This window comes from Chryseobacterium sp. C3 (assembly GCF_014218905.1).
Taxonomy (GTDB): domain Bacteria; phylum Bacteroidota; class Bacteroidia; order Flavobacteriales; family Weeksellaceae; genus Chryseobacterium; species Chryseobacterium mucoviscidosis.
In genome coordinates this window covers 383,974-441,644 of record NZ_JACLCU010000004.1, presented here as the reverse complement: position 1 = coordinate 441,644, position 57,671 = coordinate 383,974, and the positions used below count along the sequence as shown (strand labels likewise).

General features: G+C 36.6%; 57 protein-coding genes (2 of these 57 only partly in view). 21 read left to right on the top strand and 36 right to left on the bottom strand.

What is annotated here, in order from left to right:
• The 3 genes from H6W53_RS11780 to H6W53_RS11770 all read right to left on the bottom strand — a co-directional run.
• Positions 1-533: the 5' portion of an intradiol ring-cleavage dioxygenase gene (locus H6W53_RS11780; RefSeq protein ID WP_194304465.1), read on the bottom strand. 220 nt of this gene lie to the left of the window's left edge; the window shows 533 of its 753 coding nt (coding positions 1-533); it begins with the start codon at positions 531-533; its stop codon lies off the left edge, out of view.
• 252 nt (positions 534-785) lie between these two features.
• Entirely contained in the window at positions 786-1,460 is a 675-nt protein-coding gene (locus H6W53_RS11775) for a LytR/AlgR family response regulator transcription factor (protein WP_087711627.1), read from the bottom strand.
• A gap of 6 nt (positions 1,461-1,466) precedes the next feature.
• The gene (locus H6W53_RS11770) at positions 1,467-2,561 is read right to left on the bottom strand and encodes a sensor histidine kinase (protein WP_185207018.1); all 1,095 of its coding nucleotides are present in this window, start codon (positions 2,559-2,561) and stop codon (positions 1,467-1,469) included.
• 120 nt (positions 2,562-2,681) lie between these two features.
• Here H6W53_RS11770 and H6W53_RS11765 point away from each other — a divergent pair, with 120 nt between their 5' ends.
• On the top strand, positions 2,682-2,933 hold the full coding sequence (locus H6W53_RS11765; protein WP_076396707.1) for a VF530 family DNA-binding protein: 252 nt from the start codon (positions 2,682-2,684) through the stop codon (positions 2,931-2,933).
• Between the two features lie 80 nt (positions 2,934-3,013).
• On the top strand, positions 3,014-3,514 hold the full coding sequence (locus tag H6W53_RS11760; RefSeq protein ID WP_076396709.1) for a peptidylprolyl isomerase: 501 nt from the start codon (positions 3,014-3,016) through the stop codon (positions 3,512-3,514).
• 160 nt (positions 3,515-3,674) lie between these two features.
• On the opposite strand, the gene H6W53_RS11755 is transcribed toward H6W53_RS11760, so the two are convergent.
• From H6W53_RS11755 to H6W53_RS11745, 3 genes are all read right to left on the bottom strand, one after another.
• Positions 3,675-4,052: a YchJ family protein gene (locus H6W53_RS11755; protein WP_185207015.1), complete on the bottom strand. Its 378-nt coding sequence runs from the start codon at positions 4,050-4,052 to the stop codon at positions 3,675-3,677.
• Positions 4,053-4,091: 39 nt separating this feature from the next.
• Positions 4,092-4,445, bottom strand: coding sequence for a superinfection immunity protein (locus tag H6W53_RS11750; RefSeq protein WP_185207013.1), 354 nt, complete (start codon positions 4,443-4,445; stop codon positions 4,092-4,094).
• Positions 4,446-4,760: 315 nt separating this feature from the next.
• Positions 4,761-6,902: a M3 family metallopeptidase gene (locus H6W53_RS11745; RefSeq protein ID WP_185207011.1), complete on the bottom strand. Its 2,142-nt coding sequence runs from the start codon at positions 6,900-6,902 to the stop codon at positions 4,761-4,763.
• 58 nt (positions 6,903-6,960) lie between these two features.
• Here H6W53_RS11745 and H6W53_RS11740 point away from each other — a divergent pair, with 58 nt between their 5' ends.
• Entirely contained in the window at positions 6,961-7,779 is an 819-nt protein-coding gene (locus H6W53_RS11740) for a head GIN domain-containing protein (protein ID WP_185207009.1), read from the top strand.
• A gap of 115 nt (positions 7,780-7,894) precedes the next feature.
• Here H6W53_RS11740 and H6W53_RS11735 read toward each other — a convergent pair whose 3' ends face one another.
• The 5 genes from H6W53_RS11735 to H6W53_RS11715 all read right to left on the bottom strand — a co-directional run bounded on the left by H6W53_RS11735 (position 7,895) and on the right by H6W53_RS11715 (position 12,391).
• A complete protein-coding gene (locus H6W53_RS11735) occupies positions 7,895-9,772 on the bottom strand; it encodes a monovalent cation:proton antiporter-2 (CPA2) family protein (protein ID WP_185207007.1) in 1,878 nt (625 codons plus the stop codon).
• Positions 9,773-9,779: 7 nt separating this feature from the next.
• The gene (locus tag H6W53_RS11730) at positions 9,780-10,301 is read right to left on the bottom strand and encodes an NAD(P)H-dependent oxidoreductase (RefSeq protein ID WP_076393105.1); all 522 of its coding nucleotides are present in this window, start codon (positions 10,299-10,301) and stop codon (positions 9,780-9,782) included.
• A 248-nt stretch (positions 10,302-10,549) separates the two neighbouring features.
• Complete coding sequence (locus tag H6W53_RS11725) at positions 10,550-11,371, bottom strand: TPM domain-containing protein (RefSeq protein WP_185207005.1); 822 nt, start codon at positions 11,369-11,371, stop codon at positions 10,550-10,552.
• Positions 11,352-11,783, bottom strand: a complete 432-nt coding sequence (locus tag H6W53_RS11720) for a TPM domain-containing protein (protein ID WP_185207003.1) — start codon at positions 11,781-11,783, stop codon at positions 11,352-11,354. Before H6W53_RS11720 ends, H6W53_RS11725 begins: the two co-directional genes overlap by 20 nt.
• Complete coding sequence (locus H6W53_RS11715; RefSeq protein WP_185207001.1) at positions 11,783-12,391, bottom strand: LemA family protein; 609 nt, start codon at positions 12,389-12,391, stop codon at positions 11,783-11,785. The genes H6W53_RS11720 and H6W53_RS11715 overlap by 1 nt, the downstream gene beginning before the upstream one ends.
• Positions 12,392-12,467: 76 nt before the next feature.
• Between H6W53_RS11715 and H6W53_RS11710 the strand changes: the two genes are divergently transcribed.
• Complete coding sequence (locus H6W53_RS11710; protein ID WP_185206999.1) at positions 12,468-12,953, top strand: dihydrofolate reductase; 486 nt, start codon at positions 12,468-12,470, stop codon at positions 12,951-12,953.
• Between the two features lie 101 nt (positions 12,954-13,054).
• Complete coding sequence (locus H6W53_RS11705) at positions 13,055-13,624, top strand: hypothetical protein (RefSeq protein ID WP_087705778.1); 570 nt, start codon at positions 13,055-13,057, stop codon at positions 13,622-13,624.
• 126 nt (positions 13,625-13,750) lie between these two features.
• On the opposite strand, the gene H6W53_RS11700 is transcribed toward H6W53_RS11705, so the two are convergent.
• The 4 genes from H6W53_RS11700 to H6W53_RS11685 form a co-directional block, all read right to left on the bottom strand.
• Positions 13,751-14,383, bottom strand: coding sequence for a trimeric intracellular cation channel family protein (locus H6W53_RS11700; protein WP_185206997.1), 633 nt, complete (start codon positions 14,381-14,383; stop codon positions 13,751-13,753).
• Between the two features lie 39 nt (positions 14,384-14,422).
• Positions 14,423-14,785, bottom strand: coding sequence for a four helix bundle protein (locus H6W53_RS11695; RefSeq protein ID WP_185206994.1), 363 nt, complete (start codon positions 14,783-14,785; stop codon positions 14,423-14,425).
• Positions 14,786-14,828: 43 nt separating this feature from the next.
• Positions 14,829-15,293, bottom strand: a complete 465-nt coding sequence (coaD, locus tag H6W53_RS11690; protein ID WP_076393087.1) for a pantetheine-phosphate adenylyltransferase — start codon at positions 15,291-15,293, stop codon at positions 14,829-14,831.
• Between the two features lie 93 nt (positions 15,294-15,386).
• Positions 15,387-16,373, bottom strand: coding sequence for a D-alanine--D-alanine ligase (locus H6W53_RS11685; RefSeq protein ID WP_185206992.1), 987 nt, complete (start codon positions 16,371-16,373; stop codon positions 15,387-15,389).
• 155 nt (positions 16,374-16,528) lie between these two features.
• On the opposite strand from H6W53_RS11685, the gene H6W53_RS11680 reads away from it, so the two are divergent.
• From H6W53_RS11680 to murI, 5 genes are all read left to right on the top strand, one after another.
• A complete protein-coding gene (locus H6W53_RS11680) occupies positions 16,529-17,635 on the top strand; it encodes a PASTA domain-containing protein (protein WP_185206990.1) in 1,107 nt (368 codons plus the stop codon).
• 73 nt (positions 17,636-17,708) lie between these two features.
• On the top strand, positions 17,709-18,782 hold the full coding sequence (locus H6W53_RS11675) for an RluA family pseudouridine synthase (protein WP_185144412.1): 1,074 nt from the start codon (positions 17,709-17,711) through the stop codon (positions 18,780-18,782).
• A gap of 51 nt (positions 18,783-18,833) precedes the next feature.
• Positions 18,834-19,784, top strand: a complete 951-nt coding sequence (locus H6W53_RS11670) for a type IX secretion system membrane protein PorP/SprF (protein WP_076393081.1) — start codon at positions 18,834-18,836, stop codon at positions 19,782-19,784.
• Between the two features lie 51 nt (positions 19,785-19,835).
• Positions 19,836-20,960, top strand: coding sequence for a radical SAM family heme chaperone HemW (gene hemW, locus H6W53_RS11665; protein ID WP_185206988.1), 1,125 nt, complete (start codon positions 19,836-19,838; stop codon positions 20,958-20,960).
• Positions 20,961-21,069: 109 nt separating this feature from the next.
• The gene (gene murI, locus H6W53_RS11660; protein ID WP_185206986.1) at positions 21,070-21,900 is read left to right on the top strand and encodes a glutamate racemase; all 831 of its coding nucleotides are present in this window, start codon (positions 21,070-21,072) and stop codon (positions 21,898-21,900) included.
• 209 nt (positions 21,901-22,109) lie between these two features.
• Here the strand turns inward: murI and H6W53_RS11655 are convergent, their stop codons facing one another.
• Positions 22,110-22,709, bottom strand: a complete 600-nt coding sequence (locus H6W53_RS11655) for a nitroreductase family protein (protein ID WP_185206984.1) — start codon at positions 22,707-22,709, stop codon at positions 22,110-22,112.
• A gap of 88 nt (positions 22,710-22,797) precedes the next feature.
• On the opposite strand from H6W53_RS11655, the gene H6W53_RS11650 reads away from it, so the two are divergent.
• Entirely contained in the window at positions 22,798-23,145 is a 348-nt protein-coding gene (locus H6W53_RS11650) for a winged helix-turn-helix transcriptional regulator (protein ID WP_087705857.1), read from the top strand.
• An 18-nt stretch (positions 23,146-23,163) separates the two neighbouring features.
• On the opposite strand, the gene H6W53_RS11645 is transcribed toward H6W53_RS11650, so the two are convergent.
• The 5 genes from H6W53_RS11645 to H6W53_RS11625 form a co-directional block, all read right to left on the bottom strand.
• Positions 23,164-23,748 (bottom strand): RsmD family RNA methyltransferase, encoded by a 585-nt coding sequence (locus tag H6W53_RS11645; RefSeq protein ID WP_087705788.1) that lies wholly within the window; start codon positions 23,746-23,748, stop codon positions 23,164-23,166.
• 74 nt (positions 23,749-23,822) lie between these two features.
• Positions 23,823-24,539 (bottom strand): DUF3822 family protein, encoded by a 717-nt coding sequence (locus H6W53_RS11640; RefSeq protein WP_185206982.1) that lies wholly within the window; start codon positions 24,537-24,539, stop codon positions 23,823-23,825.
• A gap of 18 nt (positions 24,540-24,557) precedes the next feature.
• Positions 24,558-25,052, bottom strand: a complete 495-nt coding sequence (locus tag H6W53_RS11635) for a Smr/MutS family protein (protein WP_076393067.1) — start codon at positions 25,050-25,052, stop codon at positions 24,558-24,560.
• A gap of 95 nt (positions 25,053-25,147) precedes the next feature.
• Entirely contained in the window at positions 25,148-25,645 is a 498-nt protein-coding gene (locus H6W53_RS11630; protein WP_185206980.1) for a metallophosphoesterase family protein, read from the bottom strand.
• Between the two features lie 34 nt (positions 25,646-25,679).
• Complete coding sequence (locus tag H6W53_RS11625) at positions 25,680-26,090, bottom strand: hypothetical protein (RefSeq protein ID WP_185206978.1); 411 nt, start codon at positions 26,088-26,090, stop codon at positions 25,680-25,682.
• 119 nt (positions 26,091-26,209) lie between these two features.
• Between H6W53_RS11625 and H6W53_RS11620 the strand changes: the two genes are divergently transcribed.
• Positions 26,210-27,754 (top strand): serine hydrolase, encoded by a 1,545-nt coding sequence (locus tag H6W53_RS11620; RefSeq protein ID WP_185206976.1) that lies wholly within the window; start codon positions 26,210-26,212, stop codon positions 27,752-27,754.
• A 427-nt stretch (positions 27,755-28,181) separates the two neighbouring features.
• Here the strand turns inward: H6W53_RS11620 and H6W53_RS11615 are convergent, their stop codons facing one another.
• On the bottom strand, positions 28,182-28,661 hold the full coding sequence (locus tag H6W53_RS11615) for a SixA phosphatase family protein (protein ID WP_087705797.1): 480 nt from the start codon (positions 28,659-28,661) through the stop codon (positions 28,182-28,184).
• Between the two features lie 114 nt (positions 28,662-28,775).
• Here H6W53_RS11615 and ruvX point away from each other — a divergent pair, with 114 nt between their 5' ends.
• The 4 genes from ruvX (at position 28,776) to H6W53_RS11595 (ending at position 33,575) form a co-directional block, all read left to right on the top strand.
• The gene (gene ruvX / locus H6W53_RS11610) at positions 28,776-29,192 is read left to right on the top strand and encodes a Holliday junction resolvase RuvX (RefSeq protein ID WP_087705799.1); all 417 of its coding nucleotides are present in this window, start codon (positions 28,776-28,778) and stop codon (positions 29,190-29,192) included.
• A complete protein-coding gene (gene def, locus H6W53_RS11605; RefSeq protein ID WP_087705801.1) occupies positions 29,189-29,761 on the top strand; it encodes a peptide deformylase in 573 nt (190 codons plus the stop codon). The genes ruvX and def overlap by 4 nt, the downstream gene beginning before the upstream one ends.
• Before the next feature lie 77 nt (positions 29,762-29,838).
• Positions 29,839-30,399 carry a DUF5606 domain-containing protein gene (locus tag H6W53_RS11600; RefSeq protein ID WP_076393145.1) on the top strand — a complete coding sequence of 187 codons (561 nt, stop codon included), beginning with the start codon at positions 29,839-29,841 and terminating at the stop codon, positions 30,397-30,399.
• Between the two features lie 398 nt (positions 30,400-30,797).
• Positions 30,798-33,575 (top strand): COR domain-containing protein, encoded by a 2,778-nt coding sequence (locus tag H6W53_RS11595; RefSeq protein WP_076393053.1) that lies wholly within the window; start codon positions 30,798-30,800, stop codon positions 33,573-33,575.
• A gap of 200 nt (positions 33,576-33,775) precedes the next feature.
• Here H6W53_RS11595 and H6W53_RS11590 read toward each other — a convergent pair whose 3' ends face one another.
• Positions 33,776-34,000, bottom strand: coding sequence for a helix-turn-helix domain-containing protein (locus H6W53_RS11590; RefSeq protein WP_185206974.1), 225 nt, complete (start codon positions 33,998-34,000; stop codon positions 33,776-33,778).
• Between the two features lie 816 nt (positions 34,001-34,816).
• Here H6W53_RS11590 and H6W53_RS11585 point away from each other — a divergent pair.
• From H6W53_RS11585 to H6W53_RS11570, 4 genes are all read left to right on the top strand, one after another.
• Positions 34,817-35,350: a hypothetical protein gene (locus H6W53_RS11585; RefSeq protein ID WP_185206972.1), complete on the top strand. Its 534-nt coding sequence runs from the start codon at positions 34,817-34,819 to the stop codon at positions 35,348-35,350.
• 461 nt (positions 35,351-35,811) lie between these two features.
• Positions 35,812-36,579, top strand: a complete 768-nt coding sequence (gene mazG, locus H6W53_RS11580; protein ID WP_116098482.1) for a nucleoside triphosphate pyrophosphohydrolase — start codon at positions 35,812-35,814, stop codon at positions 36,577-36,579.
• Positions 36,580-37,659, top strand: coding sequence for an FUSC family protein (locus H6W53_RS11575; RefSeq protein WP_185206970.1), 1,080 nt, complete (start codon positions 36,580-36,582; stop codon positions 37,657-37,659).
• A gap of 2 nt (positions 37,660-37,661) precedes the next feature.
• Entirely contained in the window at positions 37,662-38,534 is an 873-nt protein-coding gene (locus H6W53_RS11570; protein ID WP_185206968.1) for a hypothetical protein, read from the top strand.
• Between the two features lie 638 nt (positions 38,535-39,172).
• Here H6W53_RS11570 and H6W53_RS11565 read toward each other — a convergent pair.
• Positions 39,173-42,889 (bottom strand): metallophosphoesterase, encoded by a 3,717-nt coding sequence (locus H6W53_RS11565; protein ID WP_185206966.1) that lies wholly within the window; start codon positions 42,887-42,889, stop codon positions 39,173-39,175.
• 26 nt (positions 42,890-42,915) lie between these two features.
• On the opposite strand from H6W53_RS11565, the gene H6W53_RS11560 reads away from it, so the two are divergent.
• Positions 42,916-44,088 carry a Pycsar system effector family protein gene (locus H6W53_RS11560; RefSeq protein ID WP_185206964.1) on the top strand — a complete coding sequence of 391 codons (1,173 nt, stop codon included), beginning with the start codon at positions 42,916-42,918 and terminating at the stop codon, positions 44,086-44,088.
• A 48-nt stretch (positions 44,089-44,136) separates the two neighbouring features.
• Here the strand turns inward: H6W53_RS11560 and H6W53_RS11555 are convergent, their stop codons facing one another.
• From H6W53_RS11555 to nuoE, 12 genes are all read right to left on the bottom strand, one after another.
• Positions 44,137-46,440, bottom strand: a complete 2,304-nt coding sequence (locus H6W53_RS11555) for a GAF domain-containing protein (protein ID WP_185206962.1) — start codon at positions 46,438-46,440, stop codon at positions 44,137-44,139.
• A 76-nt stretch (positions 46,441-46,516) separates the two neighbouring features.
• The gene (locus tag H6W53_RS11550) at positions 46,517-47,902 is read right to left on the bottom strand and encodes an NADH-quinone oxidoreductase subunit N (protein ID WP_185206960.1); all 1,386 of its coding nucleotides are present in this window, start codon (positions 47,900-47,902) and stop codon (positions 46,517-46,519) included.
• Positions 47,903-47,918: 16 nt separating this feature from the next.
• Entirely contained in the window at positions 47,919-49,412 is a 1,494-nt protein-coding gene (locus H6W53_RS11545) for a NuoM family protein (RefSeq protein WP_185206958.1), read from the bottom strand.
• Positions 49,412-51,325 carry an NADH-quinone oxidoreductase subunit L gene (nuoL, locus tag H6W53_RS11540; protein ID WP_185206956.1) on the bottom strand — a complete coding sequence of 638 codons (1,914 nt, stop codon included), beginning with the start codon at positions 51,323-51,325 and terminating at the stop codon, positions 49,412-49,414. Before nuoL ends, H6W53_RS11545 begins: the two co-directional genes overlap by 1 nt.
• Before the next feature lie 2 nt (positions 51,326-51,327).
• The gene (nuoK, locus tag H6W53_RS11535; protein ID WP_034703571.1) at positions 51,328-51,657 is read right to left on the bottom strand and encodes an NADH-quinone oxidoreductase subunit NuoK; all 330 of its coding nucleotides are present in this window, start codon (positions 51,655-51,657) and stop codon (positions 51,328-51,330) included.
• 4 nt (positions 51,658-51,661) lie between these two features.
• Positions 51,662-52,159 carry an NADH-quinone oxidoreductase subunit J gene (locus tag H6W53_RS11530; protein WP_076393029.1) on the bottom strand — a complete coding sequence of 166 codons (498 nt, stop codon included), beginning with the start codon at positions 52,157-52,159 and terminating at the stop codon, positions 51,662-51,664.
• Positions 52,159-52,716, bottom strand: coding sequence for a NuoI/complex I 23 kDa subunit family protein (locus H6W53_RS11525; RefSeq protein ID WP_116098492.1), 558 nt, complete (start codon positions 52,714-52,716; stop codon positions 52,159-52,161). Before H6W53_RS11525 ends, H6W53_RS11530 begins: the two co-directional genes overlap by 1 nt.
• A 91-nt stretch (positions 52,717-52,807) precedes the next feature.
• Complete coding sequence (gene nuoH / locus H6W53_RS11520) at positions 52,808-53,872, bottom strand: NADH-quinone oxidoreductase subunit NuoH (RefSeq protein WP_116098493.1); 1,065 nt, start codon at positions 53,870-53,872, stop codon at positions 52,808-52,810.
• Between the two features lie 178 nt (positions 53,873-54,050).
• Positions 54,051-55,049: a 2Fe-2S iron-sulfur cluster-binding protein gene (locus H6W53_RS11515; protein ID WP_076393025.1), complete on the bottom strand. Its 999-nt coding sequence runs from the start codon at positions 55,047-55,049 to the stop codon at positions 54,051-54,053.
• A gap of 42 nt (positions 55,050-55,091) precedes the next feature.
• The gene (locus H6W53_RS11510; RefSeq protein WP_116098510.1) at positions 55,092-55,976 is read right to left on the bottom strand and encodes a hypothetical protein; all 885 of its coding nucleotides are present in this window, start codon (positions 55,974-55,976) and stop codon (positions 55,092-55,094) included.
• Position 55,977: 1 nt separating this feature from the next.
• Positions 55,978-57,336 carry an NADH-quinone oxidoreductase subunit NuoF gene (nuoF, locus tag H6W53_RS11505; RefSeq protein WP_185206954.1) on the bottom strand — a complete coding sequence of 453 codons (1,359 nt, stop codon included), beginning with the start codon at positions 57,334-57,336 and terminating at the stop codon, positions 55,978-55,980.
• Positions 57,337-57,438: 102 nt separating this feature from the next.
• Positions 57,439-57,671: the 3' end of a complex I 24 kDa subunit family protein gene (nuoE, locus tag H6W53_RS11500; RefSeq protein ID WP_076393021.1), read on the bottom strand. Its footprint extends 277 nt past the window's final position; 233 of the gene's 510 nt are visible here — the last part of the coding sequence; its start codon lies off the right edge, out of view — the gene reads right to left on this strand; its stop codon occupies positions 57,439-57,441.

Genomic DNA, 57,671 nt, shown 5'->3' with positions numbered 1-57,671 from the left:
GCAGAATTATAAATGTGAACATGGATGTGGGTGGCTCTGCTCTGATACCATCCCGGAAATATACTTGTAAAAGAAACTTTTCCGTTAGCATCGGTTGTCTGTCTTCCTCTCAGGAAATGGTAAGACGTATAATCGGCAGTCTGCATCGTCGTTCCGCCGTATTCAGAATAGTTTCCGTCTTTGTCGCAATGCCAGATATCTACAATAGCTCCCTGAAGATTGGCACAGCTTGCATTGGTATTCTGAACGGTAATTGTAATTGTGAGCGGAACACCTGTTCTGTCTCCTACGATATTAGTCTGTACAAGTGTAGAAGGTGATTTTGTAGGAAAAGGACCTTCAGTCTCCGAGTTGGTAACAGAACATGCCGATGAAGTTGATCCGGAAGAAGATCCTGAACCTGAAGATGAACCTGTTGTAGTATCTGTGATATCGTCATCACTTCCGCAACGTATCAAAATAGGAGCTGCTACTGCAGTAACACCTGCCAAACCAAGAGTTTTTAAAAAACCTTTTCTGTCTATTGTTTTCATAATATGTTTTTTTAAGGTTACTATTTGAATGATTTTAATTTCATTCTTTCAATTTCCTGTAACAAATGTATTTTGAAAAAAACAGCTTATGAAATTTATGAGGTAAACAGTAAAAATGTGTCGGTAAATGGATTTTTTTTAAGAAATATTAAGAATAATATGATAGAAATAGCAGAAAATTACCGAATAGAAATTCAGGGTGGCAAAAATTCGAAGAATTTTTGACGCGGTGGTTTTAGAGATGAATTAAAATTATTTATTCACAATTTCCATTACCACACCTTTGAATGTTTCCCCAATCGGAATGATAAATTCCCCAATGTGAATATTGCGGTTTACAATTGTTTTAATAAGGTTTACGGGAACAATATAAGAACGGTGTACTCTTACAAAATCTTTTTCTGAAAGTTTTTCCAGAATATTTTTCATGGAGGAACGCGCGGTAATCTTGGAATGATCTGCAAGATGAATCTGAATGTAATCGTCTAAACCTTCGATCAAAATAATATCATCAAAATTAATTTTATGAAGTTTATAATCTGCTCGGATGGAAAGATATTTTACATCAGCAGATTCACTACTCACTTTTACTTTATCCACAGCGGCTTTAAATCGTTCAAACGAAAAAGGTTTTAATAAATAGTCTACCGCATTGATACTAAAAGCTTCTACGGCATATTCAGAATATGCTGTGGTAAAAATAACTTTTGTATTCTGAGAAATACTTTTATAGAAATCCATTCCGTTTTTGGAAGGCATTTCAATATCCAGAAAAATCAGATCAACAGGATATTTATTGAGGTGTTTCTGTGCATCGCTTTGTATATTGAAGGTCTTTTCCAGAGAAAGATTCTCAATTTTTCCGGCATAATTTTCAATAATTTTAAGAGCCAGAATCTCATCATCCAGTGCAATGGCTTTTATCATCACGTATCAGATTAAATTAATTTTTAGATCTATATCATAGGTCTCTCCGTCATCTTTTATGATAAGAGTCTGTTTTTCTCCATAAATCTGCTGCAAATGTTCAGTCGTATTTTTCAGTCCTACTTTCAGGCTGCTTTCATCCGTTATATTTTCGTTCACAATATTATTAAAAACATTAAAACTAAGAGTACCTTCCTGAATGACGACTTTCACAGAAATTTTAGAGTTTTTTTCCGCATTGAAGCCATACTTAAATGCATTTTCTACAAAATTAACCAAAATGAACGGTGCAATTCTCAGTCCCTGCGTTTCCCCGATCTCGGTATAAGAAAAATCAAGACTATTGTCTGTTCTTATCAGTTGAAGCGAAATATAATCTTTTATATAGTCTATCTCCCTGTTCAGTTCCACAAAATCTTTACTGCTTTCCTGTACCACATACCGCATCACATTAGAAAGCTTTAAAATTCCTTCAGGCGTATCGTCAGATTTTAACAAAGCCAGAGAATAGATAGAATTCAAAATATTAAACAGAAAATGTGGCTGCAACTGATACTTTAAATTTAATAGCTCTGCTTTTGCCTTTAATTTTTCCAATTCCTTTTTTTCATTACTTCTATAAATAAAGAATGAGGATAAAAACGAAAAAAGAAACGGCAACAGAGAAGAAAATATCATCTGATGATAAGTGCCGTCATTTCTTTTAGGAGCAAAATTGCGAAATGGAGCCTCTCCATTCATTGGAGGTTTGGGGAAATTTCCATTTGGATCAGACATTTCAGGAGGACTCATCTGTATTTTCGGATATACTTCCGGAAACATATTTTCCGGAGAAAGATAAGTAGGCAGAAATGCCATACATCCAAAACAGATAATTACAAAAAGTGAGAAAAGGAAATATTTTTTTCTTCGGTAATATTCTGGAAGAAAGATTTTAAGGTTTAAATAAAAGAAAATAATAACCAGTACAAAGCGGATAAACTCTCTTTGAAATGGAGGAACCCTGAAAACCGAAAGCGTTCCGTCGAAATCCGGAGAAGAGACAATCGGGATTGTAAGAAGCAGCGGAATAAGAATAATATGGGGTAAAAGCTTTTTCATTGAACGAAATTATTAATTTGAATTTATAATTTGTGAAAAATTATTTAAAATCATTACTTTTTTTAGTTTTCTTAAAATTATTTTATTTGCCATGAAATACAAATTCTCTACTTTTACGGCATGGAACAACAATCTAAAGATCCTCTGCACGGAAAAAGACTAGATGCCATTCTTGAAGAGCTGGTAGAATATTACAATGGTTTTGAAAAACTTGGCGAAAAGATCAATATCCGATGTTTTACAGACAATCCGAGCATTAACTCTTCTCTGAAATTTTTAAGAAAAACCGACTGGGCAAGAGCGAAAGTGGAAAGTTTATACCTTTTTGTACAGAGAGAAAAAAAGCGTAACGAAAGAAAAAAAGACAGATAAATATTTCTTCGGCCAATGATTTCAAAAACAGTATCTTTGTGCCGTTAATCGTGAAAGCAATCACGAAAAAAGAATAAAATATGACAATCGAAAACAATCACGTTGTAGCTGTAAAGTATATCCTACATACTATTGAGCCGGATGGAAGTAAAATTCTTGTAGAAGAAACAACAGCAGAAAACCCACTTACATTTTTGTATGGAGTAGGAATGATGATTCCAAAATTTGAACAGAATATCCACGGCTTACAAGCTGGTGATAAAGCTGATTTTACTATTCAGCCTGAAGAAGCTTACGGCGAAAGACAGCCTGATGCAATTGCTCAGTTGCCGATCGATATGTTTCAGGAGGCTGGAATTCCGCCTGTAGGAGCAATTTTACCATTATCAGACAATCAGGGAAATAACTTTCAGGCAATTGTGGTTGAGGTAACTCCGGAAGCTGTTGTGGCAGATCTTAATCACCCAATGGCTGGGAAAACGTTAGATTTCCAGGTTGAAATCTTAAACACACGTCCTGCAACAGAAGAAGAATTGTCTCACGGTCACGCTCACGGAGTAGACGGAAACGAAGCTCACTAAGAGTTTTCTCAATAAAATATGAATGTCCGGCAGAAATGCTGGACATTTTTTTGTTTAAATAAAATTTCACACAATCAATTTTATCGAAGATAAAATCCTTGCGCCTTAAAGCATAATGATTATAATAAAACCTTGCACCTTTGCGATTACCAACAAAAAATTATTCTAAAAATTCACCATTAACATAAAACCAACGGTTCTGGATCATTTTAAAAGTAGATAATTCGTGATGAATATGGTTTTCGCCGTTTTCATCGGTGTAAAAAGCTTTGAATTCCACTTTATTAATAGAAGGCTTATTTACAATTTCAAGTTTTGTCCACTCATTAATTTCTCCCCATTCCTGTAAATCTTTCGTATTGTGAAACTGCCTTTTACTCGGCGAAGTGGTCTCCATTAAATATTTACCATTCGGAATCGCAAATGCAGAAAACCTTGAGCGCATCAATGCTTCCGCAGTAGGTGCAAATTTTTCTTTTGTATGATAAGGTTTACAGCATTCTTCGTAGTTCTTTCCGGAACAACAGGGACAGTTCATTGTTTTAAATTTTAGATTGCAAAAGTCTTAAATTCTTTTTTAACTAAGCAATTTATTTTTTTGATCTGTGAACTCTTCATCGGTAAGTACACCTTTGTCGTGAAGTTCTTTTAGCTTAGCCAATTGATCAATGTTAGAATTGTAATTATGCGGATTATTGGAATTGACAATTATTTGTTGATTATTTGATCTGTTTGACAAAGCCCATATTAATGCTCCTACCCAGCCTATTAATGCCCAGCCTAAGAAAAAATTCAATGCAAATATAGCACCTGCGTTGGAATGTTTTCTACTATAAGCAATAAATGTAGGTATAAAATAAATAGGAGTGATGATTAGTAAAATAATTAATATGTGCTGCCACGAAAGGCTTAAAAGAGTTAGAAATTTCATAGAAAAATTAAAGTTTTCATTGGTTAAATAATAGTATCAAATATATTTATTTTTGCTTTTATTGAAGCAAATGTATATGAATATTTTCACTCACCCTAGAAAGTTGGGATCAATAGGAGCGGACTTTAGCACTCTTGAAAAAATAAATTGCTGCCCAAGGCTTTAGCCAGATTCATTTATATTTCCCACAAGTCATCCGGATTTTCACAGATTTTTTACAAGAAAAGATTTGTGTTATTAGTGAAAAATATTTGCGTCATTCGTGTTTAAATAAAAAGAAAAAAAGCATCCAAAAAATTGAATGCTTTAAAAAAATTATTTAATAAAACCTCTGTTTCTCAATAAGGGCTTAATATCCGGATCATGTCCTGTAAAATCTCTGAATGCCTGATTGAGATCAACAGAATTTCCTACAGACAGAATGTATTTTCTGAAGCGGTCTCCGTTTTCTCTTGTCAGTCCTCCATTTTTAGAAATCCATTCCCAGGCATCATTATCCAGAGTTTCAGACCATAAATAAGCATAATATCCTGCAGAATAACCACCGCCCCAAATGTGTGCAAAATAAGGCGTGTGATATCTTGGAGGAACCGTTGCCAAAGTAAATCCGTGTTTTGCTAAAGATTCTTTTTCAAAATCTAAAACCGGAATTAACTGATTTTCATTCGTCACCGTATGCCAATCCATATCAAGCTCTGCCGCAGAAACCAGTTCCGTGGTCATGTAACCCTGATTGAAAGTTGCCGCTTTTTTAATTTTATCAACCAAAGTTTGCGGAATGGGCTGTTTTGTTTCGTAATGTAAAGCGTAGTTCTTTAAAACAACAGGATCTAAAGCCCAGTGTTCGTTGATCTGTGAAGGGAATTCCACGAAATCTCTCGGTACATTGGTTCCGGAAAGGGAAGGATATTTCTGGCTGGCAAACATCCCGTGAATAGAGTGTCCGAATTCATGGAAAATAGTGGAAACATCATCATAACTGATTAAAGAAGGTTTTCCCGGAGCCGGTTTCTGATAATTGTAGCAGTTTACAATTACAGGTTTTGTTCCCAATAAATAAGACTGTTCTACGAAATTGCTCATCCACGCTCCTCCGTTTTTAGAATCCCTCGTGTAGAAATCCAGATAATAAATGGCAATGGATTTTCCGTCATGATCGAAAACTTCATACGTTACGACATCAGGATGATAAACCGGAAGATCCGTTCTCTTTTTGAAAGTTAATCCGTAGAATTTTTCCGCAGCGAAGAACACTCCCTTTTCCAAAACGGTTGTAATTTCAAAATAAGGCTTTATTTCACTTTCATCAAGATCAAATTTTGCCTTTCTTACCTGTTCAGCATAAAAATTCCAGTCCCATGGTTCAACCTTGAAACCTCCTTTCTGCTGATCGATCAGATCCTGAATGTCTTTTGCCTCACGTCTTGCCGTTTCTACCGCGGGAGTCGCAATCTGGTTCATTAATTTCGTTGCGGCTTCCGGCGTTTTTGCCATCTGATCCTGCAATTTCCATTCTGCGAAGCTTTTTTTACCTAAAACCTGAGCTTTTTTCAGTCTTAATTTCGCTAATTTTTCAATGGTTTCCCTTGTATCGTTTCCATCCCCTTTTTCAGCTCTTGTCCATGATGCTTTGAAGAGTTTTTCTCTCGTTGCTCTGTTTTTAAGATTCTGTAAAAGAGGTTGTTGTGTTGTATTTTGTAATGCTAAAAGATACTGTCCCGGTTTTCCTGCATTTTTAGCATCAGAAGCTGCCGCAGCAATTTCATCGGCGGAAAGTCCTTCAAGTTCTTTTGCATCGGTAAAGAAAACACCTCCCTGCTTTCTCGCTTCAAGCAATTTGTTGGAATATTGCGTAGACAATGACGCCAGTTCCTGATTGATCTGCTTCAGCTTCTCTTTATCCGCAGAAGAAAGATTGGCTCCTGCAATTTCGAAATTCTGCTTGTAATATTGTAATAATCTTTTGCTTTCAGCGTCTAAACCATTCTCAGAAATCGCTTTTATTCTTTTATAGAGATTTTCATTCAGATACATTTTATCAGAATGGGCTGCAAAGATGGGAGCATATTCTTCATCAAGAGCCTGTAAAGTCGGGTTTGTATTGGCGCTGGTAAGATTAGAGAATACAATGGTTGCTCTTTTCAGAACTTCACCGCTTTTTTCCAGAGCTACGATGGTGTTTTCAAACGTTGGTGCTTCAGAATTGTTGGCAATTTTTAAAATTTCAGCGTCGTGCTGTTTCAAGCCAAAATCAAAAGCGGGTTTAAAATGTTCATTTTTAATTTTGTCAAATTCAGGAGCTTCATACTGAAGTTTGCTTTTTTTCATGAAAGGATTCGATGAAAGCGATGCGTCCGGAGCTGGAACTTCCTGTTGGCTATCGTTGTTTTTCATTGTTGTACATGATTGGTTGAATGCTAATGCAGAAATTAATAATACCGATGTAATATTTTTCATAAATTAGTTGTTAATAAGGTATAAAGATACTTAAAACTTAATTCATAAAATAATAAACATGAAATCACAGACTATTTTTCTTTTTTCAGTTGTTGCACTTCTGGCTTCTTGCGATAAAAATGACAGACATCATAACGGGAACGATCAGAAAAACTGGGTGGAAAAGGTGACCACGAAAGACAACGGACCGATGAGTCATAAAGAAGTGACGGGCGATTTCGATGAAATTGAAGTTTCACAGGCAATCGAAGCTGAAATTATAAAAGCTGATTTTGAAAAGGTCGTAATTTCTGCTCCCAAAAATATTATCGACGAGGTTTTGGTGGATAACAACGGAGGAGAGCTTCATATCCATTACAAACCGGGAATCCGTGTGATGAATACGCACAATGTTTCTGCGAGAATTTATACGAAAGATTTTTCAAAATTAAATGCCAATTCTGCAGCCAGCGTTAAAGTGAAGGATAAATTTGTGCAGGATAAAATGGAACTTGAAGTTTCGAGTTCTGCAGCGGTTTCCGGAGATCTTGAAGCAAATACATTTAATATTTCCATAGACAGCAGCGGAAGTTTCGACGGAAAAATCTGGGCGGTAGATCTTGATGTGGATGCTTCATCCGCTGCAAGTCTGGATCTTTCCGGTAAAGCTAAAAATGCGGAGATCAGTGCTTCATCGGGAAGCAGTGTTTCTGCCAAAGATGTTATAGTTCAGAATCTGAAAACAGATTCATCCAGCGGAGCGAGCGTAGACATCAGTGCTTCTTCTTCCATTAATGCTGAAGCATCTTCCGGCGGAAGCGTGAATGTGTATAAAAAAGGAAACGTTACCAATATTACCAAAAACGAAAGCAGTGGCGGAAGCGTGACTATTCAGTAATGCTTTGCTGAATGAAATGCCATTGCGAACGGAAAATTAAATGTTTGAGATAAAAATCTTTTCGGTATAGCGTTAAAATGATAACTGATTAGTTTATTTAAATCAAAGTAAGGTATTAATTTTCATCTTCATCCTCTTCATCATTAGAAGAATCCTCCCATTGCTGATTATCAAAATTAAGATTATCATACGCCAGTAATTCCTCCTCTCGCAGGAGGATTTCTTTTGTGGTAAAAAGATGGATTTCATCATCATGATCCGATTTGGCTAACTTTCGGATCGAAGCTTTGTCGATGGTCATGAATCTTTGTCCGAGACGTCTCGCTGCGTATTTCCTCATTCCGGTTGCATGAAGAACGTCGACTGCCATATCTACGGCGGTTCCCAGAGTTTCACGGTAGATATTATGAATTCCGCTGTTTAAATATTCATAAGAATCTATTCGGTTTTTGGCGCGTACAAAGATTTTTACCTTTGGGTAATTTTCTCTTACGATATCGGCAACAAATTTATTGTCTTCGGGATCATCAAGACACAGCACCAGAATTTCTGCATCTTCAATTCCTGCTGCGCGTAAGGTAGGAATTTTTGTGGCATCTCCGTAATACACCTTAAAACCGTAGCTTCTCAATAATTTCACACGGTCAGAATCCCGATCCAAAACCGTAGCCGGAATTTTATTGGCTTTTAAAAGTCTTCCCACCGTACTTCCGAAATGTCCGAATCCTACAATGATGATTTTCTTCTGCTGAATATTACCGTCCAGAATATTAAAATCATTATCGGGATCAGGAACTTCTTTTATGAATCTCGGAGTAATAAGTTTATCATTAATAATTAATAAAAAAGGCGTGATGCACATGGTAATTGCTGTTACAGCCATCATCTGCGCATTCAGTTCAGAAGGTAAAAGATACAGACTTGAAGCATAATTAATCAGTACAAAAGCAAATTCTCCTACCTGCGAAAGCGCAAAAGCATAAAACATACTTTGTGGAGTATCTATTTTGAAAAACTTCCCAATAAGAAATAAAACAACGAATTTTATGGCTAAAACCGCAAACACGGTGGTGAAAATAAAAGTCGGATCTTTCTGAATGACGTTAAAATTCATCGTGGAACCTACACTTACAAAAAATACGGCAAGCAGTAATCCTTTGAATGGATCAATCTGTGCTTCCAGTTCGTGGCGGAATTCGCTGTTGGCTAACATGACTCCTGCAAGGAAAGCTCCTAAAGCGGGAGATAAGCCAATAGCAACCATGAGTTCTGAAACTCCGATGACCAAAAATAGGGAAGAGGCCGTTAAAAGTTCCGACATTCCGGATTTCGAGACATATCTTAAAAAAGGAACAAAAACATACCGCCCCAGTAAAATTAAAATAACCACTCCCAAAATAACGGTCGCGAACTGCATCCATTCCGGAAGAGTCTGTATAAGCACCTGAATTTCGTTATCGTGATGTCTGGATTTGTAATTGGCAATCAGCGGAAGAATCGCCAAAATAGGAATCACCGCAATATCCTGAAACAGCAAGGTGGAAAATGAAGCTTCTCCGGCTAATGTTTTTAAATTGTTTTTTTCCTGTAATGTCTGCAGCACAATTGCCGTAGATGACAACGCAAAACACATGGCAACGGCTATGGCTTTGTCGATTTTCCAGCCTGCCCAGATAAATACGAGAAATAGCAGTGAAATCGTTAAAAGCATCTGCGTTAAGCCGAGTCCGACAATCTTCTTCCGCATATCCCAAAATTTCCGGGGTTCAAGCTCCAGACCGACTAAAAACAAAAGCATGATGACCCCAAATTCACTGGCGTGCATAATGTCGTTAACATCTTTTCCCGTTAATTTTAAAACATAAGGACCAATGATAATTCCGCCTGCAATATACCCGATGACAGAACTTAGCCCGAATTTTCTCGCCAGCGGAACCATAATGATGGCTACGCCTAAGAAAATAAGAGTGTTCATTGCTAAGCTTGTTTCCATAAAATTTTTATTGGTTGAGAAGTTCTACAAACTGCTGTTTGTGTACGATAATTTCTTTTTTTGAGAGCTTGTTGGCTTCGTAAACGATTTTGATATTTTTGATGTTTGCCTTAAAAACATTCAGCGATACGATAAGTCCGCTGATCAGCTCCTCTACGGTAAACTGATAGGTTCCTTCCTTGCTGAACGATCTTTCTTTTCCGCCGGTGGTTACCAGAATGTAAACTTCTTTTCCCTCCAAAGGATTGTGATGATCTTCTTTAAGCCAGTCCCGGTCGAAGACTTCATCAATCCAAAGCTTTAACAAAGGCGGCATTCCGAACCAGATGAGCGGAAACTGGAAAATAAAGCGGTCGTAATTTTTTATTCTTTTTCTTTCCCTGAAAGCGGCAATATGAAAATTAGGATATTCTTCATAAATATCCCGAAGGGTAAAATGCTGATGACGAACATAGAAATTAATGAGCTCTGCATTCGAGTTTGAGTGCTCTAAATAAGGATGCGCAAAAACTACCAACGTCTTCTTCATAAACCTGTTTTACGTAAATATAATGAAAAATTTTTGAAGTAAAGAAGGGTTTTGTAGCAGTTTAATAATTTTTTAATAGTAAAAAGGATACTTTTGATAATATAAATGGAATAAATGATTTTGATTTTTAATGTATTAACATTTTATAAAGCTGATAATAAAAAAAATCGATCAAAATGACCGATTATTTATTGTATTTGGTTATTTCAATTTAAAAACTGAGTAAATTTAAAGCAGGAATAAAAATTCTACCATCCTCCGGAAGCACCACCGCCTCCGAAACTTCCGCCTCCGCCGAAGCCTCCAAAACCACCGCCTCCGCCGCCTCCGGAACTTCCACCACCAAATCCACCGCCGCCAAAGCTGCCCGGAAAAGGGAAAAATCCACCCGGATAATTTCTGCGACCTCTTCTGGAAAGGATCACATCGTCATCGTCATAATTTCCGCCACCTTTTCCTCCTCCTTTGTTTCCGAAAAGGATGGCAATAATAATGAAGATAACAAATGCAATGATGATAATTTTAAAAATACTTCCGTCTCCGTCTCCGCTTTCACGGTTGTTCAAAGGTTTAAATTTCCCCTGAACCGCTTCCATAATTGCAGAAGTACCGCCGTTAATGCCTTCGTACCATTCTCCTTGTTTAAAGTGAGGAGTAACGATGTAGTCCAAAATCTGTCCTGCAACAGATGCCGTTAAATATTGCTCCACCGCTCTTCCCTGTTGGATAGACATGGTGTGGTCTTCGGTTGCAATAAGAAAAACAATTCCGTTATCCACATCTTTTTTTCCGATTCCCCATTTCTCGCCAAACATCGTTGCCAGAAAATTAATGTCTTCTCCTTTTGTGGAAGGAATAATAACCACTTCAATCTCTGTAGAGGTAGAATCTGCAAATGCGATCAGTTTTTTATTAAGCGCATCTTTTTCCTCCTGCTTCAGAAGATTGGCATCGTCATAAACAGGATACAGAACGTCAGGCTTGGGAGGAATGGTATATTGTGCCGATACAAAAGTGTAAAAGCATACCAGTAAAAATGAAAAAACTATTTTAAGAGAACGTAATTTCATTAGGAAGTTCGTTGTGGTTTTCTCCTTTTACAGGAAAATATTTTTTTAGTTCCAAGCCAGTTTCCAGAATTCCGCTTTTTAAAGCCTGATAATAATTTCCTTTGGCAAATTCAGACGTAATATAGTCGTGCAGATGATCCCAGTAAGACTGGCTTACTTTTGCATGGATTCCGGTATCTCCGATGATGGTAAGATATTTCTGTTCGAAATTGACATGAAAAAGCACCGCATTTCTTTCTTTGGTTTTGTTCAGACATAACTCTTCGAAAACCTTGAAAGCAATTTTTGCATTGTCTTCATCTGTATTGGAATCGATATGCACTCTGATCTCGCCGGTAGAATGCTCTTCTGCTGACTGAATAGCTTCCACGAGGGAAGCTATCTGCTGATTTGTTAAGAAACTGGTTGTCATTATTCTGAGAATACTTCAGGCGCCTTTTCTGCTCCTGCTTCCGCTTTGAACAAAGGTTTTTCTTTAAAGTTGGTGAAATTCGCCAGAATATTATTCGGGAATTGCTTTATGGATACATTATAATCTTTCGCGGCATCATTATAATAAACAGTTTCTGTTCTGATGCTGTTTTCTATCGCGATATACTCTCTTTGGAAATTAATGTATTGCTGATCTGCTTTTAAATTAGGATAAGATTCCACCACTGCCATCAATCTGCTTAAAGCTCCGGATAATTCTCCCTGTGCAGCCTGAAATCTGGCAACATCCTGCTCGGTCATATTGGTAGGATCAATGTTGATGGAAGTTGCTTTGGAACGTGCCTCAACAACTTTTGTTAAGGTTTCCTGCTCGAATTTGGAATAAGATTTTACCGTTCTTTCAAGATTCGGGATAAGATTTGCTCTTTTCTGATAAACTGTTTCTACGTTAGACCATTTTGCATTAACCGTCTGTTCCTTGTCTACAAAGCTGTTGTAGCCGCTTTTGCCCCATACGAATAGGACTCCAACAATAGCAATGAGAAAGATACTGATAATTATTGCGCTCAGACAACCTTTATTTTTCATAGTTTGAATTTTTTTAATATGTTTTGTGCTAACCAAATATACAAATTATGTGCTAATTTTGTAAAAATTTATTTTAATGACAACAATTGTGGTGGCAATGGGAGAGAAGAACGAAATTGGTTTTGAAAATCAGTTGCTTTGGCATCTTCCGAAAGATCTGAAACACTTTAAAGAAATCACTTCCGGGCATCCGGTGATCATGGGAAGAAAGACATATGAAAGTATCGGGAAACCGCTTCCCAACCGTACCAATATTGTTGTGTCCAGAAAAACCGACTGGTTCGAAGAAGGTATTTTAATCGTCGGAAGCATCAAAGAAGCCGTAAAATTCGCTAAAAAAATTGACGAAGAAGTTTTCATCATCGGAGGCGGAAAAATCTATGAACAGACCATGGATGTCGTTGATAAACTGGAAGTAACTTTGGTAAAAGCTGATCTTCAAGCCGATACTTTCTTTCCAAAGATCGATCCAAAGATCTGGAAAAAAACAGACGAAATCTGCCATGAGAAAGACGAAAAAAACCAGTATGATTTCTGTTTTCAAACGTTCGAAAGAATTTAATGTTTAAAGTTCTCAGTTCAGGATTTAATACAAAACTTTAGAGTCTGAACCTTAAACTTTGAATCTTAAATTTCTTATCTTTGCACTTCTAAAATTTAATAATGAATAAATATATAAAAATTGCAGTTGCGGCGGTTCTTATTCTTTTAGGACTGTATATGATGTTCTTTACGAGAAACTTAGGCTGGGGAATCGTTGTGTTCCTTCTGGCTGCAGCACCTATTCTGCTTTTCTTTAAAAATGAATACATTCTTTTGGCTTTCTGGCAGTTGAGAAAGCAAAACATGGAAAAAGCAGGAGAGTGGCTTAAAAATATCACAGATTACAAAAACCAGCTTCATAAAACGCAGTATGGATATTTTCACTATTTAATGGGATTAACTCAAGCTCAGGATCATCCTACAAAAGTGGAACCTTTCATGAAAAAAGCTTTGGAATATGGTCTTAACATGAAGCATGACAGAGCTATGGCAACTTTAAATCTTGCAGCAGCAGCAATTTCTAAAGGAAGAAAACAGGAAGGTCAGAAACTTCTGGACGAAGCAAAACGATTAGACAGTGCAGGAATGATGACCGACCAGATTAAAATGATGAAGGAGCAACTGAAAATGCCAACGATGCAGAAACATATGCATAACCCGAATATGAGAAACAGAGGGAAATTCTTTTAATGAATAACTCCAGTAAAAATAACAAAAGCATCTAATTTTTTAGGTGCTTTTTTGTTATCAATAGGGACGGGCTTTAGCCCGGCTTTTGGGTGCAAAGTTGACGGCTTCAGCCAAATAAATCGACAGTTACATTTCAGAGTTATTCTCATACCCGTAAAATTTCGGAATCTGCCAATGATATTTCACTGCTAAAGTTCTTATGGAAACAATTAAAAGAATCGTGAAAATCTGAACGATAGTATACGTTAAAGTCGTAAATTTTGTCAATAGTAAAAATGCTGAACCTCCCACAATACAGGCGGTTGCATAAATTTCTTTCCTGAAAATTAAAGGAATTCTGTTGAGCAGTATATCCCGGATAATTCCACCGAAACAACCTGTAATTGTTCCCAATCCGATACAGATTAATGGATGAATATCCGCGTTTAAACCCTTCTGAACACCAATAATAGTAAACAATCCCAGTCCGAAACTGTCAAAAATAAATAAAGTTACCCTGAAATTTTTTTCAAAAGATTTAAAAACCATGGTGAAAATACTGGTCAGGATAATCAATGCACACGTAAGAAGGTCATGCATCCAGAAAACCGGAATATCAAGCAGAAGATCTCTCACGGTTCCACCGCCAACAGAAGTTACAAAAGCAATAATCAGCACGCCGAAAGGATCGAGCCGTTTCTGCATTGCCGCAAAACTTCCCGACATCGAAAATGATATCGTTCCCAAAACTTCTATTGCAAAATTGAACTGTTCGTGCATTTTTTATAGGTAATGAGTAATCGGTAATAAGTAATATGATTACAGTGTTGTATTTTGAGATAATTTAAATTTATAAGCAGTCATTACTTTTACCAATTCATCACATTCTGATCTTAAATTTGAGATTTTTCCTGGATCTAAATATTCCAGCTCATCAATTATTTCTAACCAGAATTGAGTTTCATCAATTTCTTCTACAACAATGCAAATTTTAGCAAATCTTTCCTTTTCGGATCTTGCTCTCGTGACTGCTCTGTAATTAGCAGCTACAGAAGTTGCTGATCTTATAATTTGTTTTCTGATTATTGAAAGATCATCAGAATAAGGTAATGGTGATAACGATTTAATAATCGAAATCGAAAAATCTTTAGTTCGATCTTTAAATAACTGATTAAAATCCATAGTTGTAAAAATTACCCATTACTCATTACTCATTACTCATTACTTATAATTGCACTCTCACCGAATCCGGAACCAAGAGCTCATATTCTCCGCCGTGATTGATGATTTCCCTTACAATGCTGCTGCTGATGAAAGACTTTCCTGAAGACGTTAACAAAAATACCGTTTCCAGTTTTTTGTGCGCTAAAGTTCTGTTGGTGTGGGCAATTGCTTTTTCAAACTCAAAATCGGCAGGATTTCTTAAACCTCTGATGATGTACTGTGCGTTTTTTTCGAAGCAGTAATCAACGGTCAAACCTTCAAAATAATCTACTTCCACGTTTGGGAATTCTGCAACGGAATTCTGGATGAATTCCATTCTTTTTTCCAGCGGAAACATATATTTTTTCTGGGAATTCTGCCCGATCGCAATAATCAGTTTATCAAAAAGCGGTGCCGCTCTTTCTATAATATCATAATGTCCTAAAGTAATCGGATCGAATGACCCCGGAAAAACAGCAATTTTCATGCGTATAAAAGTTATAAGTTATAAATTATGAATGATGAGGGTAGAAATGTAGAAATCTAAACTTCCAGCTTTTATCCTCAATCTTCCATCCTTTTAATTTTTTTGTAATGCTTTTTCAACCTCGTTTCCGCAAAGATCTGTAATAGAAATTCCGTAGATTTTTGCCTGCTGCGGAAGAATACTTGCGGGAGAAAATCCCGGATTCGTATTCATTTCCAGCATGTAAGGAATTCCGTCCATCAGAATATATTCACTTCTTGAGAAACCACTCATCCCAAGAGAATTGTAGGCTCTTTTTGAGATTTCTTCTACACGGATTCTTGTTTCATCGTCGATTCTTGCAGGCGTAATTTCCTCAGAAGCCCCTTCGTATTTTGCTTCATAATCGAAAAATTCGTTGGTAGGAACGATTTCTGTAATTCCCAGAACAATTGTTTCTCCTTTATAATCGATTACTCCCACGGAAACTTCCATTCCGTCAAGAAAACTTTCAATTAAAATTTCATCATCTTCTTTGAATGCAATTTCAGTTGCAGCAAGGAATTCAGCCTTTTCTTTCACTTTAGAAATTCCCAAAGATGATCCCGACTGATTGGGTTTCACAAAAACAGGCAAGCCAAGAGTTTCTATAATCTCATCAACCTTAATTTCTTCTCCTTTTCTTAAATAAATACTCTTCGCAGAAGGAATTCCGTATTTTGAAAGTACCGCTAAAGTATCTTTTTTATTGAATGTTAAAGCACTCTGATAAAAATCGCATCCCGTATATTTCTGTCCGATCGCGTCCCAGTATGCCTGAAGAATTCCGTTTTCGCCCGGTGTTCCGTGGATGATATTGAAGCAGACATCAAATTTCAATGTTTCATTTTCATGTAAAGTCACAGAAAAATCGCCTCTGTTTATGGGGAATTTCTGCTCATTTTCGCCTAAAAAATACCATTCATCTTTCAGGATAACTACTTTATATACATCGTAAAGATTTCTGTCTAAGGAATCGTAGATTAATTGTCCGCTTTTCAATGATACAACATATTCGTCTGAATAGCCTCCCATCACTACGGCAACTTGTTTTTTGCTCATTTTTGTTTAGTATCAATTAAGGCAAATTTAATGATTTTATACAACGCGTAAACCTAAAACCTGAAATTTTAAAATCAAAAGTGAAATGTGTTAAATTAAAAGCACATTCTAAAATTATTAGTTATATTTGCTGTCTAATTATAGTCATTTTAAGTATGCTTAAATCACTTTTCAATTGGAAAGTTTTACTGAACTTAGTCGTAGCCATCGGTGTTTTTGTGGGGTTGGTTTGGCTTACGTTTCGTTGGTTAGAATATCATACCAATCATGGTCAGGAAATTCCCGTTCCAAATATTGTTAATAAAACTGTACAGGAAGCCATCAAAGTATTGGATGATTCGGGATTGGAATATGAAGTAGATAGTGCTGAATATAATCCTAAATACAGACCTTTTCAGGTGTTACAGGTGTACCCGGTTCCGGGTTCCCGTGTAAAAGACGGAAGAGCAATTGTTCTAAGAGTGAATCCAAGAACCTGGGCTAAAGTTGAGGTTCCGGATGTAATCAATAAATATTCAGGTCTTGCTTTCCAGCGTTTGGAACAGGTAGGTCTGAAGGTCGGAGATACCATCTATGAGCCAAGCATTCAGAAAGATGCTGTGATCCGTATATTATTTAACGGAAATGAAGTAAAACCGAAAACTAAACTGGCGAGATTCTCTGTGGTGGATGTAGTTATTGGTTCAGGTCCATTACGAAATATCGCGATTCCTAATGTAGTGGGATTAACGGTGAAGGAAGCGAGACAGGTCATTGCGAGAAGTATGTTTGAAGTGGGACTTGTGGATCATGAAGATGGAAGCAAAGACGAATCTGATGTTATCTATTATCAGGATCCTGCAGCCGGAGATGTCCGGGATCAGGGAATGCAGATCGATCTTTGGGCAAGTAAGAAAACACTGGCTGAACTGAGTGCAAAAATCGAACAACTGAATTCTACCTACAGAATGAAAGTAGACACCGCTCTGCCTCCGATCCAGTATCAGGAAATGCCTTCGCGTCAGGAACCGTCACAGGATATTCCTCCGCCGCCTGTAACTCCGAGAAGAGAAAATCCTAAACCATCTACAGATGCGATAAAGACAGATGCTTCTAAAAGTACAGTAAAATCAACGACATCAGTAACCGAAAATAAACCAAAAACTACTGCTTCCAATACAGGTAGTAGTTCTGGTAATAATACATCAGCAAATAAACCTGCTGCTACCACTCCTGCAAAACCTGCAGAAAAGCCAAAAGCTAAAAAGATGGTTATAGAATAAAACGATAATTATTATAAAAAATACAGGCTTCAACTTTCATTATGTTGAAGCCTTTTGTATAAAAGATAAAACAATGGCAGAAGATAACGAAGATTTTTTGGACGAAGAATTATTAGATCAGAACAGTATTGATAATCTTGATATTGATGAGGAAAATAAAGGACTGTATGAGCATCTTAATATCACGGTAGATAAAAGTCAGGAACCCTTGAGAATCGACAAGTTTCTGTTGATTTTCCGTCAGAATTCTTCCAGAAATAAAATTTCACAGACCTGCAGAGCGGGAAATGTTATTGTAAACGGTGTTGCGGTGAAGCAGAATTACCGGGTAAAACCAGGTGACCAAATTTCTGTATTATTGGCACATCCTCCACGGGAAAATGTTATCATTCCGCAAAATATTCCCATCAATATTGTATACGAAGATGACGATCTTATCGTTGTAGATAAAGATCCGGGAATGGTAGTACACCCGGGATTCGGAAACTGGGACGGCACTTTGGTGAATGCTTTGGCGTATCATTTTGAACAGAATGGCGAAAAATCCGATCTTGACAGGGTAGGGCTGGTGCACAGAATTGATAAAGATACTTCCGGATTATTGGTGATTGCAAAAAATGAATATGCACTTAGCTTTCTGGCAAAACAGTTCTTCGACAGAAAAACCAAAAGATTGTATTGGGCATTCGTTTGGGGAAATGTACAGAATGATGAAGGTACAATAAGAGGCCATATCGGTCGTCATCCGAAAAACAGGATGCAGATGCACACCTATGAAGACGGAAGTCAGGGAAAGCATGCTGTAACGCATTACAAGGTTTTAGAAAGATTTAAATACATGACCTGGGTAGAATGTAAGTTGGAGACGGGAAGAACCCATCAGATCAGAGCACATTTCAAACATATTGGTCATACTTTATTTAATGATGAAAGATATGAAGGACATACGCCTCTCCGTGGAGTGAATCTTCCTAAGTATAAGCAGTTTATAAAAAATGTCTTTGAGATTTTACCCAGACACGCGCTTCATGCCCATACTTTAGGATTTATACATCCCACTACCAAGAAGGAATTATATTTTGAAAGCCCAATGCCGAAAGATATGGCGGATGCTGTAAAAAAATGGAGAAATTATTTAGAAAACTAAAAATATATTGAGAATTTTTTTATATTTGTTGAATTGAAATCAAGATTTGTTATGAGAAAACTATATGCTATCGTATGTTTAGCTCTTTTGTCAAATGCATACAAAGCACAAGAAACTTTACCGTACTATCAACAATATCTTTTAGACGGTGAGTTTTTGTTCAACCCGGCACAATACGGAAAGACCGACTATGTGCAGCTTAATCTTAACTATCAGCAGCAATTTTCGAAGTTCAGTGAGTCTCCAAACGTTCAGTCGGTAGGGATCAACGCGAACATTTTTGATAGAGTGGGAGCAGGTTTATCTGTATTCAGAGACAGCAACGGCCCTATTTCTGCAGGTGGTATTACAGCGGGTGCTTCATATTTTATTCCTCTTAGCAGCGACGGAGACAGAAAAGATCAGTTCTCTTTCGGTACAAGCGTTAGCTTCTACAATATGAATTTTGATTACTCAAAGATTAATACGCAGGATGCTTCAGATCCATTATTGCAGGGAAGTGAAAGTAATATCTTCATGGCTTATGCAAACTTCGGAGCACAGGCAACTTACAAAAATATTTTCGCTGGAGTTTCAGTTAACGATATCGCACTTACCAACGATGAAGCGATCGTAAACGGACGTGAACCTTCTCCAATCAAGTTTTTCTTAAACTTAGGATATGACTGGCATGTAGGTGATAACATCTATTTCACACCTTCAGCTTTAATCAACCTTAATACAAACTCTACAAGAACGATTGATTATAACTTAATGGCAACGTTCTTTAACGATATCAATGCATTCTCTTTCGGGGTAAGCTACAGATCTGTTCAGAACAGATTCGACAGTCAGCAATTACAAATCGCTCCGGTTGTAAAAGTAAGATTCAACAAATTCATGATTGGAGCTACTTACAACTTAGGTTTGTCTGATATTCAGGAATATGGAGGAAATAGCTTCATGATCGGGTTAGGATATAACTTCGATAACTTCATTAACCACAGAGGTTATAGATATTAATTGATTTAATTTAAATAAATTTGAGCTCTGAATTTTTTCAGGGCTTTTTTTATGATTTACATTCACATTCCGTTTTGCAGGCAAAAGTGCAGCTACTGCAACTTCCACTTTTCAACATCTTTAAATTTTAAGGATGAAATGCTGGCTGCGATGAAGAAAGAAATCTTTCTCCGAAAAAATGAATTGCAAAACAAAAACTTACAGTCACTCTATTTTGGTGGCGGAACACCTTCCATTCTTTCGTCGGATGAAATCAAATCTTTAATTGATGAGGTATTAAAACATTTTACTTTTGAAAAGGATATCGAAATTACTTTAGAAGCGAATCCCGATGATTTGGATAAAAACTTCCTGAAAGGACTGTCGGAATCTCCGATAAACAGATTATCAATCGGGACCCAAAGTTTTTTTGAAGAAGATCTGAAATTAATGAATCGGGCACACACTGCAAACGAAGCCGAAGATTCCATCAAAAGAGCGCAGGATTTTGGTTTTGAAAATCTAAGCATTGATTTAATTTATGGTTCGCCAACTTCCAATCTGGAAATATGGAAAGAGAATTTAAATAAAACCATTGCGCTTGAAGTTCCGCACATTTCTTCCTACGCTTTAACGGTTGAGCCGAAAACCGCTTTAGAAAACTGGATCTCAAAAGGAAAAGTAAAAAGCCCGAAGGAAGAAGAACAGAACAGAGAATTTTACTACTTATCGGATTTTCTGAAAGATAATGGTTTTGAGCATTATGAAGTTTCCAATTTTGCGAAACCGGGTTTTTATTCCAGACACAATTCTTCCTATTGGAAATATAAAGAATATCTGGGAATTGGTCCTTCTGCACATTCTTACAACGGATTTGATGTCAGAAGCTGGAATGTCGCGAACAATCAGCAGTATATCAAAAAATTAAACTCAGATCTTTTGGCTAAAGAAGAAGAATTTCTCTCGCAAAACGATCAGTTTAATGAAATGATCATGATTGGCTTACGAACAATATGGGGCGTTGATCTGGGAAGCTTAAAAGAAAAATTTAATGACAGTATTTTAGAACATTTTCAGAATGAAATCAAACCAAAGCTTGAAGAAGGAATTCTGGTAACAGAAAATAACCACCTGAAAATTCCGGAAAAACACTGGTTTATGGCAGATGGAATTGCTTCGGATCTGTTCATCGTCTAAGATGGAAATCTAAAGTCGGGAGTCGGAAGAACGGTTTGTGAAAAACTTGTAACATCCATCTTCTGCATCCAACAATTTCACTATTTTTGTATAAAATTTCAGCTCAATTTTGAAAACTAAAAAGCAGGATTATTCGCATCTTTCCCCAAACCAGCCTATCGGAATTTTCGATAGCGGAGTGGGCGGACTTACAGTTGCCAAAGAAATAAAAAGACTTCTTCCGAACGAAGATCTGATCTATTTTGGTGACACCAAACATCTTCCGTATGGTGAAAAATCGAAGGAGGCGATTATCGAATATTCTACAAAGATCACCAATTTTCTGTTGGAGCAAAACTGTAAAGCGATTGTTATTGCCTGCAATACGGCAACGGCAAATGCGCTGAATGAAGTGATGCAGTCTGTTGCGGGAAAAGTTCCTGTGATTGACGTAATTAATCCGGTTGCAGAAAAAGTTTCCTATGAAATTCATAATAATGTGGGCGTCATTGCAACGAAAGCGACGGTGAATTCAGGGTTGTATAAAAAAAGCATCAGAAAGCATAATAAATGGATCAAGGTGGATGAACTGGCGACGCCTTTATTGGTTCCTGCCATTGAGGAAGGTTTTAAAAATCATCCGATTACTCATGCGATTATCTACAATTACTTAAGCAACAGTAAATTAAAGAATATTGAGACCTTAATTCTGGGTTGTACACATTATCCGTTATTGATTGATGAAATCAAGCAATATTACGGAAACCGTGTCCGCGTAATTGATTCTCCGAATATCGTCGCCAATCATTTAAAAATCATTCTGGATAAGTATCATCTGCTGAATGAGCAGAATCCGAAACCGAATTACCATTTCTATCTTTCGGATTTAACGAAAAATTTCGAAAAAATATCGAAGAAATTCTTCGGGAAAACCATCGATTTGGAATTAAAAGTATTATAAAAAACAAAAGCTGTCTCAATTTGAAACAGCTTTTTCTATAGAAGATTCTTTAACGCAAAGATTTATTTTTCAAAGTTTATTTTTAGTGAGCTAAGAATTAATCAATTGAAAATTGATTTTATAAAGCATACTTCATAAGCGACTTTGTCGCCACTCTTTGCTCTCTTAAATAATTTCGGGGATTATATTAATCTTTGCATCTAAATAAATTAAATTTCCAAAATTACGTGCTGTCTTTCCAGTCTTCTTTTCGGGGTATGAACCGGCTGATTTTTATCTTCTTCAGACTTTACTCCAATAACTACTGCAAAAACACTTTCGTACTTTTCGTTCTTTAAAATCGCATCATATTTTTCAGTTTCAATTCCTTCCATCGGAGTAGAATCTATTTCCATATCTGCGCACGCAGAAAGCAAAACGCCCAATGAAAGATAGACCTGATGTTTCAGCCACGATCTGATCTCCGCTTCTCCTTTCGGTTTTACAAAAGTTTTATAATAAGTTACCGAACCTTCCGGAAGATTTTCTTCAATCTGCTTTTCAAAATCTTCAGGATTTTTAAGTGCCTGAAAAACGATAAGATGACTTCCGTCCAATACTTTTTCTTTGTTAAAATAAGAGGCTTCGGCAAGCTGTATTTTTGTTTCCGGTTCCGATACAAACACAAAATTCCATGGCTGACTGTTAATGGAAGATGGACTTAAATGCAGAATTTCTTTAAGCTGCTGAATCTGCTCTTCACTTATTGTACCTTGAGGATTATACTTTTTTACGGTATATCTCGATTTCATTTTTTCTAAAAAGCTCATAATTTTTATACTATATTTTTTATAGTTGCAAAATTAATGTACGTTTGATATATTTGCAATAACGGTCTAAAATGATAGTATGAAAAAAATGTATTCCATAGATAATAAAGAATATCCGTGCTGTACAACGGTTACCATGAGATTTATCGGCGGAAAATGGAAAGCCGTGATTTTGTTTTATCTGATTGATGGAGCAAAAAGATACAACGAGCTAAGAAAATTAATTCCCACAATTACAGAAAGAACGTTAAGTTTACAGTTGAAACAGCTTGAAGAAGATCATATTATCGACAGAAAGGTGTACACAGAAAAGCCGCCTTTAATGGTAGAATATACCTTAACGGATTTCGGAAAAACATTGCTTCCTCTTTTAAAAGAAATTGCAAAATGGGGTGAAAGTGCGGTTGTTTCTTCTGAAAAAGTAAAAATTGTTTAAAACAAAAAATCAGGAAAATTATTCCTGATTCTGTATTTCTGTAGTTTCTTCCTTATTCGGTTCAAAAAAACTGAAACTTACATTTCCGTATTTTCGGGTATCGATTAAATTCGGATGATCAAATTTCATTCGGCTTTGGTGTTCTATCACTAGAATTCCGTTTTCCTTCAGGTATTTATTGTTTAAAACCAAAGAAATAATTTCCTGATACTTTTTTTCTTCCATTTCGAAAGGAGCATCGGAGAAAACAATTTCAAAAGATTTTTTGTTTCTGAATTTCTTCAGCCAGTCGAAAACATCGCCCCGCTGAACATTTACCTGCAGACTGAATCCAAGTTCAGAAGCGGTAGAATTAAGAAAAGACGTATGTTTCGGATTCATTTCTACGGAAGTGATATCCTGACATCCTCTTGATGCAAATTCAAACGAAATAGAACCGATTCCCGCAAAAAGATCCAGTACGGAAACCGACTGCATATCGTAGGTGTTTTCCAGAATACTGAAAAGTGCTTCTTTGGCAAAATCCGTAGTCGGTCTTACATCAAAATTCTTCGGAGCGGCGATTTTTTTGGCTTTCCATTTGCCGGATATGATTCTGTACATTTTTTTTAGTTGTTAGATTGTAGGTAATAGGTTGCAGGTTGAGGAACTAAGACCTATCATCTGTTACCTGCGACCTAGTTTAATATAAAATTTTTAGAAGGAATATTATCAAATACAATTTTCAGATTCTTTACGAATTTCTGAAGCTCTGAAATAAAGGTTTCATTCTCAGTAGTTTCTCCGTACGCGTAGAAATTGGTTTCATTGATTCCGAAACCGATTTTGCTTAATGTAAACATCACGAAATAAAGAAAATCCACTTCAGAATTAACGTCCAGATTGTTGTATAAAATAATTTTTTTGTTGTCTATCGCGAAAAACTCACATTGGTTATGATACAGATTGATGTGAATTTCTTTGCTGTTTTTATTATTTATGGAATTTAAAAACTTTTCACCGGAAAAATTAAACTGAACAGGCAGCGCGAGTTCTTTAATCTTTTTGTAAAAATGCTTTGGGAATGTATAATAAAACTGAATTTTAAACTTTTCATTAATCGAAAGCATCAGTTCTTCTTTCTCTTTATCCACAGGAGCGTTAAAAGCGATAAGATCAAATCCGGCTTCATGTTCCGAAAAACCTTCCGGCATCAGTGTGAAATGATTGAGCGCGGAAATCACATGGATCTCATCAAATCTCTGCAGAAGAAGCACTTTATCCAGCGTATCCGAAATAAAGTTTTCCGGAGATTCTTCATCCACGAAATACGATTTCTCTTCCACAATGCTCTTATTTTTAGCAATCTGGTAGATTAATCCGTCTTTGGTAAAAAGTAAATTAAGTATATTCATAATTTGATTCCTGCAAATTTAGTGAAATTCTACCATTACCGCACCCGATTGATGATGAAGTATTTCCTTATTATAAAAATCCACATTCGTCTGGCTTTCCAATGTATCGAATACCATTTTCTGCAAAACTCCGTCTCCGATTCCGTGTACGATTTCCAGCCTTTTCAGATTGTGTTTTCTGCAAAAGTTGATGGTTTCCACCAATCTTTCCTTCTGGATGAAAAGTCTTTCAAAACTGGTGTAATCATTTGGATTTTTAACTAAATTATGAAAATGCAGATCAAGAACCAAATGATTTTTCTGATGTGCTTTGGAAATTACCTTTTTCGGCTCCGCTTTTTTTATGATAGGAGTATTTTCATAAAAATCCGAAATTTTCGGAACCAGTTTCTCCTTCGGATATTGATGCGTAAAACCGTATTCATCTTTAAAAACCACGATATTTCCCTTCACGGAAGTAACCACCCCGCTCAAATCTTCATCTACTACAGAAACTTTATCGCCTATTTTCATAAATTTTTTTATAAAACACAACAGACACAAATAATTTCACAAATTTCTACATTCTTAAATCGTGATATTGGTGATGAAATTTGTGAAACTTGTATTTAAAATTTAGGTCCCAATTCAATAACCTCCAAATCCTTTATTTCCGTATCATCGATTACAAAACGCATCATTGTCCGCATTTTATGCCATCCCTGTTTTCCGCACGCTCCGGGATTCAGGTGGAGAAGATTGTTTTTCTCGTCAAACATTGCCTTCAAAATGTGTGAATGTCCCGAAATAAACAGCTTCGGAGCTTTTTCAGCAATCTCCTGTTTTGCCAAAGGCGTATATTTTCCCGGATAACCGCCGATGTGAATCATCAAAACTTCTACATTTTCGCACATAAAACGACTCACTTCCGGAAATTCAGAACGGATTTTTGCGTTGTCGATATTTCCGTAAACCCCTTTGAGTGGTTTTATCTTTTCAAGCTGCTCAATTACATCCATACTTCCGAAATCTCCGCCATGCCAGATTTCATCCGCCTGACCTGCATATTCTAAAATACGGTCGTCGATATATGAATGAGAGTCGGAAAGGAGTAGGATTTTCGTCATTATTTAAAATTCTCTGCAAAGATAAGATTTGAAATTATTTTTTCTTAAGATTTACAAACATCTTTAATGTTAACTGTTCTTCTGTGAGATTTGAAATGATATAGTTTCCTTTTAAACTTACATTTGTGGTGAAATTGATATGAATGACAGAGTCTGAAATCTTTTCCCAACTTCCTTTTATCTTTTTAAATTTAAACTTCGGTTTTTTATCTCCTGAATAACAAATATTTTCAACCCAGTTGGCAATAACTTTTCCATCTTTACTAAGTCTAAAGTTTAATGTGTTCTTATCAGAATATTTGCTTTTTTCATAAACAGCATTTAGGTGTTCCGTATTCTTAAATTTCCATGTTTGAAATAAGTATGGATTATCGACCGTATTTTGACTTTTAATCAAATTAAAAGGAAGTAATGCTAGTAGGAAAATATAAACTGAAGTTTTCATCACAATAAAAAAGTATTTTAACCGAAAATAATGAATCTTTTTTGAATTGATGAATCTTTACATTTAAATTTGAAAAGAGTTTAAACCGCTTTATTTACTACATTTGAAAAAAATTAAAAATGAAGCAGAAACTTTCTTTTTTCCTTCTTCTTTTATCGGTTGGGATTGCGAATGCGCAGGTTGAAGAGAAAAAACTGGATGAATTAGTCCAGAATACGTTAAAAACTTTCGATGTTCCGGGAATGTCGGTTGGTGTCATCAAAGACGGAAAGGTAATTTATTCCAAAGGTTTTGGGGTACGTTCTTTAACTTCCAAACAACCGATGGACGATACTACATTGGTCGGAATCGCCTCCAATTCCAAAGGTTTTACTTGTACAGCACTTGCCATTTTAGCAGACGAAGGAAAACTGAACTGGGACGATAGAGTTTCAAAATACATTCCGGAATTTCAGATGTACGATCCGTATGTTTCGCAGAATGTTACCATTAAAGATCTGGTAACACACAGAGCTGGATTAGGTTTGGGACAGGGAGATCTGATGTTCTTTCCGGAAGGCGGAAATCTAACGGTAAACGATATCGTCCACAACGTAAGATATTTAAAGCCTGAAAATCCTTTCAGAACAACTTTAGACTACAATAACATCATGTTTATCGTAGCCGGAGAAGTAATCCACAGAGTTTCGGGATTAAGTTGGGCAGAATTTATCGAGCAGCGCATTATGAAGCCTGTAGGAATGACTTCAAGTTTCGGAAGCTACAATAGAGCCAAAGCTGTTGCCAACAAAATTGACGCTCATGCACCGGTAGACGGAAAAGCTATTGCCGTTCCTCACGACTGGAACGAGACAGCTAACGCAGCCGGAGGAATTATGAGTAATATTAAAGACATGACAACCTGGGCAGAATTCCTGTTGAATAATTTCACAACGAAAGACGGTAAAAAATTAGTTTCAGATAAAAATGTTCAGCAGTTGTGGAGTTTACAGATTCCGAGCGGAGTGGCGGCAAAAAATCCTTATGATACCAGTTTCTACGGATACGGAATGGGCTGGTTTTTAAGCGATGTGAAAGGTCATAAACAAGTTCAGCATACAGGAGGACTGATCGGAACGGTAACGCAGTTTACGCTGATTCCGGATATGAAACTGGGAATTGTTGTCTTAACGAATCAGCAGTCGGGAGCGGCTTTCAACACGATTACCAATACCGTGAAAGATTCTTATCTGGGAATTGCAGACCGCAACTGGCTGAAAACCTACGGCGACCGGATGAAAAAAATGGAAGAAAGTTTTGATAAGCAGAAAAAAGAAGCTTTTGCAAAATCTGAAACATTTAAAAAAGATAAAAATTTACAGCCAAAACCGGAGCAGTTTGTAGGAATGTACAACGATCAATGGTTTGGTGATGTGGAAATTGCGCAGCAGGGAAGTACATACAGAATCTCATGCAAAAGTTCTCCACGTTTAAAAGGGGAACTGCTTCCGTATTCCAACAATTCTTTCATCATTAAATGGGATGACAGAAGCTACGATGCCGATGCGTATATTATTTTTGATTATGATGAAACTGGGAAAGCACAATCTGCAAGATTAAAACCAATCTCAGACGTTACAGATTTCAGTTTTGATTTTGATGATCTGGATCTGAGAAGAAAATAATTCAGGAAAATCATTCAATATGATTATCAATAGGGACGGGCTTTTGCCCGTCTTTTTGTTTTAGAGGGTAGTAAAAGACTTTAGCCAAAATTATTGATTAAGTTTATTTAGGTTTTTTTATAAAGGTTAAGAAAGTTTTTTAACACATAAGTCACATAGAATTAATCAAGCTTTGCGAATATTTCAGAACACATTAGTTTTTAAAAATCTTTGATTTTTATTCTTTTGAGGACTTTACATATTCTAATAAACGCTTTAAAATCTTTTGCGACTTTTGTGGTTAAATCTGACATTAGTTAATTTGGGAAATTCACCATTAACCATTCACCATTCACAAATTCACTTATCTACATTCTAAAACCACCCCGTCAAAAATTCTTTCGAATTTTCGCCACCCCTCCAGAGGAGGGGAATTTTTTCAGACTATTTATTTAATCTTGCCCGGATCGTAGAAAAACAGCAGTTTCTTTTTGGCTCCGTCGAATTCCGACCACGAATTGCAGTCGATCTCGAAACCGGCAACCCCGCAGGTTGGGAAGTGGAAAATATCTTCGGAAATGGAATTCGCAAAATTGGAAATTCCGTTGTTGTGAGAGAAGAAGGCGACCGATTCGTGGCTGTCGTCCAGATCGTAGATTACAGATTCGAAATTGCTTTCGGAAGGATTATAAAGTTTCTCATTCGTATTAATGCTGATCTGGTAGGCCTGGTTGAAAATTTTGCACGTATTCAGTGCGCGTACTGCGGGGCTCGATACAAAGTAATCGATCGCTACGTTATTGTTTTTCATGAATCGGGACATATGCATTGCTTCTTCTAAACCCTTGTCTGCCAAAGGTCTGTCAAAGTCTTCCGTTTCTTCCGGCCAGTCGCTTTTCGCATGTCTTACGAGGATGAGTTTCTTCATAATTTTGTTTTTGAATAACTAAAATTATAAAAAAATTAGCGGATTAAAACATTGATTTATAAAAAAAACTGTGTTTGGAATAAAATCATTAAAATTTACTAAATTTGCAAACCTATGGGACAAATCCTTGCAATAGACTACGGAAAAGCTCGTTGCGGCATTGCTGCGACGGATGATATGCAGATTATTGCGAGCGGTCTGGAGACGGTGCAGACTTCATTAATTATTGATTTTCTGACGAAATATTTCGGTGAAAATCGGGTGGATGAAGTGGTAATCGGTCTTCCGACAGATTTGAAGGGGAATATATCTGAAGTGGAAACAGATATTTTAAAATTCATTGAAGTTTTTCAGAAAGAATTTCCGATGATAAAAGTACACCGCTTCGACGAGAGATTTACCTCCAAAATGGCTTCGTTTTTTATTTCCCAAAGCGGAAAAAATAAAAAGAAAAGACAGGAAAAAGGATTAATAGATAAAGTAAGTGCAACCATCATATTGCAGAATTTTTTAGAACAAAGAACAAGATGATTTTACCGATAAGAGCCTTTGGTGACCCAGTTTTAAGAAAAGTAGGGAAGGATATAGACAAAGATTATCCCGAACTACAGGAGTTGATAGGCAACATGTTCGAAACCATGTACAGCGCCAACGGAATTGGTTTGGCTGCTCCACAGATCGGACTGGATATCCGTCTTTTTGTGATCGACGTAAGTCCTTTGGCAGAAGATGAAGATTATGAGGATATTAAGGATGAACTGGCAGAATTCAAGAAAGTATTCATTAATGCCAGAATTCTTGAAGAATCCGGAGAAGAGTGGAAATTCAACGAGGGATGTCTTTCTATTCCGGATGTAAGAGAGGATGTAAAAAGAAAAGGAACCATTGTGATCGAATATTATGACGAAAATTTTGTAAAACATACAGAAACTTTTTCCGATATTAGAGCCCGCGTAATTCAGCATGAGTACGATCACATAGAAGGAATTTTGTTTACAGACCATTTAAGCGCCTTGAAGAAGAAGCTTGTAAAAGGAAAACTGTCGAAAATTACTCAGGGTGATGTAAGCATCGGTTACAAGATGAGATTTCCAAAATAAAGTTTGAATTAAAATAAAAAAAATATTAAATAGCAAAAGGCGGAATGCCGATTGCAGAATTTACAAAAAATAAAATTATGCTGTTAGAAAAAATAATTTCAATTTCAGGAAAACCAGGACTTTTCAAATTAGTTTCACAATTAAGAAACGGATTTATTATTGAAGACGTTACCACGAAGAAAAAAGTAAGCATTGGAAACTCCAGTCAGGTAAGTTTGTTGGATAACATCGCGATGTTTACCTTTGATAAAGAAGTTCCGTTGTTCGAAGTTTTTGAAAATATTGCTAAAAACTACGATTACAAAGAAGCGATCCACCATAAAGCAACAGATGCTGAACTGAAAGAATTCATGACGGCTTCTCTTCCGAACTACGATACTGAAAGAGTATACGCTTCAGACATCAAAAAACTGGCGCAGTGGTACAACATCCTTCAGAAAGCAGGATACATTACGCCGGAAAGCTTCGTAAAAGCAGAGCCTGAAACTTTAGAAGGTGAAGCAGCAACAGAAGAAGTAAACGTAGAAAAAGAAGCGCCTAAAAAAGCGCCAAAAGCAGAAAAACCTGCAGCACCAAAAGTAAAAGCTACTTCTGCCGCAAAATCTGCTCCTAAAAGCACCCACAGAAAGCAAGGATAATTCACTCAGTTGAATTTAAAATATAAAACCTCATCAGAAATGATGAGGTTTTTTTGTTGTTTGTGATGTAATGAAGAATATTTTATTAAAAATTCCGTATAAATACGGATTGCCGTAAACGTTGATAATTTCTTATTATTACATTTGTGAATTAAGCAATAAATAGAATTTATCAAAACTAAGAAATAATTTTAATGAAATAGCCCAAAGCTTTTGAGAGTAAATAAAGCTAATTGGAGATTTTTGATAGTTGGGCTGAGATTACAACTAACTTCGGAATAAATTTTCAAAGGACTTATTTGGTTAGCACAATTTCATTGTTTGAGAAGGTTCATTTATTATTTAATTCATTGTCTAAAAATACTAATACTTTGCTAAGCAATACTAACTAAACTTGTATGAAACCACATATCAAAAATAAACTAAAAGATCTAAAATATAATACACATAAAGTTCAACTAACCACTGGAAGGTTAAAGAGAATTCCTAATGAGCTAAAAATATGTACAGAGATAAAGTATTTAGATTTATTTGGTAATTCAATTCCAGAAATTCCAGACTGGTTTTTTCAATTTAAAAGATTAGAGCATTTAAGTTTAAAAAATAATATTCTTAAAGAATTACCAACTATTGTATTTACTCTTGAAAATATTAAATATTTGAACTTAGGAGATAATCAAATAAATTTGATAAGTGGTCATTATTTTGGAAATTTAATGGATATTGAAAAAGTTGATATTAGCTATAATCAAATAACATCAATCTCTGATGACTTTGTAGAATATCCAAAATGCAAAGACTTGAGTATTAAAGGGAACAGATTACAAGTGTTCCCGAGCGCAATTAGTGATATTAATACTTTAGAAAAGTTAGATTTATCCGAGAATAAAATAAGCTCAATAGAGGATGATGCATTTGATTGTTTGGAAAATTTAATTGAACTTGATCTAAGTTTTAATGACCTTAAATATTTGCCAACTAGCATAGGCAAGCTTAAAAAGTTAAAGAGATTGAACTTAAGCGGAAATAAAATTTCTTCATTGCCGAAGGAGTTTGAAAATCTTACCTCGCTTGAATTTTTGGATTTTGATAGTAATCCAATTGGTAAAGTTCCAATAGAAATTTCCTCTCAAGGAGCTTCAGGAATCATAAACTATTATTTATCTCTAGGTGATAATGTACAATTATTTGAAGCAAAATTATTAATAGTTGGACAAGGTAATGTTGGAAAAACTTACTTAATGAATCGTTTAATACATAATTCAATACCTGAAACTAATACTACAGAAGGAATTGATATAAAATCCTGGAGAATAAAGACTCTGTCATCACCTGATTTTAGAGTTAACGTATGGGATTTTGGAGGTCAGGAAATTTATCATTCAACACATCAATTTTTCCTCACAAATAGATCTCTTTATCTATTAGTTTGGGAAGCGAGAACTGATCAGCATTTGATTAGTTTTGATTATTGGCTAAATGTTATTCGTCTTTTGAGTAATAATTCTCCTATTATAATTGTATTAAATAAGATAGATGAGAGGATAATTAATATTGATGAAAGGTCATTAAAAGCAAAATTTAAAAATATTGTTTCGTTCCATCAAGTTAGTGCTAGTAGTGGGAAAAATATTGATTTGCTAACAACAAAAATTGAAAATGAAATCAATTCTCTACCATTAATTGGAGATAAGCTTCCTAAAGTTTGGTTAGAAATAAGAACAATATTGGAATCCTTGGATTCAAATTATATTTCAGCAGAAGAATATTTAAATATTTGTAATCAACACGGCTTGTCTAATCAAAGAGCACTTTTCTTAAGTCAATATTTTCATGATCTTGGGGTTTTTCTTCATTTTCAAGATGATAATTTGTTGAGAAATATCTTGTTCTTGAAACCAGAATGGGCTACAAATGCTGTATATAAGATACTTGATTCTAAAGAAGTTATAGCTCGTAATGGCGAATTTGATCCTGATATGTTAGATTCTATTCTTTATGAATTTCCGCGTGATAAACATCCATATATAGTTACGCTAATGAAGAAGTTTGAATTGTGTTTTGAAGTTGAACAAAATGTTTTTTTAATCCCAGAGTTACTTAAACCTGAAAAACTTGAATTTGATTGGGATTATAATGATAATTTACGGTTTGAGTATCATTATGATTTTATGCCTGCAGGAATAATGGCTAGATTTATCGTAAGAACAAGAAAATTGATTTTCGATAAAACCTTCTGGAAAAATGGAGTAATTATTCAAAGAGAAAATACAAGAGCATTGATAACTACGGATCAATATTCTCGTAAACTATTTATTTGGATTCATGGAAATATTGCATCTTTTTTACTTGAAATCATACGCAAAGAGTTAAATGATATTCATCAATCCTTAAATTATCCTGACGTTCCTGAAAAAATTCCATGTAACTGTCCAGAATGTATAAATTCAATGACTCCTCACTTATTTAACTATGTTTTTGTACGAAAAATAGGAACGGAAAATATTTTCAAGACAATACCATGTGAGGTAAGTGCTACAGGAGTAAACGTACATAAACTCCTAGGCTTATATAAAATTGATAATTTAGAACCAGAAAATAATGCAATGTATTCACTTGATAAGATTCTTAATGATCTTATTGAAGTAGGATCACGAATTCTTGAAAGAAAATTTCAGAAGCAAATTGAAAATTTAATTAATGATGATATAGTTGATTTGTTGAGAACACAAGGACATAATGTTGCCGATCAAACGAGATCCGGAATTTCTAGCAATGGTAAAGATGCAGGCGAAATAGATATAATGATTAGAATGAATAATGGAATTCCTGTTACTATTATTGAATGTTTTAGACTTGAAAGTTGTGGACCTAAGAACACCGTAGTTTCAGGACATCTCATAAAATTACTTTCAAAATATGATACACATGAACTTCAACGCAAGTTTATAATTGTATTTGGTGAGGCTGAAAGATTTGATAATTTGTGGATTAGTTATTCTCAATACATTAAGAATTTAAATTCCAATGATAATTACGGTGATAAGTATCCTATTTCAGGATTTAGTGTAAGAGATGAACTGCATAATTTTGCAAATATGAAAGTTGGTATTTCCAGACATGATAATAACGGGGAAACTGTTGAAGTTGTACATATATTGTTGAATATGAAATAATAATTATTAAGCAAGAATATGTATCTGATACATATAAAAAGTGATACTGAATAAATTAAATTGTAAATATATGTCAGAAAAGGAAAGTGCTTAAAACTGAATATTAAACGATTTTATATACCAACCAAAAACTCCTGAAAACTCAGGAGTTTTTACATATAAAATCTGATCTTATGCTTTGATTGAGGAAATATTGAATTTTAGCTTTTGAAAAGTTGTTCAATATCAACATCCAAAGCCGTACAAATTTTTAATAGAGTAGAAAATAGAAAATCTTCTTTACCATTCTCAATGTCACTAATTTTAGATCGATCAATTTTGCCTGCTAAATCTGCCAATTGTTGCTGAGAGAAATTTTTTTCTTTTCGTTTATCTCTCAAATTTTTACCTACTGTTTTATATATATTCAAAAATTTATCATCCATACTAAAAAAAATATTGTGGTTTTATTGCCACAATTAAAAATTGTTACTATATTTGTATCAGCGAATTAGCAAAAGCCTCGAAAGACCTATTGAAAAGACGCATTCCGAGCCGACAACAAAAAGTTCAGCACTTTTTCGTCGGTAAAAATGCGGTCTTTGGATAGGTTTCAGGTACAAATTTTCAAAATACACAGATGATGAAAAAGAAGATCTCAACCCTGCTGTTTTCAGCCCCTCCCGAATAAACGGAGTTCTGCTGCAAAACCAACAACAGCGCTACACCGAGACTGCCCGCAAACGCAGGAAGCCGGAGTATAGTTTTACCCAAAAACCTTTACCCTTCGAAATTCCTTTACGCCTAAAGGAAAGCCGAAGTACGCTAAAAATCACCCTTAAAAGTACTGGCTTTCTTTTAATTTTCCAAATTATTTTCATCCCGAAAGGAATTTAAAAAATGCAGAAGGTTTCTCTGCCAAAGATCGGGAAGCGCTGTTGTTCCATTTGGCAAACTTTTGTCATCAAAACAAATAGATTTCAGAATTTTTTAAAGAGCTTGTTTAAGCTTTTTTATAAATAAGAATATTCTTGTTGGAAAACGCGAAGGCGCAAGGTTTGATAAAATTCCTATTCTTTTAAGACGCAAGGAGAAAATCAAAGATTTTCTTTTATAATGTTGATGATAAATTTTATCGCAGATAAAATCTTTGCGCCTTAAAGCATATTATTTTAAAACAACTTTGCGCCTTTGCGAAAAACCAACCTATTAAAAACCAACCTGTTGAAATTCATAAAAAACGATAACCCCAAAACAGACTTATGAAAAAGAAAAAAACAGATTTCGAAGCCAAATTCTGGTCAGGAACGAGAAAACATACCGCCATAAGTTTACTGGAAACCTTTTTCCAGTTCAATGATCTTGCTGCAACGAAAGAAACCCTCAATGAAATGGTACAATCTTCAGTACAGAAAAACACCCGAATTGCAAAAGAACCCGCTGAAATTTTCTATTTGTACCAATCGTTACGGTCATTCATTCTCGTCGCTCATCACATCGCGAAAAAAGGTAAAAAAGGGAAGTTTAAAAACTCAACGGAAATCAGTTTTCCCAAAGCAGCAATAAGCCTTTCAGAAAAAGAATATCGGAATCCGTTGCGCGTATTTCAGAACACTTTTAAAGTCTGCACTTTGCAGGATTTCGATGATTTTCTGTCGGCAACAGCTTATTTCTCGTTAGGAAATTTCAGTTGTGACACGGAAAAGAAGATCATTGTTCCCTACTTCCAGCTCATAAAATTACTGGAAGCCGCCCCGCTGATTGTGGAAAATTGCTATAAAAAGATGAAGGGATAAGGTTGGCTGAGCGGAGCCGAAGCCAACCGCAGACTGTAATGAATTGTAATGTTGGCTTCGGCTCCGCTCAGCCAACTATGATGGTCTGTAGAATAAAACTCAAAATCACAAAGGAACGAGCAACACCGTTGGCTTCGGCTCCGCTCAGCCAACTATGATGGTTTGTAAAATAATACTCAAAATCAAAACGGAACGAGCAACACCGTTGGCTTCGGCTCCGCTCAGCCAACTGCAATGGTCTGTAGAATAAAACCAAGAATCACAAAGGAACGAGCAAAACCGTTGGCTGAGCGGAGTCGAAGCCAACCAGAAATATTTGTATAACGAAACCAAAAATAAAACGGAACGAGTAAAACCGTTGGCTGAGCGGAGCCGAAGCCAACGACAACCCTCATTTATTTCAGGACAAAAGAACTTTCACAAAGATTTCCCGTAAATTTGTAAGACTTGAATTCTCAATTATGAATACCAAACAGGAAAAACTGGAAGCTTTCGGAAGATTATTAGACATTATGGACGATCTGCGCGAAAAATGTCCGTGGGATCAGAAACAGACGCTGGAATCGCTCCGCCATTTAACGCTGGAAGAAACCTACGAACTTTCGGATGCCATTTTGCAGAATGATCTGCAGGAAATAAAAAAGGAGTTGGGAGATGTGTTGCTTCATCTGGTTTTTTATGCCAAAATAGGCTCTGAAAAAGGCAGTTTCGATATTGCAGATGTCATTAATTCTTTAAACGAAAAATTAATTTTCCGCCATCCTCACATTTACGGAGACACGGAAGTGAAAGACGAAGAGGAAGTAAAACAGAACTGGGAAAAACTGAAACTGAAAGAAGGAAACAAATCTATTCTCGGCGGCGTTCCGAAAAGTCTGCCGAGTCTGGTAAAAGCCTACAGAATTCAGGATAAGGTAAAAGGAATCGGTTTCGAATTTCATGATGCGGAAGATGCGTGGAAAAAAGTGGATGAAGAAATTCAGGAGTTTCATGCGGAAACCGATCTGGATAAAAAAGAGCAGGAATTGGGCGATGTATTTTTCTCATTAATCAATTATGCCAGAATTTCAGGAATCAATCCCGATTCTGCACTCGAAAGAACCAATCTTAAATTCATTTCAAGATTTCAGAAAATGGAAACTTTAGCTTCGGAACAGAATCTGAATCTTGCCGATCTTTCTCTGGAAGAAATGGATGTATTGTGGGAAAAAGCTAAACGTTTACAGTAAATGAAGGTACAGAACCCGACGCAGAACAGATTTCAGTATCTCCTGGAGTTTAAGCAGACGGAAAGGAAATGGCATTTTCCTTTTCTTGCCGCGCTTTGTATCGGAAGCTGCCTTTTCATCGGATATTTTTTAGGAAAACCGAACTACGGCGCGCTTTCGAGTTTAGGCGCTTTAACGATTTTATATTTTACTTCGGCGCCGATTACACAAAGAATGATTCATCTCGCGATCTGTGCTTTCGGAATTGTTTTCTCTTTTACAGTAAGTTCTTTTTTCGGGTTTAATATTTATTTTGCCGCGCTGTCTGTTGCCGTTATTTCTTTTCTGGCGCATTTTATTTCTTCGTATTTTAAAATTCCGCCGCCGGGAAATTTTTTCTTCATCATGGTTGCAGCAATGGCGAGTACATATAAATTTGATCTGGAAATGATTCCCACAAGAGTAGGGTTGGTTGCAATGGGAGCGATACTTTCCTGTTCCTTCGCTTTTCTGTACTCCGTTTTTATTGAAAAAAGCAAAGTGGTAACCATACCGAGAAGAAGTTTCAACAAAAGAAGATATACAAAATTTGTAGAAAGCACCATCATCGGGTTTTTTATGGCGTTAACTTTAATCATCGGTCATCTTCTGGAATTTAAAAACACTTACTGGATTTCCATTGCGGCAGTCGCCATTATGCAGGGAAGAAATTTTGAGCACGTCCGACAGAGAAATATGCACAGAATTCTGGGAACTTTTATCGGAATTGGTTTGGCATGGGTGATTCTGCTTTTTAATCCCGAAAAGATCGTCATGATCGTTATCATCACCGTTTTACAGTTTATTATTGAATTGTTAATTGTAAGAAACTACGGTTTTGCAGTGGTTTTCATCACGCCTTTAACGATTCTTCTGGCGGAAACGGCAAGTGAAATTCATCATGATGTGGAAATTTTAATGAAGGCAAGATTATTGGATACCATTATCGGAAGTCTTATTGGTTTGGCGGCAGGATTTTTCCTCCATCATCAGCAGATTATTAATAAATTAGAGAAAAATATAAGGTTCTGTTATTTTCAGTTTAAAAAATTAAAAAAATAAATATGTTGCGCATCGTCGTTTTATCATCATTTTTACTGTTGAGCTGTAATCCCAAAGCTCAGGAAGCTCCCAAAACCGATGATCTGAAGGTTGAATTTTCTTTGCCTAAAAAACTAAAGGAAGTTTCCGGTATTACTTTGTCTCAGGATAGCAATACCATCTGGGCAATTGAAGATCAGGGAAATAAAAACGTTATTTACGGAGTAGACCGAAAAGGAAACCTTACGAGTGATGTTCTGGTAGAAAACACAGAAAATCACGACTGGGAAGATATTACCAAAGATGCAGCCGGAAATATCTACATCGGCGACTTTGGAAATAATGAAAACGACAGGCAGAATTTATCGATTTTAAAAGTTGATTTAAAAGATGCCTCCCAAAAATCCACAAAAGTTACCCAGACCACAACATTTCACTATGAAGGACAGACGGAATTTCCGCCAAAGAAATCCAACTGGCTGTATGATTGCGAGGCTTTTGTAGAGATGAATGGAAATTTCTACCTTTTCACCAAAAACAGAAGCAAAGGTTTCGACGGCACTTTTTTAGTTTTTCAGGTTCCTAACAAAGCAGGAGATTTTGAAGCAAAACTAATTGGAAAACTGAAACTTGACGGAGGATACAGCGATGCGGCAATTACTTCTGCAGCGATTAACAGCACGAAAGATGAAATTGTTCTCCTGAACCATAAAAATATCCAGATCCTCACCGGTTTTTCAGCAGATGATTTCAGCAAGACCAAGATTGAAAAAGTTTCACTCAACCACAATTCTCAAAAAGAAGCCATTTTTTTTGCTGATGATAAAACTTTACTTATCGCCGATGAAAAGGATGGGAAAGAAGGCGGAAATGTGTATCAGTTTAGTTTAAAATAAATGAATTTAGACGGATAAAACTTCGTGCAGAGTGATGTCATCCTGAAAGGCTCTCAACAAAGCATTTCAATAATGAAAAATATATTTTAATTGTCTGTTTTTATCAAAAAGACTTCGACAGGCTCAGTCTGATACCGCTACAAAATAACATTTAATATTAGCAATTTCATGCTGAATGATTGTCATCCTGTAAAGAATCTAAATAATGTTTTTATCAAAAAGACTTCGACAGGCTCAGTCTGACACCGTTACAAAATAACATTTAATATTAGCAATGTCATGCTGAATGATTGTCATCCTGTAAAGGATCTAAATAATGTTTTTATCATAAAGACTTCGACAGACTCTGCCTGACACAGCCATAAAACAACAGTTAGTATTAGGAATGTCATGCAGAATGATGTCATCCTGAAAGGATCTCAATAACGCATTTCAATAATGAAAACAAATTTAGTTAGTTATATTTTTAATTGTCTGTTTTTATCATAAAGACTTTGAAAGGCTCAGTCTGACACAGCCATAAAAAAACAGTTATTATTAGCAATGTCATGCTGAGCCTGTCGAAGCATCTTTTCAGATTACCATAAAACAAAATCCGCAGAAACTTTCTGCGGATTTTTATCATTCATTGTTTAATTTTAAAACGTCATTCCCACACCTCCGGAAATTCTTCCTCCGTCGCTTCCGTAGAAATAATTCAGTCTTGCGGAGAACATTTCTACAATACTCAGCCAGAATCCGGCGCCTACAGACTGATGCCATTTTTTAGAGTCTTCATTGTCATTCCACACTCTTCCGACATCATATCCCAGTAAAACGCCCATGTTTGCCGGAACAATATTGTTTTTTACCCTTCCGAAATCCCAACGGATCTCCGAGTTATTGGTAAAATAGGATTTTCCTGAGAATCGGTCGTTTCTGAAAGCTCTCATTCCGTTGTTTCCGCCAATGGCTGCAGCCTGATAAAAATCAAAATTGTTATTATTGATCCACATTCCGTTGCTGGAGTTGGCAAAAACAAAATTTCCGCGGCTGTCTAACCTGTGATCTATGGAAAGCGTTCCTTTCAAGATCAGAAAATTTCTTTTGGTATCTGCAAGATTGGTTTTCCAGTCTGCATTTACTTTAAATTCCATTCCCATGGTCGGGAAAGCATTGTTATTCAGATTTTTATAGCTGAAGGTGTAATTTCCTCCTGCAAACTGCTGATTATCGAAAACTTCAGGTCTTACATCGGGTGAAAGATCTACAAAACGGTCACCGTTTCGCTGTACTTTATTATTTTCAAAAGTCAACTGAAACTGGTTGAAAACATTCGTCCAGCTTTTCTTGGAAACGGAAGGTGCAAAATTGATCTTTGAAATTCTTGCCCTGTTGAATCTTCTGTCTTCTGCTTCCTTATCGTAAAAACTTTCATTGGATAATCCGAAGAAATTTTCGGCGAAGCGCGGTGTGGTGAATCCTGCGTCAAGATTAAAATCCCAGCTTCCAATGGCTTTTTTAAAGATCCCCTTATAATAGGCATTAAAACCGCCTGTTGCCGTATAATAATTAACTTTCAGGCTGTGTTTCTGGGTAAAAGGAGAACGGATGAAATTATTGACCGTGTAATTAACCAACGCACCGAGAATCACTCCGTCATCCGGATTGAAATCTGCATTCGGATATCCTGCAACAAAATTGTATTTCGGATGTTTATAGTTGTAGGTATTGATGTCGTAATCGTCGGAAATATTTTTCGTCGCACCATTTGTATTGTAGGTATTTTTCTGAGATTTAAAATCGTAGATCTTTACTTTGCTTCCATTGGCAACATTGTAGGTATCGTGATTATATCCTCCGATCAGTCGGATATTCATTTTAGGTCTTCCGTCTCCGGAAACTTCGTAGATATCATCATCTTCCAGTCCGTAAATCCACAGTTCCTTTGTTTTGGAATCGTCATATGTTTTTTCGAAAACCAGTTCCGGATTTTCTTTGTTTTTGTCTAATTTATATTGTTTTACATTAACAGTATTTGCCGTTTTTGTAATCACAAATTTATCAGCATTCACCGTTCCGGCAAGAGGAACTTTTTCCTGCAGTACCTCATAATATTGTGAAGCGTAGGTTGCTAATTTTGTCTTTCTCAGTTTCAGTTTTCGCTGAATATCTGCAATGGTTTCATCCTGAACTTCTTTCGGAAGATTGGCAAATGTTTCATCAATATCTTTATCCGATAAATGTTCCTGAATGTATTTCGCCTGTGCAATCCAGTCTTCCTGAGTAGAACCTTTCAGGAATACCAGATCCAGAGGATAAGGTTCCATAGCAAGCCATTTTACACTTTTAATATCATCTTTAAAGGTTTTCATGTGGCGGATTGCCGGAATATTCATAATGATTTTAAAAGCAGCACCGTCGTATTTACTGAAAGCCTGATCTCTGTCTTTGGCAATCGGTTTGTAAATTACCTTATCACCTTCTTTGTATTCCGCCCATTTCCACTGATCAGAATGTCTGTCCCAGTCACCGATCAGCATATCAAAAATTCTTGCCCTGATGTAGGTTTCTTTGTCTACCGAGTATTTATAGTTTTTACCGAAATTCTTTAAGACATCATCTGTGGAAAGAATATCCGTTGCGTTATCTAATGAAGCGAGTGTTTTAGGATCGGATGAAAAACGTTCTTCCACCATATAAAATTCGTCCCCGTAGTTCAGATTGTATTCTCCCAGAGCTTTTTGCTTAGGAATGTAAAACAACCGCGGATTGCTGTGGAAAAGATCAATCTTATCCGCCATATTTCCGATGGCAAATGGTGTAAATGGATGATTGGTTGTATAAAAATCCAAGAGGAATTTTTCAGGAAAGGTATTATTCAGTTCATTTCCGAATGTACTTTTCTTAAAAGCCATGTTGTTCAGAAAACGTACGGCGCTTTTTTTAACGCCTCTCATCACAAATTCCTGTCCGTCCTGTGCTTTCAATCTTAAACTGTTAGACTGGTTTCCGCCGCCTTCACGAAAAGGAGTATAACCACCGTCAAGTGTTGAAATATTTGCGGTCGGAGCTTCAATAGGCATTCCGTAATATTTTCGGTAATGTTCTCCCCAGAGCCACGTATAAAATTTTCTTTTTTTCGTTAATTTTTCAGGATAAATGGTTGAGGTTATTGTGGAAGGAAAAGAATTCGGATAATTATTAACAAATTCTTTCGGCTTATCGATCACCTGAATGTGCGAAAGCTGTTCCAGCGCATTGTTTTTTGTTGAAAAATATTCTACATCCGAGCTTTTATCTTTTCTGATATTCAAAACCGCAAAACCGCTTCCTCCGTAAGAAAAATCTGTTTTTTCGCCAATTGTTGCAGGATCTACTTTAGAACCGGCACCGCTTACGATCTGTCTGATGTTTCTGAATTCGTGATACTGTAAATTATGATCGTGCCCCGAAACAAAAATAATGTTTTCCTTTTCCTGAACAATGCTTTTTATTCTGTTGGCTAAATCTGCATAATGCTGGTTGTTGAGATCTTCAGGACTTACTCCCGATGAACTTCTTACCACATTAATGAGACTGGCAACTCCCGGAGCCGGAATTTTACTTTTCAGCGGAAAAAGGTGAGATTTTGCAGAGGTATATCCTGCATGAGTTCCGCTGCTGATAATCGGATGATGCAGCGCAACGATAATTCTTTTGTCCTGATTTTTATTAATTAAATCTTTAAACTCTGTGAAAAGATCTTCCCGCGTTTTAATATCGCAGTTTTTATTAATTCCCGGATAATTGTTCCAGTTGACCAGAGCCCATTCTGTGTCGATTACAATCAGTTTAATGTCTTTGGTAAGATTAATATCATCAATCGGGCAGGAATTTTTAGGAAGGAATGCTTTTTTATCGTTTAAATAATTTTTCACCAGTTCTTCCTGTGCTTTTAAGCCGTCCAATCCGTTGTACCAGTCATGATTTCCCGGAATAACGAGTGTTTTGCCTTTAAAGTTTTTTACAATGGATAATTGATCTTCCAGTTTCTGTTTTGCCAGTGGATAATTTTTATCAGATTCTTTTGGCATTCCGGAAGGATAGATATTGTCGCCTAAAAAAATCAGCATCGAATTGCTGTCGGCTTTTTCAAGCTGGCTTTTTAACAGATTCAGGGTGTTCTGAGCCTGTGCTTCGTCTGCATTTCCGGCATCGCCTACGAGAAATATCTTAAAATCGTTGGAAGATTGTATATCAGAATTTTTAATTTCAGATAAGTTTTTACCCTTTTTTACGTTATATGTTGCGCAGGAGTAGAGAACTCCGGCAGACAATGCTACTCTGATGACAACAGACGTATTTTTTAAATGAGTTTTAAAGGATAAATTCATAAATTTACAATAATAAAATTTCGGTGATGAATATTTTACAAAAAGCCAAAGACTATGTCGAAACCTTATTCAAAGATAAACTATCTTCAGTATATTCTTATCATAATTTTATACATACTACCTTCACAGTAAATAAGGCTGAAGAAATTCTTAAAAACACTCAGGTTTCTGAAGAAGATCAGGAGAAAGTAGTTCTGGCTCTTTGGTTTCATGATACAGGGTACATAGAGTGTGCCAAAAATCATGAAGAGGCAGGAGTAAAGATTATGAAAGATTTTCTGCAGCAGGAAAATTATCCCGAAAGTTATATTGAGGAGGTTTCTAAGCTGATTCTGGCAACAAAAATTACTTATGTTCCTCAAAATCTTCTGGAAAAAATTGTAAAAGATGCAGACTGCAGCCATTTTGCAAGCCACGATTATAACGATATTTCCGATGCATTGAGGAAAGAATGGGAGCTTACGAATGTACGCTGCTATTCTAATGACGAATGGAATGCCGGAAATCTGGATATGCTAAAAAATAAGCATCAGTTTTATACAGAGTATGCGAAAAAAGAATGGCAACCTCTGAAGGAGAAAAATATTAAAAAAATTGAAAAGAAGTTGGAAAAAGACGAGGATAAAAAAGAGAGTTCTGAAAATAAAAAGTCAAAGGAGAAGGAACCAAAATCCGACAGAAGTGTAGATACGTTATTCAGAGTTACGCTAAGCAATCATACAAGACTGAGTGATATTGCCGACAGCAAAGCGAATATTCTTCTTTCTGTAAATGCCATCATCATATCAGTTTGTCTTTCTGTTTTGGTTCCGAAACTGGATACGCCTAAGAATTCTCATCTTATTATTCCAAGTTTTATTTTGCTGGCTTCTGCGGTTCTTACCATCATTTTTGCCATTTTATCCACAAAACCGAATGTTACCAAAGCAAAATTCAGCTTACAGGATGTTGCCGACAGAAAGGTAAATCTTTTATTCTTCGGAAATTTCAACAGGATGATTTTTGATGATTATCAGGATGCAATGAATGTTCTTATTAAAGACCGCGATTATATTTACGATTCTATGGTGAAGGATTTGTATTTTTTAGGAAAGGTTTTAGACAGAAAGTACAGGCTTTTATCCATTACGTACCAGATTTTTATGGCAGGAATTGTAATTTCTGTTCTGTCTTTTGCGTATGCGTTTTTAAGTCTTTAGATAAAATATCAACTTAATAGGAAAGCTCACCCGATTGGATGAGCTTTTTTATTGTACTAAAGATACTCTTAAAGCTAAAAGTCCTGTAATTCCCTGTAAATCTTCTACTTTCAGGAATTCTATGTCGTTTTGGAGAATTCCTTTCTTTTGCAGTTTGTTGATGTAATCGAGATATTCTCTCTGATTTTCCATCCCGAAATAAACGATGGTTATTTTTCCGGGGCAGGTAATTCTGTCGTCTGAATCTTTTACGTGTGCTTTATCCAGACGTTTTTTAATGATTTCATAGTACGAATTATAGGCTCCGTCTACATCAAAACGTTTCTCGTCCATTCTGAAGCGGATATCTATTTTTTCGTTATACACAAAAATCAGCGAGGCAATATCGAGACACACCGGAAGATCTTTTTTGAAATTTCGGAATTCAATTTCCATATTGCAGATGGTTTTTAGCTGCCAGTAACGAAGTTTGTTAACAATTTTTGAATGGTAATGAAGATCGGGCGCAATGTTTTGTCCGGTATATAAATTATGCTCCACACCGTCTGATTTAAATCTTTCATAATAATGCGGAAAAATTTGCTGTGCCTGTATCTGTGCATCATCCAGAACATCTGCCAGTTTTCTGTTGACTAACGTTATCGAATCATCCAGACTTTTTCTATGGGTATAAAAGAGATCGGTCTGGCTAAAAACCTGCGCAAAATAATCTTTTATTTTTGCCTTTACTTCACTTGAGGATTTTACTTCCAGCTTAGCCTGAAGATAAGGATGAATTTCATCTCTCAGTAATCCCTGAAACCTCTGTTCGCTGTCTGCTTTTATCTCATTATTTAGTTCATTTTCGAAAATATCCAGAGCCGGTAAAAATTTTTCCGAGTCTGAACGGGTTAAATTAAAAATCTCGTAAAGGGATTCAATCTGTTGGTTGAGATCTTCGAGCATTAAATTAAAACGTTTTTCCGAAGAAGAACGGATGTCTGAAAATCCAAAGAGCGGGGTAAGGTTTCTAAATGAAATTTCTTTTAAAGAGTATATTTTATTGCCAAGAGAAGCGTTGAAATATTTTTCGGCTTCATTTCTGAATTTCCAAACCACGCTGTTGTGGATGGTGGTGTATTCCCGCTGAATGATGGCTTCAATCTGATAATTTTTTTCAAAGCTGAATCTGCTCAGCGAGAAAATAATCATGTTGCTGAACGATTCCATTTTTTTCAGTTTAAGACCATTGAAGCTGTTCGCGATAGGAGAGGTAAACTCCATGATAGCCAAAAGCTCGTTGTCTTTCACGATCGGGATAACCATAAAACTGTTGATGTTGTTTTCCTTTAAGATACTGAAAGAAGGTTTCATTTTCGCTTCTTCTTCGAGATGATTAAGGTTTGAAACAACAATAGGTTTCGGGTTGTAGTGAAGATTGATGATGGTGCTTTTTCTTGTATCTTCATCTATGGCATTGATCCAGAAGTTCAATACATGATTGGTGAACATATTTTCATACACCGGCATTTTTTCCAGCCGCTGCTCTTTTTTATTGTAAAGCATCAGTCCGAAATTCAGCTCCGGAATATCAAAATACGATTTGAATATCTCAACAAGGTTTTCATCCTGCGAGAAGTTTTCAGAATCTATTTCGATCATGGTAGATTTAAGATCGGAGAGGGCAATTTCACTGGTACAGTCTACAAGGGAAATAATAGTGAACCCTTTTAAAATCCATGATTCCGGCTGAAAATGTTTCTTCCACAGTTTAAAATCATCTAAATTTTCCAGCAAGATATCCAGAATTTCATCGGAAGGAATTTTTGTTCCTTCAGCAGGAAAAATTTCGGTAAAATCTGCATTTACCGTAATTTTATAATGCTTCATGATTCCCTGTGCATTGGGAATATCATAATAAAAAGGAATGGTACTTTTTATATCTTTTTTGAAGTAGCTCTGCAAAATAAGACAGCAGCAGAAGACATAAAATTCGTCATCATCAATACCACGCAATCCGATCTCGAAATCTTTTCCGGCATCTTTTAATATTGCTTTGAAACGGTCTGTATAATTAAAGGTGATATTGGAAAGCGGAACACTTGCCGCTTTTATTTCGTTATTGGTAAGTCCGGTAGGGAAGAGGTCTGCAAGAAGAAGTTTGATGAGGTCTTCATTTTTTTCAAGCAGAGAAATATCCTGAAATCCGTTGCGGAATTCGTTGAAATTTTTAGTCTTTTCAATTAAAGATTCAGCGTAACTGGCTCGGTATTCCAAACGGTCATTGTATCGAATGTGTTCCAACACATCCAAATATTTTTTGAACGAAATAAAAACCTGAAATGGAGTGTCTTTTTTATATAGCTGTGACACAAAAACTGAAATTTAGAGTAAAGGTAAAAAAAAACCACAACTTAAAGGTTGTGGTTCTCTATTTTAATATGATTTTTTATAATCCGAAAAGTCTTGCAAACAGATCCGGGAAAACGCCAAGAACAACGATTGAAGCAATAACAAATACTCCTACGATGTTGTACGTGATCGTTACTTTTTCTGAAGATTTAAATGTACTTTCTTTGAAGAAGAACATGGAAATAATCAGTCTTAAATAGTAAGCAATGGAAACTGCTGAACCTAAAACAGCAATCAAAACAAGGAAAACTCCGTGTTGAGAATTCATTGCCTGAGAAAATAAAGAGAATTTCCCCATGAAACCTGCAGTTAAAGGAATTCCAGCCATTGAAAGCATGGAAACTGATGCAGTAGTTGCCAATAAAGGTTCTGTTTTTGCCAATCCTTTGAACGCTCCGAAAGAGGTTTCTCTTTTCAGTTTTTCAACATAAATCAGACACATGAAAACTCCTATTGTCGCCAAAGCGTAAGCAAATAGATAGAACGCCAAATTATAAGTAGAAAGACTCGTCATTCCGAAGAATACCAAACCGATGTATCCTGCGTGAGAAACTGAAGAGTATGCCAACATTCTTTTTGCATTCGTCTGAGCCAGTCCCATAACGTTTGCCAAAAGCAATGTGATGATTAAGAATACTCCGAAAACATTGATCCAGTTTTCTGTAACTCCGCCAAATCCTATCGTCATTAATCTGAACAATGCGAAAAATCCTGAGATTTTTACTACACTCGCCATGAAAGCCGTGATTAATGAAGGCGCTCCGTAATAAACATCCGGACTCCACATGTGGAAAGGTGCCAATGCAACCTTAAATGCCAATGCACAAAGAATCAGAAGAACGCCTAAGATGAACATTACATCTTTCGGGTTTGAAACTCCGAAGTCCTGAATTTTATATAAATCGAAACTTCCTACACTTCCGTAGATAAATGCGATCCCGAATAACAGGAAACCTGTTGCGAATGCACCCATCAGAAAATACTTGATGGAGGCTTCGTTGGATCTCAGATCTGTTTTGTTAGCTCCCGCCATTACATATAAAGGAATAGAAAGGATTTCAACTCCTAAGAACAGCGTTACCATATTCTGATATCCGAAAAGGATAATCCCGCCACAAAGAGCGAAAAGCATTAAAGCATACAGTTCAGACTGGTGGCTTCTGTGGTTGCTGAATGCAAAACCGCCCAGAAAGAACAACAATAATGTCGTTACGATTGATATTTTTGTGAATAGCGCAGTATTGGCGGTGTAGTCATACATATGTTTGTACTGTCCGAAGAAAGCACATTCCGGCATGAAACTTACCCATAATGCGATGATTAATCCCAAAATCCCAATGTATCTTGCGAATTTCCCTTGTTCAAAAACTCCTGAAAATAACGCAACAACTGCCGTTAGGAAAACAATAATTAAAACACTCATTTCTTAAAATATCAAATTAGCTTACCATTGATTGGTAGATAAACTTCAACGAACTATTCACCATTTCGATTATCGGTTGTGGGAAAATACCAAATACAATCACAAAAACCGCTAAACTTGCCAATACAGAGAATTCTACTGCAGAAAGATCTTTTACTGTACTTAAAACAGCTTCATCACCCTGTCCGAACATTGCTTTTCCGTAGAATCTCAATAAATAGACAGCACAAAGGATTACGGTAAGACCTGCAATTACTGCTGCCAATCCGTTAAAATCATATACCGATTTCAACAGGATAAATTCTCCGATGAATCCATTGGTCAACGGAACTCCCATTGAACCTAATATAATGATCAGGAACAACACCGCAAATTTAGGAGCAACTTTCGCCAAACCTCCCATTTGTCTGATGTCTCTTGATTTAAATCTCTTGTATAAAATATCGCAGCAGTAGAACAAACCTACAACGTTAATACCGTGAGCGAAAGTCTGTACCAAAGCTCCTTCAGCACCTTCAATATTGAAGTTTCCTCTTAAGGTTATTACTGCCGAAGCAAAAATACCTGCCACCATTAATCCAACGTGAGAGAAAGAAGAATATGCAATAATTCTCTTCATATCAGTCTGGATGATCGCGATTAAAGCTCCGTGAACAATTCCCACAATAGCTAAGATAATCACGATCTGTCCTGAAATTCCTGCAATCGGAAGGGGAGTGATCGGTAAAAGATAACGCATAACTCCATAGATCGCCATTTTCAGCATGATCCCTGATAAAAGCATGGAACCTTGTGTTGGCGAATAGGTATACGTATCCGGCTGCCACGTGTGGAAAGGGAAAACCGGCAATTTCACTGCAAAAGCAAAGAAGATAAACCAGAATACAACGGTTTGTTGTGTTTCGTTTAACTGGGCATTATAAAGATCTGTCAGCGCAAAAGATGCAGAGTGATTGTATACATAAATCAATCCTGCTAACATGAATAATGATCCAACGAAGGTATAAACGAAGAATTTCGTAGTGAATTCAAATCTTTTATTTTCCTGACCCCAGATTCCGGCAATAAACCAGATCGGAATCAAAGTAACTTCCCAGAAAATGTAGAACAGCAAACCGTCCAGCGAAGTGAAAACTCCTACAAGACCGAACTGCATCAGCAGGATCAAACCGTAGAATGTATTTCTGTAGTTTACATTTTCATTAAAAGAAGATAAAATAATGATGGGCGCCAGAATATTGGTTAACAATAAAAGAAGCAGACTCATTCCATCGATTCCGAAATGAAGAGAGCTCTTCATGAATTGTGACCAAGGATAGTTGATCTCGTGCTGCAATACGCTGTCTACCGTAGGATTAAAATCAAAATCCGCAGTGATGTAGAAGGTAATCAGCATTTGTACCAACGCAATTCCCAGTGCCAAATATTTGCTGGATTTATCTTTCCATGCAAAAACTAATCCCGAACCTACCAGAGGTAATAGTAATAGTGTTAATAATAAACCAGACATTATTGTAATATAAAGTTAACAATCAGTATAATTCCCACAGCCAAAGACATGATTAAGATGTAATTCTCAACATTTCCGTTCTGGATACGCTTCATGGCTTTTCCGCTGTCTTCAGCTCCTTCACCTACGAAGTCCACAAAACGATCAAGAATCCCTTTATCAAACATCTTTCCTCCGCGTCCTAATCCTTCAACAGTTTTTACAATTAATGCATTGTAAATTTCGTCAATGTATAATTTTTTAGCAGACAGTTTTTCCCATCCTGTATACTGATGTTCCGGTAATGCCTGTTTTTTCTTATTCACATAAGTATTTTTAACAAGGAACCAAACGCAGAAGAACATTATAACTGTTGCTCCTAAAAGTATCATTTCAGTCCCAAACGGAACTCCCGAAAGAGTTGCTTCCATTTGTTTAAAGCTTTCCTCGGTAAGAACAGGCTTCAGCCATTCCATTAATTTGGCATAATGACCGTGACCGATGAAGTGAGGAAGGTTAATTAATCCACCCAAAACAGAAAGAACAGCCAGTACGATCAATGGTAATGTCATATTTGAAGGACTTTCGTGTAAGTGGTGTTTTTGTTCTTCAGTACCTCTGAACTCTCCGTGGAAAGTAAGATAATACAATCTGAACATATAAGTAGCCGTAACAGCCGCTAAAACAAATAAAATTACCCAGTATACCGGATTTTTAGCGAAAGCTGCCACTAAAATTTCGTCTTTGGAAATCATCCCTGAAAGTAAAGGGAATCCAGAGATTGCCAATGTTCCGATAAGGAATGTAGCGTGTGTAATAGGAATGTACTTTTTCAGACCTCCCATGAAACGCATATCCTGTTCGTTGCTCATTGCGTGGATTACAGATCCTGCTCCCAAGAACAATAATGCCTTGAAGAAAGCGTGTGTCATTACGTGGAACATCGCTGTTGTATAAGCTCCAAGACCTAATGCGATGAACATGAATCCAAGCTGAGAAACGGTTGAATACGCCAGTACTTTTTTAATATCGTTCTGACGAAGTGCGTAGAATCCAGCTAAAGCTGCCGTTAAGAATCCGATGAATAAAATTACTCCCTGAACGGTAGGTGCCAAGGTGAATAAGAAGTTGGATCTTACCACTAAATAAATACCTGCCGTTACCATGGTAGCTGCGTGAATTAACGCTGAAACCGGAGTAGGTCCCGCCATCGCATCCGGCAACCATGTATATAATGGAACCTGAGCAGATTTACCGGTAGCACCGATAAATAAACTCGTTGTAATGAAAATGATTACCGTTCCGTCCAATTCAAATTTTCCTGCATTTTCTTTGATTGTTAAATAATCCACAGCATTTGTCTGTGAAGCTAACATGAAAATACCTATTAATAAAGCAAGGTCACCAATTCTGTTCATGATGAACGCTTTTCTTGCCGCTTTACCATACTCTTCGTTGGTGTACCAGAATCCGATCAGTAGATAAGAACACAATCCTACACCTTCCCATCCGATGAACAGGATTAAGTAGTTGCTTCCCATTACCAATAACAACATAGAGAAGATAAACAGATTCAGATAAGTGAAAAACTTATAGAAACCTTTATCGTGGCTCATATATCCGATAGAGTAGAGGTGAATTAAAGATCCGATCCCTGTGATGATCATCACCATCATTAATGATAACTGATCGATCTGGAACCCGAAATTAATCTGAACTCCGTTTACTCTGAACCATTCAAAAGCTTTTACGATAACAGGCTGGCTTTCAGAATCAAAATTCATGAAAATACTTACTGCGATGCAGAAAGATGCAAAAACCATTGCCGTAGCCAAACTACCGACAACTATTTTTGGAAGATTTTTTCCGAAAAGTCCGTTTATAAGAAAACCTAAAAGTGGTAAAAGTATTATTGCATACACTAAATTTTCCATTCTTATCCTCTTAATTTATTAAATATACTTACATCAACAGAACGGGTATTTCTATACAGCATAGCAATAATTGCCAGACCTACCGCTACTTCCGCAGCAGCAACCACCATAATGAAGAAAACTAAAAGTTGTCCGTCGCCATTACCTTTGTATGCAGAAAACGCAGCCAGTAAAAGGTTTACAGAATTCAGCATAAGCTCTACACAACCCAAAATAACAATCGCGTTTTTTCTCAGCAATACTCCTAAAACTCCCAAACAGAACAGTACTGATGAAAGTATGATGAAATAATTCAGAGGGACGCTTTGTATAAATGTATTTACTTCTCCCATAATTTTATAGATCTTTTTTACCGATTAGTACCGCACCTACAATACCTGCCAAAATAAGGATGGATGCAAGCTCAAACGGCAAAACATATTCATTAAACAAAAGTCTTCCCAGATTTTTCGTCAAACCAACTCCGTTGTCTACATTTTCAACAACGATCTGGTTCTGCTGAACACCTCTGAAAACACCTAAAACTCCAATTAACAAAAGTCCTGCTGTAAAAACTCCGGCAAATTTTAAAGTATTGCCCTTCTTACTTTCGTCTTGTTTATTAAGGTTAAGCATCATCAGAATGTAAAGGAACAATACCATGATCGCTCCGGCATACACAATAATCTGGATAATCGCAAGGAACTGTGCATTCAGAAGGATGTACATGCCAGCAATAGAGAACATTGTAACAATTAATGACAAAACAGCGTACAGAGGATTTCTTGCAAAAACGAAGTAAACCGCACTTGCCACTGCTAAAAACGCCACCAAGAAAAATAAAAACTGATCCATTATTTTACCGCATTTTTTTGTTTCTCGGATTGTCTTTCTGTGATGTCAATCCTTTCATTTATTTTTTCTACCAATTTATCTTTTCCGTAAATGAAAGAACCTCTGTTGGTTTCCACGTCCACCAATCTGTCGGTAAGATAGATCGCAGATTTCGGACAGGCTTCTTCACACATACCACAGAAAATACATCTCAGCATATTAATTTCATATACCGATGCATATTTTTCTTCTCTGTAAAGATGCTTTTCTTCCTTGGTTCTCTCTGCAGCAGTCATGGTAATTGCTTCTGCAGGACATGCTACCGCACAAAGTCCGCAAGCCGTACATCTTTCTCTGCCTTCCTCGTCTCTTTTCAAAACGTGCTGACCTCTCCAGATATCTGCTCTCGGTTTCTGTACTTCCGGATACGCATATACTGCGGGAGCACCTTTCAATACGGTTCTTACAGCATGCTTAAATGTAATCCCCATTCCTGTAAAAATCGCAGGTAAGTAGATTTTTTCAGCAAGGGTCATTTCTTTATTAGAAACAACTTTTGATCTGTTCGTAAGTTTCATTTTTTTTATTATTAAATGTTAGAAGATGGAAGCCGGGAGATGGAAGTTGGTCGCATCATCACATTTTCACATCAGCTCATTTTCAAATTAATTAATTTCCAAATGCTAAAATTACAGCTCCTGTAACAAGCAGGTTAACCAATGCCATTGGAATTAAAGTTTTCCATCCTAAGTGCATCAATTGGTCATATCTGAATCTCGGAAGTGTCCATCTGATCCACATGAAGATCAGAATTCCGATGATTGTTTTAATTAAAAATGCCACAATACTTAAAATTCCGGCAGTATTTTCTCCCCAGTTCTGAGTAACCCATTCAATTCCGGGATAATTGTAACCTCCGAAGAATAAAACAACCATGAAAGCATTGGAAATAAACATATTCACGTATTCACCGAACATATACAATCCTAATTTCATGGAAGAATACTCTGTAGAATATCCTGTTACCAATTCAGATTCACACTCAGGTAAATCGAAAGGGTGTCTGTTGGTTTCTGCCAAAGCTGCTACAATAAATACTAAGAAAGCAATCGGTTGGTAGAAAATATTCCAGTTAAGCCCCGAAACCCAAGGAATGAATCCCCATAGTTTTCCGTTTGTCTGGCTTTCAGTGATTTCTTTTAAATCTAAACTTCCCGTCATCATAATGATAGAAAGCAAAGCCAATCCCATTGCCAATTCATAAGAAATCATCTGAGAAGAAGCACGGATCGCTCCTAATAATGAATATTTGTTGTTGGAAGCCCAGCCTCCGATCATAATTCCGTAAACCCCGATGGAAGCCATTCCTATGATGAATAATACTCCCACATCGATGTTTGCCACCTGAAGATCATAAGACGTACCTGCAATATTTAAACTTTTACCCCAAGGAATAACTGCTCCTGTGATTAATGAAATAAACATCACCAAAGACGGTCCCAGTACGAAAAGAAATTTTTCTGCATTCGCAGGGGTAAAATCTTCTTTAAAGAAAAACTTTCCACCGTCGGCTAAAGGCTGAAGCAATCCGAAAGGTCCTGATCTGTTGGGACCAATTCTGTCCTGCATAATAGAAGCAACTTTTCTTTCTGCCCAGGTAGAGTAGGCTGCAATCGTTAGTGAAAGCAGGAAAAGCGCAAATACAAGTATAAGTTTAAATGTAAGTAAATCCATTTTTTATTTTAAATGTTTTGAAGATGGGAGTTGGGAGCTGGAAGTTTATCACATCGTGGCATCAACTATTCATCACATTACCAATTTATTTTATTTTTTAACGATTTTAAAGTTAAAGCAGAAGCGGAATATTTTACGGTTATAAACCTCCATCTTCCATCTTCAGACATCCAACTTCTTATTTTTCGTCTTTTTCACTGATTTCCTTTGCCATCGGATTATCTAAAACTCTTAGTTCATCTTTAGGCTTTTCGTAGTGGTTCAATGAAATTACTGAGTGTCTGTCAATATGTCTTGGACCTTCAATGTTCCAGTCAGAAAGTTCTTTTCTGTCGAAACGGCAGGTGTCGCAGATAAATTCTTCAACTTCTCCCCACTGATCTTTTCTTGCGGTAACTCTCACGATTTCGTCACCTTTCATCCAGACTACGGCTTTTCCGGAACATTTATCACATTTGCAGGTAGCGTTCATTGGTTTTGTAAACCATACTCTGCTTGAAAAACGTGCTGTTCTGTCGGTTAATGCTCCTACAGGACAAACGTCGATGACGTTTCCGATGAAATCATTATCCAAAGCTTTATTTAAGTAGGTTGAAATTTCAGCGTGATCTCCTCTGAACAAAATTCCGTGTTCTCTTTCTCCGGTAAGCTGGTTTGCAGCGAGTACACATCTTGCACAAAGAATACAACGGTTCATATTCAGTTTGATGTGCGGACCCAAATCATCGGCATCGTACGTATTTCTTTCGAACTCCGTTCTGGTTTCAAGATTTCCGTGTTCGTACCCTAAATCCTGAAGGTGACATTCTCCCGCCTGATCACAGATAGGGCAGTCTAAAGGATGGTTTACCAAAAGGAATTCCGTAACTGCTTTTCTACCTTCCTGAGCTTTTTCAGAAGTAAGATTTTTTACTTCCATCCCGTCCATTACGTTGGTTCTGCAGCTTGCTACCAATTTCGGCATAGGACGCGGATCTGCTTCAGATCCTTTGGAAACTTCCACCAGGCAGGTTCTGCATCTTCCGCCACTGGTTTCCAGTTTGCTGTAGTAGCACATTGCAGGAGGTACAGATTTTCCGCCGATTTGTCTTGCAGCTTCCAGAATAGAAGTACCCGGCAAAACTTCAGTAGTCTGTCCGTCTATCGTTATTTTGAATTTTTTAACCTCTTCGCTCATATTCTATGCTTTTCGCTTTTGCCTTAGCAATTAAGCTCTGTTTTAATTATACTTTTTTGTATTAAATGTATATCCGATTCCGGCAAGAACCTGTCCGAAAACAAAATCCTGTCTGGCTTTATCCGGTTTATTATTTAATGTCGTTTTAATATCCCACATATTGATGTATCCGGCTTTTACTTCTGCTCTCAGCATCCAGTTTTTCCAGAATACAAGGTTAAGACTGGATCTTAAATCGGTTCCCATTCCGGCAACGTGAAAACGGTCGCTTCTCTCGTTACCAAAAAGCTTTACATTACTTTTCGGAAACATAAACCCGATTCCGGCTCCGTAAGACCATACCAGATCAATGTTCTTTTTATGAACCAGATTTTTATATTTTTCAAGCCCGACATTTTCATAATTTAATCCGTCGGTATGCTCAAAAGTAAGAAACTTTTCATCGGCAAGATTTACCTGCCCGTTCTGTACCATTGCTGCATATTTCGGATCTGAAATATTTCCTGAAAAGCCAACCGTCTGATCCTGGTTCATTACATATTTCATATGATCAATTCCTAAAACCAAGGCTAAATTATCTTTAATAAAATAACCAAGTCTGAAATTATATTGTGTCACTGTAAACCAGCTTGGATCGAAATAAACAATTCCGAATTTCGTTGGTCTGTCTTTTGCAGAGACATTATTTAACTGAAAATCATAACCGTTTCCCGAGAAATGAATGTCAGAATTGCTGTAAGCCGCTCTGTTCCATCCGTAGAAAACGAAAACCTGACCTTTTTTGCTTAGTGGTAAAGGTTTTTCTTTTTTTTCAGCTTTGTATGGAGTCGCCTCCAGTTTATATTCTTTTTCTTCTAATGTATCTTTTTTTACCTGTCCGAAAACAAAACCCGACATCATTAGACCTAATGCCAATATCTTTTTCATCTTAAGCGTTCTTCTCTACAGCAGGAATCGGATCTGCATAATGTGCCAATCCGTAATTTTGTGTCTGAGACAATTCTGGGTTTTTAATGTGCCATTCGAATTCATCTCTGAAGTGACGAATAGCCGCTGCAACAGGCCAAGCCGCTGCATCACCTAACGGACAAATTGTATTTCCTTCGATTTTTCTTTGAATGTCCCAAAGTAAATCGATGTCTTCCATTTTCCCTTCTCCTTTCTCGATTTTCTTTAAAATCTTGTACATCCATCCCGTTCCTTCACGGCAAGGCGTACATTGTCCGCAACTTTCGTGATTGTAAAATCTCGCTAAAGTCATGGTATGTTCTACGATACACTGATCTTCATCCAAAACAATGAATCCTCCTGAACCCATCATGGTTCCAGTAGCAAATCCACCATCAGCCAAAGATTCGTAGTTCATGTATCTTGGTTCTCCGTTTACGGTTTTTAATAATAAATTAGCCGGAACAATCGGAACAGAGCTTCCTCCCGGAATACAGGCTTTTAATTTTTTTCCGTCCTTAATTCCGCCGCAATATTCTTCAGAGTAAATGAATTCTTCAACCGTAATGGTCATGTCGATTTCATAAACTCCCGGTTTGTTGATGTTTCCACAGGCAGAAATCAATTTTGTTCCTGTAGATCTTCCAACTCCTATTTTAGCATATTCAGCACCTGTAATTTCAATGATCGGAACTACTGCCGCAATAGATTCAACGTTGTTTACTACCGTTGGTCTTTCCCAAAGTCCTTTTACAGCCGGGAATGGCGGTTTCAGTCTCGGATTTCCTCGTTTACCTTCAAGAGATTCAAGCAATGCGGTTTCTTCACCGCAGATGTATGCTCCACCACCTCTCTGAACGTAAATTTCACAATCGAAACCGGTTCCTAAAATATTTTTACCTAAAAATCCTGCTGCCTTTGCTTCTTCAATAGCTTCTTCCAAAATATCGGGAATCCATGAGTATTCTCCACGGATGTAGATATAGGAAACATTTGAACCTAAACAGTATGATGAAATAAGCATTCCTTCGATCAGTAAGTGAGGAAGAAACTCCATCAGATATCTGTCTTTGAACGTTCCCGGTTCAGATTCGTCGGCATTTACAACAAGGTGTCTCGGAACACCTTCCGGTTTTGCAAGGAAGCTCCATTTCATTCCTGTTGGGAATCCTGCTCCACCACGTCCACGAAGCCCTGAAGCTTTTACTTCTTCAAGAATTTCGTCAGGAGTCATTTTTAAGGCTTTTTCAGCAGCTTCGTAACCTCCGTTTTTACGGTAGGTTTCAAAGTAGCGGATGCCTTCAATATGTGCGTTTTTAAGTAAAAGTTTTTTACTCATTGTTATTTGCTTCTTGCAATAGGCTTTTGGCTTCTTGCATTAATTATGATTAAACGTTAAGTGAATAATTTAAAATCTAAAATGTAGAATTTAAAATTTCTATTAGTCTAAAGCGATCTGTCCTTCTCTGCAAAGATCAAGGATCTCGTCTACTTTTTCTATCGTTAAATTTTCATGGAAAAATTTCCCTAACTGCATCATCGGAGCATATCCACAAGCTCCCAGACATTCAGCAGGTTTTAAAGTAAACATTCCGTCTTCGGTGGTCTGTCCGTCTTTAATGTTCAGTTTTGTACGGATATGGTCTAGGATTTTTTCACTTCCCGAAACCATGC

Bases quoted from the DNA above. Each gene is read 5' to 3' on its own strand.
- H6W53_RS11775 (WP_087711627.1), bottom strand. From the start codon at position 1,460: ATGATAAAAGCCATTGCACTGGATGATGAGATTCTGGCTCTTAAAATT.
- H6W53_RS11770 (WP_185207018.1), bottom strand. From the start codon at position 2,561: ATGAAAAAGCTTTTACCCCATATTATTCTTATTCCGCTGCTTCTTACA.
- H6W53_RS11765 (WP_076396707.1), top strand. From the start codon at position 2,682: ATGGAACAACAATCTAAAGATCCTCTGCACGGAAAAAGACTAGATGCC.
- H6W53_RS11760 (WP_076396709.1), top strand. From the start codon at position 3,014: ATGACAATCGAAAACAATCACGTTGTAGCTGTAAAGTATATCCTACAT.
- H6W53_RS11755 (WP_185207015.1), bottom strand. From the start codon at position 4,052: ATGAACTGTCCCTGTTGTTCCGGAAAGAACTACGAAGAATGCTGTAAA.
- H6W53_RS11750 (WP_185207013.1), bottom strand. From the start codon at position 4,445: ATGAAATTTCTAACTCTTTTAAGCCTTTCGTGGCAGCACATATTAATT.
- H6W53_RS11745 (WP_185207011.1), bottom strand. From the start codon at position 6,902: ATGAAAAATATTACATCGGTATTATTAATTTCTGCATTAGCATTCAAC.
- H6W53_RS11740 (WP_185207009.1), top strand. From the start codon at position 6,961: ATGAAATCACAGACTATTTTTCTTTTTTCAGTTGTTGCACTTCTGGCT.
- H6W53_RS11735 (WP_185207007.1), bottom strand. From the start codon at position 9,772: ATGGAAACAAGCTTAGCAATGAACACTCTTATTTTCTTAGGCGTAGCC.
- H6W53_RS11730 (WP_076393105.1), bottom strand. From the start codon at position 10,301: ATGAAGAAGACGTTGGTAGTTTTTGCGCATCCTTATTTAGAGCACTCA.
- H6W53_RS11725 (WP_185207005.1), bottom strand. From the start codon at position 11,371: ATGAAATTACGTTCTCTTAAAATAGTTTTTTCATTTTTACTGGTATGC.
- H6W53_RS11720 (WP_185207003.1), bottom strand. From the start codon at position 11,783: ATGACAACCAGTTTCTTAACAAATCAGCAGATAGCTTCCCTCGTGGAA.
- H6W53_RS11715 (WP_185207001.1), bottom strand. From the start codon at position 12,391: ATGAAAAATAAAGGTTGTCTGAGCGCAATAATTATCAGTATCTTTCTC.
- H6W53_RS11710 (WP_185206999.1), top strand. From the start codon at position 12,468: ATGACAACAATTGTGGTGGCAATGGGAGAGAAGAACGAAATTGGTTTT.
- H6W53_RS11705 (WP_087705778.1), top strand. From the start codon at position 13,055: ATGAATAAATATATAAAAATTGCAGTTGCGGCGGTTCTTATTCTTTTA.
- H6W53_RS11700 (WP_185206997.1), bottom strand. From the start codon at position 14,383: ATGCACGAACAGTTCAATTTTGCAATAGAAGTTTTGGGAACGATATCA.
- H6W53_RS11695 (WP_185206994.1), bottom strand. From the start codon at position 14,785: ATGGATTTTAATCAGTTATTTAAAGATCGAACTAAAGATTTTTCGATT.
- coaD (WP_076393087.1), bottom strand. From the start codon at position 15,293: ATGAAAATTGCTGTTTTTCCGGGGTCATTCGATCCGATTACTTTAGGA.
- H6W53_RS11685 (WP_185206992.1), bottom strand. From the start codon at position 16,373: ATGAGCAAAAAACAAGTTGCCGTAGTGATGGGAGGCTATTCAGACGAA.
- H6W53_RS11680 (WP_185206990.1), top strand. From the start codon at position 16,529: ATGCTTAAATCACTTTTCAATTGGAAAGTTTTACTGAACTTAGTCGTA.
- H6W53_RS11675 (WP_185144412.1), top strand. From the start codon at position 17,709: ATGGCAGAAGATAACGAAGATTTTTTGGACGAAGAATTATTAGATCAG.
- H6W53_RS11670 (WP_076393081.1), top strand. From the start codon at position 18,834: ATGAGAAAACTATATGCTATCGTATGTTTAGCTCTTTTGTCAAATGCA.
- hemW (WP_185206988.1), top strand. From the start codon at position 19,836: ATGATTTACATTCACATTCCGTTTTGCAGGCAAAAGTGCAGCTACTGC.
- H6W53_RS11655 (WP_185206984.1), bottom strand. From the start codon at position 22,709: ATGAGCTTTTTAGAAAAAATGAAATCGAGATATACCGTAAAAAAGTAT.
- H6W53_RS11650 (WP_087705857.1), top strand. From the start codon at position 22,798: ATGTATTCCATAGATAATAAAGAATATCCGTGCTGTACAACGGTTACC.
- H6W53_RS11645 (WP_087705788.1), bottom strand. From the start codon at position 23,748: ATGTACAGAATCATATCCGGCAAATGGAAAGCCAAAAAAATCGCCGCT.
- H6W53_RS11640 (WP_185206982.1), bottom strand. From the start codon at position 24,539: ATGAATATACTTAATTTACTTTTTACCAAAGACGGATTAATCTACCAG.
- H6W53_RS11635 (WP_076393067.1), bottom strand. From the start codon at position 25,052: ATGAAAATAGGCGATAAAGTTTCTGTAGTAGATGAAGATTTGAGCGGG.
- H6W53_RS11630 (WP_185206980.1), bottom strand. From the start codon at position 25,645: ATGACGAAAATCCTACTCCTTTCCGACTCTCATTCATATATCGACGAC.
- H6W53_RS11625 (WP_185206978.1), bottom strand. From the start codon at position 26,090: ATGAAAACTTCAGTTTATATTTTCCTACTAGCATTACTTCCTTTTAAT.
- H6W53_RS11620 (WP_185206976.1), top strand. From the start codon at position 26,210: ATGAAGCAGAAACTTTCTTTTTTCCTTCTTCTTTTATCGGTTGGGATT.
- H6W53_RS11615 (WP_087705797.1), bottom strand. From the start codon at position 28,661: ATGAAGAAACTCATCCTCGTAAGACATGCGAAAAGCGACTGGCCGGAA.
- ruvX (WP_087705799.1), top strand. From the start codon at position 28,776: ATGGGACAAATCCTTGCAATAGACTACGGAAAAGCTCGTTGCGGCATT.
- def (WP_087705801.1), top strand. From the start codon at position 29,189: ATGATTTTACCGATAAGAGCCTTTGGTGACCCAGTTTTAAGAAAAGTA.
- H6W53_RS11600 (WP_076393145.1), top strand. From the start codon at position 29,839: ATGCTGTTAGAAAAAATAATTTCAATTTCAGGAAAACCAGGACTTTTC.
- H6W53_RS11595 (WP_076393053.1), top strand. From the start codon at position 30,798: ATGAAACCACATATCAAAAATAAACTAAAAGATCTAAAATATAATACA.
- H6W53_RS11590 (WP_185206974.1), bottom strand. From the start codon at position 34,000: ATGGATGATAAATTTTTGAATATATATAAAACAGTAGGTAAAAATTTG.
- H6W53_RS11585 (WP_185206972.1), top strand. From the start codon at position 34,817: ATGAAAAAGAAAAAAACAGATTTCGAAGCCAAATTCTGGTCAGGAACG.
- mazG (WP_116098482.1), top strand. From the start codon at position 35,812: ATGAATACCAAACAGGAAAAACTGGAAGCTTTCGGAAGATTATTAGAC.
- H6W53_RS11575 (WP_185206970.1), top strand. From the start codon at position 36,580: ATGAAGGTACAGAACCCGACGCAGAACAGATTTCAGTATCTCCTGGAG.
- H6W53_RS11570 (WP_185206968.1), top strand. From the start codon at position 37,662: ATGTTGCGCATCGTCGTTTTATCATCATTTTTACTGTTGAGCTGTAAT.
- H6W53_RS11565 (WP_185206966.1), bottom strand. From the start codon at position 42,889: ATGAATTTATCCTTTAAAACTCATTTAAAAAATACGTCTGTTGTCATC.
- H6W53_RS11560 (WP_185206964.1), top strand. From the start codon at position 42,916: ATGAATATTTTACAAAAAGCCAAAGACTATGTCGAAACCTTATTCAAA.
- H6W53_RS11550 (WP_185206960.1), bottom strand. From the start codon at position 47,902: ATGAGTGTTTTAATTATTGTTTTCCTAACGGCAGTTGTTGCGTTATTT.
- H6W53_RS11545 (WP_185206958.1), bottom strand. From the start codon at position 49,412: ATGTCTGGTTTATTATTAACACTATTACTATTACCTCTGGTAGGTTCG.
- nuoL (WP_185206956.1), bottom strand. From the start codon at position 51,325: ATGGAAAATTTAGTGTATGCAATAATACTTTTACCACTTTTAGGTTTT.
- nuoK (WP_034703571.1), bottom strand. From the start codon at position 51,657: ATGGGAGAAGTAAATACATTTATACAAAGCGTCCCTCTGAATTATTTC.
- H6W53_RS11530 (WP_076393029.1), bottom strand. From the start codon at position 52,159: ATGGATCAGTTTTTATTTTTCTTGGTGGCGTTTTTAGCAGTGGCAAGT.
- H6W53_RS11525 (WP_116098492.1), bottom strand. From the start codon at position 52,716: ATGAAACTTACGAACAGATCAAAAGTTGTTTCTAATAAAGAAATGACC.
- nuoH (WP_116098493.1), bottom strand. From the start codon at position 53,872: ATGGATTTACTTACATTTAAACTTATACTTGTATTTGCGCTTTTCCTG.
- H6W53_RS11515 (WP_076393025.1), bottom strand. From the start codon at position 55,049: ATGAGCGAAGAGGTTAAAAAATTCAAAATAACGATAGACGGACAGACT.
- H6W53_RS11510 (WP_116098510.1), bottom strand. From the start codon at position 55,976: ATGAAAAAGATATTGGCATTAGGTCTAATGATGTCGGGTTTTGTTTTC.
- nuoF (WP_185206954.1), bottom strand. From the start codon at position 57,336: ATGAGTAAAAAACTTTTACTTAAAAACGCACATATTGAAGGCATCCGC.